The organism is Streptacidiphilus pinicola (assembly GCF_003258295.1).
Lineage (GTDB): Bacteria > Actinomycetota > Actinomycetes > Streptomycetales > Streptomycetaceae > Streptacidiphilus > Streptacidiphilus pinicola.
Genome location: NZ_QKYN01000065.1, coordinates 56575 through 113992, shown reverse-complemented (window position 1 = coordinate 113992; position 57418 = coordinate 56575). Strand labels below are relative to the sequence as shown.

53 protein-coding genes (2 of these 53 running past the window's edge) are annotated in these 57418 nt (G+C 71.7%); 34 read left to right on the top strand and 19 right to left on the bottom strand.

Annotated features, from left to right (window positions below; genetic code table 11):
- Positions 1 to 915, top strand: partial view of an amino acid permease gene (locus tag DN069_RS16895; RefSeq protein ID WP_424556291.1) — the 3' portion only. The gene continues 510 nt to the left of window position 1, outside the view; the window shows 915 of its 1425 coding nt (coding positions 511–1425); its start codon lies beyond the left edge, outside the window; it ends in the stop codon at positions 913 to 915.
- Here the strand turns inward: DN069_RS16895 and DN069_RS16890 are convergent.
- The gene (locus tag DN069_RS16890) at positions 899 to 1381 is read right to left on the bottom strand and encodes an Lrp/AsnC family transcriptional regulator (RefSeq protein ID WP_111501828.1); all 483 of its coding nucleotides are present in this window, start codon (positions 1379 to 1381) and stop codon (positions 899 to 901) included. The two genes, DN069_RS16895 and DN069_RS16890, sit on opposite strands and share 17 nt — an antisense overlap.
- Positions 1382 to 1478: 97 nt before the next feature.
- Here DN069_RS16890 and DN069_RS16885 point away from each other — a divergent pair, with 97 nt between their 5' ends.
- Entirely contained in the window at positions 1479 to 2441 is a 963-nt protein-coding gene (locus DN069_RS16885) for a DMT family transporter (protein ID WP_111501827.1), read from the top strand.
- A gap of 41 nt (positions 2442 to 2482) precedes the next feature.
- On the opposite strand, the gene DN069_RS16880 is transcribed toward DN069_RS16885, so the two are convergent.
- Positions 2483 to 3496, bottom strand: a complete 1014-nt coding sequence (locus DN069_RS16880; protein ID WP_111501850.1) for a mechanosensitive ion channel family protein — start codon at positions 3494 to 3496, stop codon at positions 2483 to 2485.
- Between the two features lie 132 nt (positions 3497 to 3628).
- On the opposite strand from DN069_RS16880, the gene dnaE reads away from it, so the two are divergent.
- Complete coding sequence (gene dnaE, locus DN069_RS16875; RefSeq protein ID WP_111501826.1) at positions 3629 to 7186, top strand: DNA polymerase III subunit alpha; 3558 nt, start codon at positions 3629 to 3631, stop codon at positions 7184 to 7186.
- An 8-nt stretch (positions 7187 to 7194) separates the two neighbouring features.
- Here the strand turns inward: dnaE and DN069_RS16870 are convergent, their stop codons facing one another.
- The 4 genes from DN069_RS16870 to DN069_RS16855 all read right to left on the bottom strand — a co-directional run bounded on the left by DN069_RS16870 (position 7195) and on the right by DN069_RS16855 (position 10616).
- Positions 7195 to 8094, bottom strand: coding sequence for an MBL fold metallo-hydrolase (locus DN069_RS16870; RefSeq protein WP_111501825.1), 900 nt, complete (start codon positions 8092 to 8094; stop codon positions 7195 to 7197).
- Between the two features lie 61 nt (positions 8095 to 8155).
- Positions 8156 to 8764 (bottom strand): hypothetical protein, encoded by a 609-nt coding sequence (locus tag DN069_RS16865; protein ID WP_111501824.1) that lies wholly within the window; start codon positions 8762 to 8764, stop codon positions 8156 to 8158.
- A 59-nt stretch (positions 8765 to 8823) separates the two neighbouring features.
- Positions 8824 to 9615 carry an ABC transporter permease gene (locus DN069_RS16860; protein ID WP_111501823.1) on the bottom strand — a complete coding sequence of 264 codons (792 nt, stop codon included), beginning with the start codon at positions 9613 to 9615 and terminating at the stop codon, positions 8824 to 8826.
- The gene (locus tag DN069_RS16855; RefSeq protein ID WP_424556290.1) at positions 9612 to 10616 is read right to left on the bottom strand and encodes an ABC transporter ATP-binding protein; all 1005 of its coding nucleotides are present in this window, start codon (positions 10614 to 10616) and stop codon (positions 9612 to 9614) included. The genes DN069_RS16860 and DN069_RS16855 overlap by 4 nt, the downstream gene beginning before the upstream one ends.
- Positions 10617 to 10774: 158 nt before the next feature.
- Here DN069_RS16855 and DN069_RS16850 point away from each other — a divergent pair, with 158 nt between their 5' ends.
- Positions 10775 to 11533, top strand: a complete 759-nt coding sequence (locus DN069_RS16850; protein ID WP_111501822.1) for a hypothetical protein — start codon at positions 10775 to 10777, stop codon at positions 11531 to 11533.
- Positions 11534 to 11571: 38 nt separating this feature from the next.
- Here the strand turns inward: DN069_RS16850 and ybaK are convergent, their stop codons facing one another.
- Both ybaK and DN069_RS16840 read right to left on the bottom strand, forming a co-directional pair.
- Positions 11572 to 12066 carry a Cys-tRNA(Pro) deacylase gene (gene ybaK, locus DN069_RS16845; RefSeq protein ID WP_111501821.1) on the bottom strand — a complete coding sequence of 165 codons (495 nt, stop codon included), beginning with the start codon at positions 12064 to 12066 and terminating at the stop codon, positions 11572 to 11574.
- Between the two features lie 11 nt (positions 12067 to 12077).
- Positions 12078 to 12788 (bottom strand): LON peptidase substrate-binding domain-containing protein, encoded by a 711-nt coding sequence (locus DN069_RS16840; protein ID WP_111501820.1) that lies wholly within the window; start codon positions 12786 to 12788, stop codon positions 12078 to 12080.
- 303 nt (positions 12789 to 13091) lie between these two features.
- Here DN069_RS16840 and hisD point away from each other — a divergent pair, with 303 nt between their 5' ends.
- The 9 genes from hisD to DN069_RS16800 all read left to right on the top strand — a co-directional run bounded on the left by hisD (position 13092) and on the right by DN069_RS16800 (position 21164).
- On the top strand, positions 13092 to 14399 hold the full coding sequence (gene hisD / locus DN069_RS16835) for a histidinol dehydrogenase (RefSeq protein ID WP_111501819.1): 1308 nt from the start codon (positions 13092 to 13094) through the stop codon (positions 14397 to 14399).
- Positions 14396 to 15508 (top strand): histidinol-phosphate transaminase, encoded by a 1113-nt coding sequence (locus DN069_RS16830; protein WP_111501818.1) that lies wholly within the window; start codon positions 14396 to 14398, stop codon positions 15506 to 15508. Before hisD ends, DN069_RS16830 begins: the two co-directional genes overlap by 4 nt.
- Positions 15509 to 16117 (top strand): imidazoleglycerol-phosphate dehydratase HisB, encoded by a 609-nt coding sequence (gene hisB, locus DN069_RS16825; protein WP_111501817.1) that lies wholly within the window; start codon positions 15509 to 15511, stop codon positions 16115 to 16117. It abuts the gene before it with no gap.
- Entirely contained in the window at positions 16114 to 16266 is a 153-nt protein-coding gene (locus tag DN069_RS40085) for a hypothetical protein (protein WP_165845522.1), read from the top strand. Before hisB ends, DN069_RS40085 begins: the two co-directional genes overlap by 4 nt.
- Before the next feature lie 28 nt (positions 16267 to 16294).
- Positions 16295 to 16930 carry an imidazole glycerol phosphate synthase subunit HisH gene (gene hisH, locus DN069_RS16820; protein ID WP_111501816.1) on the top strand — a complete coding sequence of 212 codons (636 nt, stop codon included), beginning with the start codon at positions 16295 to 16297 and terminating at the stop codon, positions 16928 to 16930.
- Positions 16927 to 17652, top strand: coding sequence for a bifunctional 1-(5-phosphoribosyl)-5-((5-phosphoribosylamino)methylideneamino)imidazole-4-carboxamide isomerase/phosphoribosylanthranilate isomerase PriA (gene priA / locus DN069_RS16815; protein WP_111501815.1), 726 nt, complete (start codon positions 16927 to 16929; stop codon positions 17650 to 17652). The genes hisH and priA overlap by 4 nt, the downstream gene beginning before the upstream one ends.
- 19 nt (positions 17653 to 17671) lie before the next feature.
- The gene (locus DN069_RS16810; RefSeq protein WP_111501814.1) at positions 17672 to 18076 is read left to right on the top strand and encodes a RidA family protein; all 405 of its coding nucleotides are present in this window, start codon (positions 17672 to 17674) and stop codon (positions 18074 to 18076) included.
- Entirely contained in the window at positions 18076 to 18849 is a 774-nt protein-coding gene (gene hisF, locus DN069_RS16805) for an imidazole glycerol phosphate synthase subunit HisF (protein WP_111501813.1), read from the top strand. Before DN069_RS16810 ends, hisF begins: the two co-directional genes overlap by 1 nt.
- Before the next feature lie 65 nt (positions 18850 to 18914).
- On the top strand, positions 18915 to 21164 hold the full coding sequence (locus DN069_RS16800) for an MMPL family transporter (RefSeq protein ID WP_207892173.1): 2250 nt from the start codon (positions 18915 to 18917) through the stop codon (positions 21162 to 21164).
- Between the two features lie 9 nt (positions 21165 to 21173).
- On the opposite strand, the gene DN069_RS16795 is transcribed toward DN069_RS16800, so the two are convergent.
- On the bottom strand, positions 21174 to 22106 hold the full coding sequence (locus DN069_RS16795; RefSeq protein WP_111501812.1) for an esterase/lipase family protein: 933 nt from the start codon (positions 22104 to 22106) through the stop codon (positions 21174 to 21176).
- Between the two features lie 238 nt (positions 22107 to 22344).
- Between DN069_RS16795 and DN069_RS16790 the strand changes: the two genes are divergently transcribed.
- Positions 22345 to 23538, top strand: a complete 1194-nt coding sequence (locus tag DN069_RS16790) for a PucR-like N-terminal domain-containing protein (protein WP_111501811.1) — start codon at positions 22345 to 22347, stop codon at positions 23536 to 23538.
- On the opposite strand, the gene DN069_RS16785 is transcribed toward DN069_RS16790, so the two are convergent.
- Positions 23513 to 24145 (bottom strand): TIGR03085 family metal-binding protein, encoded by a 633-nt coding sequence (locus DN069_RS16785; protein WP_111501810.1) that lies wholly within the window; start codon positions 24143 to 24145, stop codon positions 23513 to 23515. The genes DN069_RS16790 and DN069_RS16785 overlap by 26 nt on opposite strands.
- Positions 24146 to 24290: 145 nt before the next feature.
- On the opposite strand from DN069_RS16785, the gene DN069_RS16780 reads away from it, so the two are divergent.
- Complete coding sequence (locus DN069_RS16780; protein ID WP_111501809.1) at positions 24291 to 26174, top strand: sialidase family protein; 1884 nt, start codon at positions 24291 to 24293, stop codon at positions 26172 to 26174.
- A gap of 58 nt (positions 26175 to 26232) precedes the next feature.
- Here DN069_RS16780 and DN069_RS16775 read toward each other — a convergent pair whose 3' ends face one another.
- Both DN069_RS16775 and DN069_RS16770 read right to left on the bottom strand, forming a co-directional pair.
- On the bottom strand, positions 26233 to 27942 hold the full coding sequence (locus DN069_RS16775) for a carbohydrate binding domain-containing protein (RefSeq protein WP_111501808.1): 1710 nt from the start codon (positions 27940 to 27942) through the stop codon (positions 26233 to 26235).
- Positions 27943 to 28075: 133 nt separating this feature from the next.
- Complete coding sequence (locus DN069_RS16770) at positions 28076 to 28639, bottom strand: hypothetical protein (protein ID WP_133259943.1); 564 nt, start codon at positions 28637 to 28639, stop codon at positions 28076 to 28078.
- An 82-nt stretch (positions 28640 to 28721) separates the two neighbouring features.
- On the opposite strand from DN069_RS16770, the gene hisI reads away from it, so the two are divergent.
- The 12 genes from hisI (at position 28722) to DN069_RS16710 (ending at position 38114) form a co-directional block, all read left to right on the top strand.
- The gene (hisI, locus tag DN069_RS16765) at positions 28722 to 29099 is read left to right on the top strand and encodes a phosphoribosyl-AMP cyclohydrolase (protein WP_111501806.1); all 378 of its coding nucleotides are present in this window, start codon (positions 28722 to 28724) and stop codon (positions 29097 to 29099) included.
- A 63-nt stretch (positions 29100 to 29162) separates the two neighbouring features.
- Positions 29163 to 30767 carry an anthranilate synthase component I gene (locus tag DN069_RS16760; protein WP_111501805.1) on the top strand — a complete coding sequence of 535 codons (1605 nt, stop codon included), beginning with the start codon at positions 29163 to 29165 and terminating at the stop codon, positions 30765 to 30767.
- Positions 30764 to 31477: a TIGR02234 family membrane protein gene (locus tag DN069_RS16755; RefSeq protein WP_111501804.1), complete on the top strand. Its 714-nt coding sequence runs from the start codon at positions 30764 to 30766 to the stop codon at positions 31475 to 31477. Before DN069_RS16760 ends, DN069_RS16755 begins: the two co-directional genes overlap by 4 nt.
- Before the next feature lie 71 nt (positions 31478 to 31548).
- Positions 31549 to 31797: an HGxxPAAW family protein gene (locus tag DN069_RS16750; RefSeq protein WP_111501803.1), complete on the top strand. Its 249-nt coding sequence runs from the start codon at positions 31549 to 31551 to the stop codon at positions 31795 to 31797.
- A gap of 78 nt (positions 31798 to 31875) precedes the next feature.
- Positions 31876 to 32292: a DUF2752 domain-containing protein gene (locus DN069_RS16745; protein ID WP_243639327.1), complete on the top strand. Its 417-nt coding sequence runs from the start codon at positions 31876 to 31878 to the stop codon at positions 32290 to 32292.
- Between the two features lie 158 nt (positions 32293 to 32450).
- Positions 32451 to 33257 (top strand): indole-3-glycerol phosphate synthase TrpC, encoded by an 807-nt coding sequence (trpC, locus tag DN069_RS16740; RefSeq protein WP_111501801.1) that lies wholly within the window; start codon positions 32451 to 32453, stop codon positions 33255 to 33257.
- A 33-nt stretch (positions 33258 to 33290) separates the two neighbouring features.
- Positions 33291 to 33473, top strand: a complete 183-nt coding sequence (gene trpM / locus DN069_RS42845) for a tryptophan biosynthesis modulator TrpM (protein ID WP_111501800.1) — start codon at positions 33291 to 33293, stop codon at positions 33471 to 33473.
- Between the two features lie 76 nt (positions 33474 to 33549).
- On the top strand, positions 33550 to 34797 hold the full coding sequence (trpB, locus tag DN069_RS16730) for a tryptophan synthase subunit beta (RefSeq protein ID WP_111501799.1): 1248 nt from the start codon (positions 33550 to 33552) through the stop codon (positions 34795 to 34797).
- Positions 34794 to 35603 (top strand): tryptophan synthase subunit alpha, encoded by an 810-nt coding sequence (trpA, locus tag DN069_RS16725; protein ID WP_111501798.1) that lies wholly within the window; start codon positions 34794 to 34796, stop codon positions 35601 to 35603. The genes trpB and trpA overlap by 4 nt, the downstream gene beginning before the upstream one ends.
- Before the next feature lie 223 nt (positions 35604 to 35826).
- The gene (locus tag DN069_RS16720) at positions 35827 to 36675 is read left to right on the top strand and encodes a DsbA family protein (RefSeq protein WP_111501797.1); all 849 of its coding nucleotides are present in this window, start codon (positions 35827 to 35829) and stop codon (positions 36673 to 36675) included.
- Between the two features lie 87 nt (positions 36676 to 36762).
- Positions 36763 to 37212, top strand: a complete 450-nt coding sequence (locus DN069_RS16715) for a MauE/DoxX family redox-associated membrane protein (RefSeq protein WP_243639324.1) — start codon at positions 36763 to 36765, stop codon at positions 37210 to 37212.
- Positions 37213 to 37241: 29 nt separating this feature from the next.
- The gene (locus DN069_RS16710; protein WP_111501796.1) at positions 37242 to 38114 is read left to right on the top strand and encodes a DsbA family protein; all 873 of its coding nucleotides are present in this window, start codon (positions 37242 to 37244) and stop codon (positions 38112 to 38114) included.
- 66 nt (positions 38115 to 38180) lie between these two features.
- Here DN069_RS16710 and DN069_RS16705 read toward each other — a convergent pair whose 3' ends face one another.
- Positions 38181 to 38825, bottom strand: coding sequence for a response regulator (locus DN069_RS16705; RefSeq protein WP_111501795.1), 645 nt, complete (start codon positions 38823 to 38825; stop codon positions 38181 to 38183).
- Entirely contained in the window at positions 38822 to 40114 is a 1293-nt protein-coding gene (locus DN069_RS16700; protein WP_341538476.1) for a sensor histidine kinase, read from the bottom strand. The genes DN069_RS16705 and DN069_RS16700 overlap by 4 nt, the downstream gene beginning before the upstream one ends.
- Positions 40115 to 40271: 157 nt before the next feature.
- Here DN069_RS16700 and DN069_RS16695 point away from each other — a divergent pair, with 157 nt between their 5' ends.
- From DN069_RS16695 to DN069_RS16685, 3 genes are all read left to right on the top strand, one after another.
- A complete protein-coding gene (locus DN069_RS16695; RefSeq protein WP_111501793.1) occupies positions 40272 to 41345 on the top strand; it encodes an FtsX-like permease family protein in 1074 nt (357 codons plus the stop codon).
- A complete protein-coding gene (locus tag DN069_RS16690) occupies positions 41342 to 42025 on the top strand; it encodes an ABC transporter ATP-binding protein (RefSeq protein WP_111501792.1) in 684 nt (227 codons plus the stop codon). Before DN069_RS16695 ends, DN069_RS16690 begins: the two co-directional genes overlap by 4 nt.
- 110 nt (positions 42026 to 42135) lie before the next feature.
- A complete protein-coding gene (locus DN069_RS16685; protein WP_111501791.1) occupies positions 42136 to 42864 on the top strand; it encodes a VIT1/CCC1 transporter family protein in 729 nt (242 codons plus the stop codon).
- 45 nt (positions 42865 to 42909) lie between these two features.
- Here the strand turns inward: DN069_RS16685 and aspA are convergent, their stop codons facing one another.
- On the bottom strand, positions 42910 to 44310 hold the full coding sequence (aspA, locus tag DN069_RS16680) for an aspartate ammonia-lyase (protein ID WP_111501790.1): 1401 nt from the start codon (positions 44308 to 44310) through the stop codon (positions 42910 to 42912).
- A gap of 84 nt (positions 44311 to 44394) precedes the next feature.
- Between aspA and DN069_RS16675 the strand changes: the two genes are divergently transcribed.
- The 3 genes from DN069_RS16675 (at position 44395) to DN069_RS16665 (ending at position 51246) form a co-directional block, all read left to right on the top strand.
- Positions 44395 to 44844, top strand: coding sequence for an Lrp/AsnC family transcriptional regulator (locus tag DN069_RS16675; RefSeq protein WP_111501789.1), 450 nt, complete (start codon positions 44395 to 44397; stop codon positions 44842 to 44844).
- Positions 44845 to 45185: 341 nt separating this feature from the next.
- Complete coding sequence (gltB, locus tag DN069_RS16670) at positions 45186 to 49790, top strand: glutamate synthase large subunit (protein ID WP_111501788.1); 4605 nt, start codon at positions 45186 to 45188, stop codon at positions 49788 to 49790.
- On the top strand, positions 49783 to 51246 hold the full coding sequence (locus DN069_RS16665; protein WP_111501787.1) for a glutamate synthase subunit beta: 1464 nt from the start codon (positions 49783 to 49785) through the stop codon (positions 51244 to 51246). The genes gltB and DN069_RS16665 overlap by 8 nt, the downstream gene beginning before the upstream one ends.
- A gap of 106 nt (positions 51247 to 51352) precedes the next feature.
- On the opposite strand, the gene DN069_RS16660 is transcribed toward DN069_RS16665, so the two are convergent.
- The 4 genes from DN069_RS16660 to DN069_RS41595 form a co-directional block, all read right to left on the bottom strand.
- The gene (locus DN069_RS16660; protein ID WP_111501786.1) at positions 51353 to 52231 is read right to left on the bottom strand and encodes a hypothetical protein; all 879 of its coding nucleotides are present in this window, start codon (positions 52229 to 52231) and stop codon (positions 51353 to 51355) included.
- Positions 52232 to 52326: 95 nt separating this feature from the next.
- The gene (locus DN069_RS16655; RefSeq protein WP_111501785.1) at positions 52327 to 54183 is read right to left on the bottom strand and encodes a phospholipase C; all 1857 of its coding nucleotides are present in this window, start codon (positions 54181 to 54183) and stop codon (positions 52327 to 52329) included.
- A gap of 130 nt (positions 54184 to 54313) precedes the next feature.
- Positions 54314 to 55525: an iron uptake transporter deferrochelatase/peroxidase subunit gene (efeB, locus tag DN069_RS41600; protein ID WP_243639322.1), complete on the bottom strand. Its 1212-nt coding sequence runs from the start codon at positions 55523 to 55525 to the stop codon at positions 54314 to 54316.
- The gene (locus DN069_RS41595) at positions 55522 to 56700 is read right to left on the bottom strand and encodes an EfeM/EfeO family lipoprotein (RefSeq protein ID WP_243639320.1); all 1179 of its coding nucleotides are present in this window, start codon (positions 56698 to 56700) and stop codon (positions 55522 to 55524) included. The genes efeB and DN069_RS41595 overlap by 4 nt, the downstream gene beginning before the upstream one ends.
- A 194-nt stretch (positions 56701 to 56894) precedes the next feature.
- Here DN069_RS41595 and pyk point away from each other — a divergent pair, with 194 nt between their 5' ends.
- On the top strand, positions 56895 to 57418 hold the start of the coding sequence (gene pyk, locus DN069_RS16645) for a pyruvate kinase (protein WP_111501784.1). It continues 922 nt past the right edge of the window; 524 of the gene's 1446 nt are visible here — the first part of the coding sequence; its start codon is at positions 56895 to 56897; its stop codon lies beyond the right edge, outside the window.

Here is a 57418-nt window from a genome sequence, read left to right as displayed (position 1 = left end):
GAGTTCTGGTTCGCGATCATCAAGGTCGCGGCGATCGTGGTCTTCCTGATCGTGGGCATCGTGCTGCTCGCCACCCAGCACAAGATCGCCGGGCAGACGCCCGGGCTCCACATGATCAGCGACAACGGCGGCTGGTTCCCGCACGGCGTGGCGCAGATGGTGATCGTGCTGCAGGGCGTGGTCTTCGCCTACGCCGCCATCGAGATGGTCGGCATCACGGCCGGCGAGACGGCCGAGCCGGCCAAGGTGGTGCCGAAGGCGATCAACTCGATCACCTGGCGGATCGCGCTGTTCTACGTCGGCTCGGTGGTGCTGCTCGTCATGCTGCTGCCGTGGTCGGCCTACCACGCGGGCGAGAGCCCGTTCGTGACGGTCTTCTCCAAGATGGGCGTGCCCGCCATCGGCGGCATCATGAACGCCGTCGTGCTGACGGCGGCCATGTCCAGCCTCAACTCCGGCCTGTACTCCACCGGCCGCATCCTGCGCTCGCTGGCCGCGGCCGGCTCCGCGCCCAAGTTCACCGGGAAGATGAGCGCCCGCGCCGTCCCCTACGGCGGCATCTTCTTCACCGCGGGCTTCGCGCTGATCGGTGTCGCGCTCAACGCCTGGCTGCCGGGCGAGGCCTTCGACATCGTGGTCAACATCGCCTCGCTGGGCGTCATCTCCACCTGGATCATGATCATGGTCTGCCACGCCCTCTTCGTCCGCCGCGCCAGGGCCGGCCATGCCGAACGCCCCTCCTACCGCCTCGGCGGCTCCCCCTGGGTCGAGATCGTCACGATCGCGTTCCTGGTCTTCGTGGTCGTCGAGATGGGTGTCCAGGGCGGGGACGTCGGCCGCTGGACCGTCGCCCTCATCATCCCCATCGCCGGCGCCCTGACGGCCGGCTGGTACGCCATCAGGCGTCGGGACTGAGACGGGAAGGCACCGGCTGCGGGAAGACCCGCGTGTGCTTGACGCTGCCGAACGCGAACTCGGTGTCGATCGAGGCGATGCCGGGGATCGCGTGCAGGCGGGTGCGGACCAGGCGTTCGTAGGCCTGCAGGTCCTCGACGACGATCCGGAGCAGGTAGTCGGTGCTGCCCGCCATCAGGTAGCAGTCCTGGATGTGGTCGATCCGCTGGACGTGCTCCTCGAAGGCCCGCACCAGCGCGGCGTTGTGCTGCTCCAGCCGGATCCGCACGAAGGCGGTGACGGGCAGCCCGAAGACGGACTGGTCCACCAGGGCCGTGTAGCCCTCGATGACCCCCGCCTCCTCGAGCCGGCGCACCCGCCGCAGGCAGGGGGAGGGGGAGAGGCGGACCCGGTCGGCCAGCTCCTGGTTGGTCAGTCGGCCGTCCTCCTGCAGCTCGCGGATGATCTCCCGATCGACGGTGTCCATGGTTCTCATGCCTCCTGTGGCAGATTCTGCCCCTTGAGCGGTCTCTGGAGGCATGATTGGCAATCGTATGCCCTGACTGTCGCCATAGCATTGCCATATGTCCCAGACCACGGTTCCCGCCGCGCCCGCGCCTGCCGCCGGAGTCCTTCGCCCGGCCGGGCGCGGGGTGGCCGACCCGCTCGGCGTCCTCGCGCTGGTGGCGACGGTCTGCCTGTGGAGCGCCTTCGCGCTCAGTGACCGGGCGCTCGCCTCCTCCTCGCTGCGCCCGGCGGACGCGGCGCTGATCCGCTTCGGGCTGCCGGCGCTGGTGCTCGCCCCGGCACTGTGGCGTCGGCGGGACCGCTTCACGCGGGCGACCGGCCTGCGCTGGGCACCCGTGGCGAAGATCGTCCTCGGCGGCGGCGTCCCGTTCTACCTGGCCGCGACCTACGGCGGCGCGCTGACCTCGGCCGCGTTCGTCGGCGCGCTGGTGCCGGGCATGGTCCCGCTCTTCGTCGCGGCCCTCGCCGCCCGCGGCGGCCGCGTCCCGCGCGGCCTCCAGGCCATCGGCCTCACCCTCATCGGCCTGGGCGCACTCGCCCTGGTCGGGCCCGACCTCGCGGGCGTCGACGGGCGCACCCTCGGTGGCGTGGGCCTGCTGCTGCTCGCCAGCGGCCTCTGGGCCGTCTACACCGTCGGGCTCCGAGAGATCTCGCTGGACCCCGTCGCCTCGATGGGCCTGCTCTGCGTCCCCACCTTCGTCCTCATCGCGCCGGCGGGCCTGGCCGGCGTCCTGCCGAGCACGCTCCTCACCCACCCCTCCCACGCCGCGCCGCGCGACGTGCTCGCCTTCCTCCTGGTGCAGGGCGTCGGCACCGGCATCTGCTCCGGCCTCTTCTACGCCACCGCGATCCGCCGCCTCGGCCCCGAACGCTGCACCACCGTCGGCAGCCTCAGCCCCGTCCTCACCGCCGCGGCCGCCGTCCCCCTCCTCGCCGAACCCCTGACCCTTCCCGTCCTCGCCGGCACCGCCCTCGTCGCGGCGGGCGTGATGCTGGCCAACCGACGCGACGTCAGTTGACGTGGCTGCTCGGGTGCCCTGTCCGCCCGGCCTCGTCCCGGCTACTCGCCCGTGCGCACGCGCGGCAGCGCTCCCGGGTGGTGGTCGCGGAGCCAGGCGAGGAGGTGTTCGCGGGCGGCGCACTTGAGGGTGTAGGCGTCGTCGGGGTTGCGGGCCGTCATGGTGGCGCGGACGACGATGGTGGACGGGGTGGTGTCGAAGACGACCAGGCTCCAGTCGCGGCCGTCCCACTCCTTGCTGTCGAGCAGCAGGCGGTGGAACTCCGCGCGCAGCTCCGGGACCGGAGTGGTGTGGTCGAGGTGGAGCAGCACCCAGCCGGTGGTGTGGGTGTCGGTGCGGGTCCAGTTCTCGAAGGGGCGGCTGACGAAGTAGGAGACCGGGACGACCAGGCGGCGTTGGTCCCAGAGGCGGACCACGAGGTAGGCGAGGGTGATCTCCTCGACCGTGCCCTGCTGCTGCTCGACCACCACGGTGTCGCCGATCCGGACCAGGTCGCCGAAGGCGATGACCAGGCCGGAGAAGAAGTTGCCCAGGGTGCTCTGGGCCGCGATGCCGGCGACGACGCCGATCAGGCCGGCCGAGGCCAGCAGTGAAGCCCCGACGGCGCGCATCTCCGGGAAGGTCAGCAGCATCGCGCCGACGGTGATCAGCGCGACCAGCGCGCCGGTCGCCCGGCGCAGCAGATTGACCTGGGTGCGCACGCGCTGGACCCGTGACGGGTCGTCGCTGAGCTCGCGGTAGCGGGCGAAGACCGCGGACAGCACGGCCGCGAGGACCCGGTTCGCCAGCCAGCCGACGGACGCGATCAGCGCCAGCAGCAGTCCGTGCCGCACGTCCCCGGCCGAGGACGTGAACAACTGCGCCAGCGGCGCGTTGGCGAGCAGCAGGGAGAGGCAGACGACGAGCTGCAGCGGGATCCGGCAGCGCCGCAGCAGCGGCCAGACCGTCGTCTCGGGGTGCCGCACGGCGATCCGCTGGAGCGCCTTGTCGACCAACCAGCCGATGAGCAGCGTGAGGCCGATGGTCAGCGCCACGGTGATCAGTTGGACAGTCACCTTCCAGGACATATCCGATTTGTTAACATACCGGGTCGGCCACCGTGCAACTCCCGGCGTGTCTCGGCACGGGAGGGATTAGTGTTGCCCTATCCACCCCGCCGCCTTCTGCCCGAGGGAGTTCTGTCCGCCGTGGCCGACAGCTTCGTTCACCTGCATGTTCACACTGAGTTCTCGATGCTGGACGGGGCCGCGAAGAACGGCAAGATGTTCGCCGAGGTCGAGCGGCAGGGCATGCCCGCGATCGCGATGTCCGACCACGGCAACATGTTCGGCGCGTACGAGTTCTTCCAGATCGCCAAGAAGCACCCGGTGAAGCCGATCATCGGCATCGAGGCCTACGTCGCGCCGGGCAGCCGCACCCACAAGAAGCAGACCTTCTGGGGCCAGCAGGGCGGCCGGATGGCCGGCGGGGACGCCAGTGGTGAGGGCGGCAAGGACGTCTCCGGTGGTGGCCGGTACACCCACATGACGATGTGGGCCAAGAACGCGGGCGGGCTGCGCAACCTGTTCCGGCTGAGCTCGCTCGCCTCCATCGAGGGCTACTACATGAAGCCCCGGATGGACCGCGAGCTGATCGCCCAGCACGCCGAGGGCATCATCGCCACCACCGGCTGCCCCTCGGGCGAGGTGCAGACCAGGCTCCGCCTCGGGCAGTACGAGGAGGCCGTCGCGGCAGCCGCCGCGTACCAGGACATCTTCGGCAGGGAGAACTACTTCCTGGAGTTGATGGACCACGGGCTCGGCATCGAGCGCGACGTCCGCCAGGACCTGCTGCGCCTGGCCAAGGACCTGAAAATCCCGCTCCTGGCCACCAACGACTCGCACTACGTCACCGCCGACCAGGCGGACGCGCACGACAACCTGCTCTGCATCGGCGTCGGCAAGAACAAGGACGACCCGAACCGCTTCAAGTTCAACGGCTCCGGCTACTACCTGAAGACCGCCGAGGAGATGCGCGAGCTCTTCGCCGAGCTGCCGGAGGCGTGCGACAACACCCTCCTCGTCGAGTCGATGATCGAGCCCTACGACGAGGTCTTCGACTTCGTCGACCGGATGCCGCAGTTCGACGTGCCCGAGGGCGAGACGCAGGTCTCCTACCTGCGCCAGAAGATCGGCGAGGGCCTCAAGCGGCGCTTCGGCGACGACCCCGGCCAGGACGTGCTCGACCGGATCGAGCTGGAGATGTCCGTCATCGACCCGATGGGCTTCTCCTCCTACTTCCTCGTGGTCGCGGACATCTGCCAGCACGCCCGCGACAACGGCATCCCCGTCGGCCCCGGCCGTGGTTCCGCCGCCGGCTCGATGGTCGCCTACCTGACCGGCATCACCCAGCTCGACCCGATCGAGCACGACCTGCTGTTCGAGCGCTTCCTCAACCCCGAGCGCATCAACCCGCCGGACGTCGACATCGACTTCGACGACCGCCAGCGCGACCAGATGGTGCGGTACGTCAGCGAGAAGTACGGCGCCGCGTACACCGCCCAGGTGAACACCTTCGGCACCATCAAGGCCAAGGCCGCCGTCAAGGACTCGTCCCGCATCCTCGGCTACCCCTTCGCCATGGGCGACAAGATCACCAAGGCGATGCCGCCGGACGTGATGGGCAAGGGCGTCCCGCTCAAGGACCTCTTCGACTCCTCGCACTCGCGCTACAACGAGGGCACCGAGATCCGCGCCCTGTACGAGAACGAGCCCGACGTCAAGAAGATCATCGACACGGGCATGGGTATCGAGGGCCTGATCCGCGGCACCGGCGTGCACGCCGCGGCCGTGATCCTCTCCTCGGCCCCGCTGCTGGACCTGATCCCGCTGCACATGCGGGACAAGGACGGCACCATCATCACCGGCTTCGACTACCCGTCGTGCGAAGCCATGGGCCTGATCAAGATGGACTTCCTGGGTCTGCGGAACCTGGGCATCATCGATCACTGCATCAAGATCATCAAGGCCAACCGGGGCGTCGACGTCGACTGCGACGAGATCCCGCTGGACGATCCGGTCACCTTCCAGCTGCTGGCGCGCGGCGACACCCTGGGCGTGTTCCAGCTCGATGGTGGTCCCATGCGCGCGCTGCTGCGCCTGATGAAGCCCACCGAGTTCGCCGACATCTCCGCCGTCTCGGCGCTGTACCGGCCGGGCCCGATGGGCATGAACTCGCACACCAACTACGCGCTGCGCAAGAACGCCCAGCAGGAGATCACCCCGATCCACCCGGAGCTGGAGGAGCCGCTCAAGGACGTCCTCGGCCCCACCTACGGCCTGATCGTCTACCAGGAGCAGGTGCAGCGAGCCGCGCAGGTGCTGGCCGGCTACAGCCTCGGACAGGCCGACCTGCTCCGCCGAGCCATGGGCAAGAAGAAGAAGGAGGTCCTGGAGAAGGAGTTCGTCCCCTTCCACGCGGGCTGCAAGGAGCGCGGCTACTCGGACGAGGCGATCCAGGCGGTGTGGGACGTGCTGGTCCCGTTCGCCGGCTACGCCTTCAACAAGTCGCACTCCGCCGCGTACGGCCTGGTCTCCTACTGGACCGCGTACCTCAAGGCCAACTACCCGGCCGAGTACATGGCCGCGCTGCTCACGTCCGTCGGCGACGACAAGGACAAGATGGCGATCTACCTGGCCGACGCCCGCGCCCAGGGCATCCGGGTGCTCTCGCCGGACATCAACGAGTCCGTCACCGACTTCACCGCCGTCGGCGAGGACGTCCGCTTCGGCCTCAAGGCCATCCGCAACGTCGGTGAGAACGTCATCGACTCGCTGGTGGAGACCCGCAAGGCCAAGGGCAAGTACGTCACCTTCGCCGACTTCCTGGACAAGGTCGAGCTGCCGGTCTGCAACAAGCGCGCCGTCGACTCGCTGATCAAGGCCGGCGCGTTCGACTCGCTGAACCACACCCGGCGCGGACTGGTCGCCGTGGCGGAGAACGCGATCGACGCCGTCATCGGCGTCAAGAAGCAGGCCGCGATCGGCCAGGACGACCTCTTCGGCGCGATCGACGACGGCAACGACGCCCCGACCATCGGCCTGGACTTCGTCCTGGACGACAAGGAATGGCCGCGCAAGCACCTGCTCTCCACCGAGCGGGAGATGCTCGGCCTCTACGTCTCCAGCCACCCGCTGGACGGCGCCGAGCACATCCTCGCGCGCAACCGCGACACCTCGATCGCGGAGCTGCTCGGCTCCGGCCGGACGGAGGGCGAGGTCAAGCTCTCCGGACTGATCACCTCGGTGGACCGCCGGATCAACAAGGCGGGCAACGCCTGGGCGCTGATCACCCTGGCCGACCGTGACGGCTCGGTCGAGGTGCTGTTCTTCCCGAAGACGTACCTGCTGCTCAGCGAGATGCTGGTGGAGGACAACGTCGTCGCGGTCAAGGGCCGCCTCAACGAGCGGGACGGTGCGCTGAGCATCTTCGGCTCGGAGATGCAGATGCTCGACATCTCCTCCGCGGAGCACGGCGGCAAGCCGCCGGTCCAGCTGAACATCCACGAGCGGAAGATCAACGCCCAGCTGGTCGCCGAGCTCAAGCGCGCCCTGCGGGCCCACCCGGGCGACGTCCCGGTCCGGCTGCTGATGGAGGGTCACTCGCGCAGCGTGCTCTTCGAACTGGGCTTCCTGGTGGACCCGGACAACGGCTTCGCCAGCGACATCAAGGGCATGCTGGGCGCCGGAGCGTGGGCGACCGTCTGAAACAGGCCTCAGCCGTGAGCGGCCGCCCGGAAGCCGTCGCCCTCCCGTCGGACCTCGACCACGCCGCTGCCGCCGAAGTGCGCCGGGACGACCAGCTCCCGTAGGTCCGCGGCCCGCTCCAGGATCCGGCGGCGGGTCGCGGCCGCGGCGGCCTGGTCGAGGCAGAAGCAGCTGTTGTGGGCGGGGTCGAGCAGCTGCACCGGGCTGTGCAGCAGGTCGCCGACGAAGACCGCGCGGTCCCCGCCGGAGGTGAGCCGCAGCACGGAGGAGCCGGGGCTGTGGCCGGGAGCCGGCTCCAGGGTCAGGTGCTCGTCGATGCGGTGGGCGTCCTCCCACAGCTCCAGCTGCCCGGCGCGGGCGACGGGCGCCACGCTGTCCTCGAAGATCAGGCGGTCGTCCGGGCGTCGCCCGCCGGCGTAGCCGCCCTCGGGGCCGTAGTGGGCGTGGTCCGCGGCCGGCAGCAGGTAGCGGGCGTTCGGGAAGGTCGGCACCCACTCCCCGTCCACGTCGGTGGTGTTCCACCCGACGTGGTCGGCGTGGAGGTGGGTGTTCACGACGACGTCGACGTCCTCCGGCCGGACCCCGGCGCGTGCCAGCCGGTCCAGGAAGTCGCCCTCCCGCCGGTGGAAGAGCGGCACGCTCGGCCGCTCCCGGCCGTTGCCGACGCCGGTGTCCACCAGCACGGTCCGTCCGCCGCTGCGCAGCACCCAGGTCTGCACGGCGAGCACGGCCCGGCCGCTGTCGCGCTCGAGGTGGTCCGGCGCCAGCCAGTCGGCGTTCCGCTCCCACAGCTCCGCGGGTGTGCCCGGCACCAACTGCGGGCCGGGCAGGTGCGGCCCGGCCCACTCCACGACGCGCACGATCTCCACGTCGCCCAGCTTGAAGGTCTGCTCCCGGTCAGTGATCATGCCACCGACGCTAACCCCTGCTGATCCGGCGTCACAACGCCCTTCGGGGCAGCGGACGGGACTACTGGTCGTCCTTCGGGGTGAAGAGTGTCGTCGCGCCGAGGAAGGTCAGCAGTGCCGCCATCGGCCAGGCCACGATCGCGGTCTTCGCGCCCAGCGCCAGCGGACGGGAGAAGTCGGTGTTCGTCGGGACCTGCTTCGCCAGCGTGAGGATGTCCTGCTGGCCGAGGTGGACGCCCAGCTGCCAGGCGACCCAGCCCGCCGCCAGCCCGCCGAGGGTGAGTCCGACGGGCACCGCCAGGCCCGCGCCGCGGCGGCGGGTGAGGACGTAGGAGAGTGCCGCCGCCAGGATGCCGAAGCAGGCGCCGATGAGGGCGAAGACGCCGTCCGCGGCGATCTGCTGCTCGCCCTCGGGGTCGCGCAGGTAGACCGCGGTGCCGTCGGAGTAGAGCGGGACCCGAGGAGCCATGGCGTGCCACAGCAGGCCGAAGAGGAGACCGACGACAGCCGAACCGAGGACCAGGGCGAGACCGATCAGGATCTCGCGGCGCAGGTCGGGCCGCGGGCGCGCGGACTCGGCGGGGGCGTGCCACTCCGGACCCGCTCCGGGGGGAACCGGAGGTGCGGACGGCGGGTGGCTGGGGCCCTCGGGGCTGTTGGGTGCGGTCACCGGGACATGGTCGCACGTCCGTCCGGCCGCCGCGCGGACGGACCCGCGACCGACGGCGCTCAGGCGCGCGTCGCGGCCTTGCGGTAGGCCCAGGTGGAGAGCGCCAGCGACAGCACGCCCACCACCGCGCAGACGGCGAGGTCCGCGGCGACGACCGCCCAGTCCGGCCGCGCCGTGAAGGTGCGGGCGAAGGCCTCGACGCCGTAGGTCGAGGGCAGCAGGTCGCGCAGCCACTGGACGGGCGTCGGCATGTGACTGGCCGGCAGCACGCCGAGCAGCAGCGCCGCCGACATGCCGAGCTGGCCCAGCAGCGTCGCGATCTCCTGCTTCGGCGCCAGCAGACCCAGCGCGGCGCCGACCCCGGCCAGCGCCGCGCCCGCGAGCGGGATCACCGCCAGCACGATCCACACGTGCACCCACGGCAGTTGGAACAGCGCGCAGCCCACGGCCGCGGTCACCAGCGTGCCCGGCACGGTGAAGGAGGCGTAGGCCGCCGCCGTGCCCAGCACCACGGACGCGGCCGGGACCGGCAGTGTCGCATAGTGGTCGAGGCCCCCGGTGGCGCGCAGCCTGCCGAAGTACTGGGCGAACAGGTTCAGCGCGACGAAAGCGACGACCAGCACCGCCGAGCCGGCGACCACGTCGCGGGCCGCCTCCGTGTCGTGGGCGCCGACCACGCCGCGCATCATCACCAGGATGCCGAGGGACTGGAAGGTGGCCACGAACATCAGCGGGATCCGGGCCACCCTGGCCCGGGAGAGCTGGGCGCGGTAGACGGCGCCGAGGGAGGGCAGCAGGCTCGCGCGCGGGGCGAGGGGCTGCGCTTCGTCGAGGAGGGCGGTGTCGCTCACTTCTCCAGCCCCTCGTGCCGGCCGCCGAGCAGCAGGTAGACGTCCTCCAGGCTGGGCGTGGAGAGGGAGAAGTCGTCGAGCGCCGCGAAGGCCGGTCCGGCGGTCACCTGGGCGACCAGCTCGCGGGCCTCGTCCGGGTCGGTGCGCACGGTCCAGCGGCGGCCGTTGACGGCCGAGCGGCCGGCCAGCGCGGCGACCAGCGGGATCGCGGTCGGGGCCCCGTCGCGCCAGACCAGGTCGAGCCGGACGGAGCCGTCCACCATGGCCTTGAGGCCGCCGGGGGTGTCGCAGGCGATGACCCGGCCCTCGTCGACGACCGCGACCCGGTCCAGCACCGTCTCGGCCTCGATGACGTTGTGGGTGACCAGCAGCACCGTCGCGCCGTCCTGATCGCGGCGGCGGTCGACAGCGGACCAGACGGAGCGACGGGCGATCGGGTCCATGCCGGTGGTCGGCTCGTCCAGGACCAGCAGCGGACGCGGCCCGGCCAGCGCGGCGCCGAAGCAGGCCAGCCGGCGCTGGCCGCCGGAGAGCTTGGCCAGCGGACGGTGGGCGAGCGGGCCCAGCGCCAGCTCGTCGATCACGTCCGCGGTGGCGGCGCGGGCGAGCGCGGTCGGCAGGCCGCGCAGCCGGGCGGTGGTCTCGATGGCGAGGCGGACGGTGAGCTCGTCCAGCGCCGTCGACTCCTGGCCGAGGTAGGCGAGCAGCCGTGCGGCCCGGTCGGGGTGGCGGACGATGTCGTGGCCGAGGATCTCGATGCCGCCCGAGTCCGGCCGCAGCAGGCCGGTGAGCTGGCGGACCAGGGTGGACTTGCCGGCGCCGTTCGGGCCGAGCAGACCGAACACCTCGCCGCGGCGGACCTCCAGCGAGATCCCGTCGTTGGCCCGCACCCGGGTGGCCCCGGCGCCGCGGCCGACGCGGTAGGTCTTCACCACGTCCCGCACCGCGCAGCAGATGGCGGTCGCGGGGGCGGCCGTCGCCGCCTGCGGTTCAGCTGCCACCGTGTTCACGTGCTCCCTCACCGTCCGGGCACGCTGGGGGAGACCCGGACCGCGTAGAGCCTACGCCGCCCGCGACCTACCGTCGTACGGGGGCGGACCGGACGGGTCCGGCTTCGGGGACAATGGGGGCGGCCTGTGGTCGATCGAGGATGAGGAAGATGCGCAGACGGTCCGTGCTCCTGCTGGCCTCCGGGGTGCTCGCGGTGGGCGGCATCGTGCTGCCCTCGATCGGGGAGAAGCAGTCGAGCGGCTCCACCCGGATCACCCACGTCGTGGTCAACGAGGGCAAGCCCGTGGTGCTCAAGGGCAAGGAGAGCGCGACGGTGAGCTTCGCCGTCACCGCCGAGGACAAGTCCGGGATCAGGTCGGTCGACAAGATCGGCGTCTGGGGCGGCAACTACGGCGTGCTCCGGCCGACGGCGGCGCCCTGCGTCGCCAAGAGCAAGACCGTCTCGGTCTGCACCGGCTCCTTCACGGTGAACCTGGCCAACCACGACGTCTACGACAACATGGCCGGCGAGTGGTACGTCCAGGCCACCGCCACGGCCAACGACGGGGACCGGTTCGAGTCCGACACGGCCGGCAAGTTCTTCATCAAGAAGGACGGCTACGCGACGCTGACCGGTACCCAGTCCACCGCCTCGCCCGGGACGCTGCTGGACATCGAGGGCCAGCTGATGCAGCCGAACTGGAAGACCTGGCTGTGGGTGTGGAACCCGAGCCAGCCGGTGCAGCTGCGCTTCAAGGCCGCCGGCAGCTCGACCTGGCAGATCGTCGCCCGCACGAAGACGGACGCGCGCGGCTTCATGCGCGCCGAGACCAAGGCCACCACGACGGGCACCTACGCCTGGTACTACGCGGGCAAGGACTGGTCGGTGCCGGTGACCAGCGCGGCGGCCCAGGTCAGCGTGGGCTGAGCTCGGCCTGGGCCGAGTCGCACCGGCGGGCGGGCCTCTCAGCCGCGCCCGATGGGCGCGACGACGGCCTTCGTCAGCGTCGCCAGGTCCTGTGGGGCCAGCTCCACCTCCAGGCCGCGGCGGCCGGCCGAGACGAAGACGGTCGCGTGCTCCAGCGCGGACGCGTCCAGCACCGTCCGCAGCGCCTTGCGCTGGCCCAGCGGCGAGATGCCGCCGCGCACGTAGCCGCTGCTGCGCTCGGCGGCCACCGGATCCGCCATCGCGGCCCGCTTGCCGCCGACGGCGGCGGCCAGCGCCTTCAGGTCCAGCTGCCCGGCGACCGGCACCACACCGACCACCAGCGCACCGTCGACCTCGGCGACGAGCGTCTTGAGGACCCGCTCCGGCGCGAGGCCCAGCGCCTGCGCCGCCTCGCCGCCGTAGGACTCCGCGGCCGGGTCGTGGACGTAGTCGTGCACCGTGAACGCGACGCCGGCCGCCTCCAGCGCGACGGTCGCGGGCGTGCCCTGGCCGCCCCTGCCCTTCTTGGCCATGGGTTCCGCTCCTAGTTCGGGCTGAAGGCCTGGCGGGTCAGCTCCACCGCCGGCAGTGAGGGCAGCTTGGCCAGCACCGCGGCCTCGCGGCGCAGCAGGCGCAGCTCCGCGCGCAGCCGGTCGCTCGCCGAGGCGGCGGCGAGCAGGTGCTGCTTGTCCTGGGTGTCCAGCACCGAGGCCGCAGCGACCAGGTAGGACAGGACGTTCGGGTCGTCCGGCAGCTCGCGCTCACCGGCGACGGTGCTCTCCTGCGCGCCGGCCAGCCGCTTGCGGTAGGTGCGGAAGACCCGCTCCACGCCCTTGGCCAGCAGCTGCGCCTCCGGCCCCGTCTCCTCCGGGACGTCCTCGACCTCGGCCGTCAGATACGGCCCGGTCGTGTCGACGGAGAGGATCCGGAAGCGGGTCGTGCCGCTGGCGATCAGCTCGAAGCGGCCGTCGCGGTGCGGGGTGAGCTGGGCGATCTCGGCGACGCAGCCGATCTCGAAGAGCGCCCGCTCCGGGTCCGAGCCGAGCCCGGCCAGCGCGGGCACCTCGCTGTCCACTCCGGTCGGCGCGACCTCGCGCCCGTCGCGGATCGCCACGACGCCGAAGCGGTGCGGCTCCGGCTTGGCGGTCAGGTCGGCCATCAGCCGGCGGTAGCGCTCCTCGAACACGTGGAGGGGGAGCACCAGCCCCGGATAGAGCACCGAGCCCAGCGGGAAGAGGGGGAGCCGTTCCGTCACAGTGCGCAAGCGTAAGGGCTACTCACCAGTCCAGGTGCCCGTACCGGGTCGCGCTCGGGGCAGCTCGCCGGTACGGGCGCTCAGGTGTCTCCGGCTCGGGGACCGGAGACCTCACCAACGCTGCCCCCGCCGCCCGTTCGCGGCGAGCCCGGCGCGGCCGAACGTGTCGTTGGCCACTCGGGGGCCTGCCGTGGCCCGTTGCGGGGCTTTCCGGGCCGATGATGTCACCGCGTGTCTCAGGAGGCGTATCAGAGAGTGATATGCCACGGCAGTGTTTTCCCAGGCCTCACTAGACTTGACAACGTGATTTCTCGAATCGACCTCCGCAGCTCCACCGAGGACCCGCGCGCCGTGCTGCCGCGCGCCGAGCTCGATGTCGAGGCCGCCCTGGAGAAGGTGCGGCCCATCTGCGAGGACGTCCACCATCGGGGCGTCGAGGCGCTGATCGAGATCACGGAGCGCTTCGACGGGGTTCGACTGTCCGACATCCGCGTGCCCAAGGCGACGATCACCGCCGCGCTGGAGACGCTGGACCCCGCCGTCCGGGCCGCGCTGGAGGAGTCGATCCGCCGCGCCCGCCTGGTGCACCGCGAGCAGCGCCGCACGGACCACACCACCCAGGTGGTGCCCGGTGGCACCGTCACCGAGCGCTGGGTGCCGGTCGAGCGGGTGGGCCTGTACGTGCCGGGCGGCCTGGCCGTCTACCCGTCCTCGGTCGTGATGAACGTCGTCCCGGCGCAGGAGGCGGGCGTCCGCTCGCTCGCCGTGACCTCGCCGCCGCAGAAGGAGTTCGGCGGGCTCCCGCACCCGACGATCCTGGCCGCCTGTGCGCTGCTCGGCGTCGACGAGGTCTACTCCGTGGGCGGCGCCCAGGCGATCGCGATGTTCGCCTACGGCGCCGGCGAGTGCCGTCCGGTCAACCTGGTCACCGGCCCCGGCAACATCTGGGTCGCCGCAGCCAAGCGGCTGCTCAAGGGCCGGATCGGCATCGACGCCGAGGCCGGGCCCACGGAGATCGCGATCCTCGCGGACGCGACCGCCGACCCGCGGCACGTCGCCGCCGACATGATCAGCCAGGCCGAGCACGACCCGATGGCCGCGGCCGTCCTGGTCACCGACTCCGTCGCGCTGGCCGAGGCCGTCGAGGCCGAGCTGCCGAAGCAGGTCGAGGCGACCAAGCACAGCGAGCGCATCGCCACCGCGCTGGCGGGCCCGCAGTCCGGCATCGTGCTGGTCCGCGACCTGGAGCAGGGCCTGGCGCTGGTCAACGCCTACGCGGCCGAGCACCTGGAGATCCAGACCGCCGACTCCGAGGCGGTCGCCGCGCGCGTGATCAACGCGGGCGCGGTCTTCGTCGGCCCGTTCGCGCCCGTCTCGCTGGGCGACTACGCGGCCGGCTCCAACCACGTCCTGCCCACCGGCGGCTGCGCCTGTCACTCCTCCGGGCTCTCCGTCCAGTCCTTCCTGCGCGGCATCCATGTGGTCAGCTACGACCGCGACGCCCTGGCCGAGGTGGCCGGGCACGTGGTCACGCTCGCCAACGCGGAGGACCTTCCGGGCCACGGTGACGCGATCCGTGCCCGCTTCGACTGGACGGTGCCCAACCAGTGACAGACAAGCTCAACATCGACGACCTGCCGATCCGGGACGAGCTCAAGGGCAAGTCCCCGTACGGCGCGCCGCAGCTGCACGTCCCCGTGCTGCTGAACACGAACGAGAACCCGTACTCCCTGCCCGAGGACCTCGTCGCCCGCATCGCCGAGCGCGTCGCCGCGGCCGCGCGGGACCTCAACCGCTACCCCGACCGCGACGCGGTGGAGCTGCGCACCCAGCTGGCGGCTTACCTGACGACCTCCACCGGCCACGCGGTGGTCAAGGAGCAGGTCTGGGCCGCCAACGGTTCCAACGAGATCATCCAGCAGCTGATGCAGACCTTCGGCGGCTCCGGGCGCACCGCGCTCGGCTTCTCGCCGACGTACCAGATGCACGACCTGATCTCGCGCGGTACCGGCACCCGCTGGATCGAGGGCCCGCGCCGTCCGGACTTCACCGTCGACGTCGAGGCCGCCGAGACCGCGCTCCAGGCCGAGCGGCCGGACGTGCTCTTCCTCTGCTCGCCGAACAACCCGACCGGCACGGCCATGGAGCGCGAGACGGTCGTCCGCCTCTACGACGCGGCACAGGCGGTCAAGCCGACGCTGGTCATCGTCGACGAGGCCTACGTCGAGTTCTCGCACCGGCCCTCGCTGCTGGAGCTGCTCGACGGCCGCCCGCTGATGGTGGTCACCCGGACCATGTCCAAGGCCTTCGGCGCGGCCGGCCTGCGGCTCGGCTACTTCGCCGCGGCGTCGGCCGTCGTCGACGCCGTGCAGCTGGTCCGGCTCCCGTACCACCTCTCCGCGGTGACGCAGGCGACGGCCCTGGCCGCGCTGGAGTTCACCGACGTCCTGCTCGGCTACGTCGACAAGCTCAAGGCCGAGCGCGACCGCATCGTCACCGAGCTGCGCGCGCTGGGTCTGGACGTCACCGACTCCGACGCCAACTTCGTGCAGTTCGGCCGCTTCGAGGACACCCACGCGATCTGGCAGGCGATCCTGGCCCGGGGCGTGCTGGTGCGCGACAACGGCGTGCCCGGCCGGCTCCGGGTCACGGCGGGCACCCCCGCCGAGAACGACGCCTTCCTCGACGCCGTCCGTACAGTCCTCAAGGAGAACCGCTAAATGTCCCGCAGCGACCAGCACCGTGTGGGCCGCGTCGAGCGCACCACCAAGGAGACCTCCGTCAAGGTCGAGATAGACCTGGACGGCACCGGGAAGACCGACATCTCCACCGGCGTCGGCTTCTACGACCACATGCTCGACCAGCTCGGCCGGCACGGCTTCTTCGACCTCACCGTGAAGACCGACGGCGACCTGCACATCGACACCCACCACACCATCGAGGACACCTCGCTGGCGCTGGGCGCCGCCTTCAAGCAGGCGCTGGGCGACAAGGTGGGCATCCGCCGTTTCGCCGACGCGTCCGTGCCGCTGGACGAGTCGCTGGCGCAGGTCACCGTGGACCTCTCCGGCCGCCCCTACCTGGTGCACACCGAGCCCGAGGGCATGGCGCCGATGATCGGCTCCTACGACACCACCATGACCCGGCACATCCTGGAGTCCTTCGTGGCCCAGGCGCAGGTCGCGCTCCACGTCCACGTACCGTATGGGCGTAACGCCCACCACATCGTCGAGGCCCAGTTCAAGGCTCTCGCCCGCGCCCTGCGCTCCGCGAGCGAGCTGGACCCGCGGGCGGCGGGCATCATCCCGTCGACCAAGGGCGCGCTGTGAGCGGTACCACGTATGTTCTGATCTTCCTCGGCCTGTTCCTCTGCGGTGGCGCGTACTCCTTCTGGAAGCAGAAGCTGCCCAAGGGCGTCATCGTGCTGCTCGCCCTCTGCGGAGCCATGAGCCTGGCCGCAGGCATCCTGCGGATCTGACCCGCTCGACCCGGAAGGGACGTAACCCATGACCGCCAAGAGCGTGGTCGTCCTCGACTACGGCTCCGGCAACGTCCGCTCCGCGCAGCGCGCCCTGGAGCGCGTCGGCGCGGAGGCCGTCATCAGCTCCGACTTCGCCGAGGCGATGAACGCCGACGGGCTGCTCGTGCCCGGCGTCGGCGCCTTCGCCGCCTGCATGGAGGGCCTGAAGGCCGTCAAGGGCGACCGGCTGATCGGCCGCCGCCTGGCCGGCGGCCGCCCGGTGCTGGGGATCTGCGTCGGCATGCAGATCCTCTTCGCCCACGGCGTCGAGCACGGCGTCGAGACGGAGGGCTGCGACGAGTGGCCCGGCACCGTCGAGCCGCTGCGCGCGCCCGTGGTGCCGCACATGGGCTGGAACACCGTCAAGCCGGCCGAGGGCTCCGTGCTCTTCGCCGGGCTGCCGGAGGACAGCCGGTACTACTTCGTGCACTCCTACGGCGTCCGCCACTGGGAGATGAACCCGATCGAGCAGCTGCGCCCGCCCAAGGTGACCTGGTCCGAGCACGGCGAGCCGTTCGTCGCCGCGGTGGAGAACGGCCCGCTCTCCGCCACGCAGTTCCACCCCGAGAAGTCCGGCGACGCCGGCGCCGCCCTCCTCAAGAACTGGATCGACACGCTGTGACCGAGAAGCTGACGCTGCTGCCCGCCGTCGACGTCCGCGACGGCCAGGCCGTGCGCCTGGTCAAGGGCGCCTCCGGCTCGGAGACCTCCTACGGCGAGCCGCTGGCCGCCGCGCTCGCCTGGCAGAACGCCGGCGCCGAGTGGATCCACCTGGTCGACCTCGACGCCGCCTTCGGCACCGGCGACAACCGCGCGCTGCTCGCCGAGGTCACCGGCCGACTCGACGTCAAGGTCGAGCTGTCCGGCGGCATCCGCGACGACGACTCGCTGCGCGCCGCGCTCGCCACCGGCTGCGCCCGGGTCAATCTCGGAACCGCCGCGCTGGAGTCCCCGGAGTGGGTCGCCAAGGTCATCGCCGAGTACGGCGACCGGATCGCGGTGGGCCTCGACGTGGTCGGCACCACGCTGCGAGGCCGCGGCTGGACCAGCGAGGGCGGCGACCTGTACGAGGCGCTGGCCCGCCTCGACGCCGAGGGCTGCGCCCGCTACGTCGTCACCGACGTGGACAAGGACGGCACGCTGACCGGTCCCAACCTGGAGCTGCTGCGCAACGTCTGCGCCGCCACCGACCGGGCGGTCGTCGCCTCCGGCGGCGTGTCCTCGCTGCAGGACCTGCGTGACATCGCGACGCTGGTGCCGGAAGGTGTGGAGGGGGCCATCGTGGGCAAGGCCCTGTACGCGCAGGCGTTCACGCTCGAAGAGGCTCTCGCAGCAGTGTCCTGACACCGATGGAGGTCGCGGGATGACGCAGGATCGGCGGCACGTGGGCGGGTACTCCCCCTGGGAGGACCAGTACGGCTTCGCACGTGCCGTCGCCATAGGGGACTTCGTCTTCGTCTCGGGCTGCACGGCCTGGGACGACGGCTCGGTCCGGTTCGAGGGATCCCCCTACGACCAGACCGTGGCCGCCTTCGGGGTGGCCCTGGACGCGATCTCCCGCTTCGGCCTCGGCAAGGCGGACGTGGTCCGCACCCGTCTCTACGTCACCCACGCCCGTGACACCGACGAGGTCGGCCGGGCCCACCGGGACATCCTGGCGGACGTCCGGCCGGCCTGCACGATCGTCGTCGTCAGCGCCCTCCTCGACTCGCGCATGAGCGTCGAGGTCGAGGTCGACGCGTACAAGAAGAACTTGGAGCTTCCCTGATGACCCTCGCGGTCCGCGTGATCCCCTGCCTGGACGTCGACGCCGGTCGGGTGGTCAAGGGCGTCAACTTCCAGAACCTGCGCGACGCGGGCGACCCGGTCGAGCTGGCCAAGCTCTACGACGCCCAGGGCGCCGACGAGTTGACCTTCCTGGACATCACCGCCTCGTCCGGTGACCGGGAGACGACCTACGAGATCGTGCGCCGCACCGCCGAGCAGGTCTTCATCCCGCTGACCGTCGGCGGCGGCGTCCGCACCGTCGACGACGTCGACAAGCTGCTGCGCGCCGGCGCGGACAAGGTCGGCGTCAACACCGCCGCCATCGCCCGCCCGGAGCTGATCCGCGAGATCGCCCGGCGCTTCGGCCGCCAGGTGCTGGTGCTGTCGGTGGACGCGCGCCGCGCGCCCGAGGGCACCGAGACCGCGTCCGGCTTCGAGGTCACCACGCACGGCGGCCGCACCGGCACCGGCATCGACGCGGTGGAGTGGGCGACGCGAGCCGCCGAGCTCGGCGCGGGCGAGATCCTGCTGAACTCGATGGACGCGGACGGCACCAAGGACGGCTACGACCTCGACATGATCGCCGCCGTCCGCAAGGCGGTCTCCGTCCCGGTCATCGCCAGCGGCGGCGCGGGCAAGCTGGGCGACTTCGCCCCGGCGGTCGGCGCGGGCGCTGACGCGGTGCTGGCGGCGAGCGTCTTCCACTTCGGCGATCTGACGATCGCCCAGGTGAAGGAGTCGCTGCGCGAGGCGGGCCACCCCGTCCGGATCTGACGGGGCGACATCCGAACGGCCCCGTCCGGATTGCGGGGCCCTCGCCGCGGCCCTGAACTGGACGGGTGCGCAAAGGCATCCTGCAGCGACTCGGCGAATGGTGTGCCCGCCACGCGATCATCGTGATCGTGGTGTGGCTGGCTGGACTCGGTGTGCTCCACGGGCTCCAGAACAGCTTCGGCGGCACCTACTCGGACGACTTCAGCCTCCCCGACAGTCAGTCGCAGAAGGGGGCCGACGTCCTCCAGGCGAACGCGCCCAGCATCGGCGGCACCAGCGCCCAGGTGGTGCTGCACGACGCGAAGCCGCTGACGGACTTCACCACCCAGGTGAACCAGGCGGTCGCCTCGCTGCAGAAGCTGGACCACGTCCTGTCGGTGCAGAACCCGCTGCCGCAGACGAACTCCTCCGGCACCACGACCCAGACCGGCGCGCTGTCCAAGGACGGGACGATCGGTTACATCACCGTCCGGTTCGACCAGAACCCCAGCGCGCTGGGGACGGACTACCTGAACGGGGTCGACGCCGCGGTGGCGCCGCTGCGTTCGGCGGGGGTGCAGGTCGAGTACGGCGGACCGCTCGGCGAGGCGGCGAGGCCGCATGCCAAGGACCTGACCAGTGAGGCCATCGGCTTCGCGGTGGCGATCGTGGTTCTGGTCGTCGGGTTCGGCAGCCTGATCGCGGCCGGACTGCCCCTGGTGACGGCGCTGATCAGCGTCATCGTCGGGCTCAGCTGCCTCAGCCTGCTGGCGGCCGCCATCGACTTCGCCAGCGTGTCGCCGACCCTGGCCACCATGATCGGGCTCGGCGTCGGCATCGACTACGCGCTGTTCCTGATCACCCGGTACCGACAGCTGATCATGGACCGGGTGGAGCCCCACATCGCGGCCGGCGTGGCGGTCACCACCAGCGGACGGGCCGTCCTCGTCTCGGGCTGCACCGTCATCGTGGCCCTGGCCGGGCTGTACGTGTCGGGCCTGAGCTTCATCGGCCGGCTCGGCATCGCGGCGGCGGTCACCGTGGTCACCGCGGTGGCGGGCGCGCTCACGTTGGTGCCCGCGCTGGCGGGCCTGATCGGGCGTCGGATCGACCGTTTCTGTCTGAAGACCCCCGTCGCCGAGGGCGGCCCGGTGGCCGGCGACGACGCCGTGGAGAAGTCCGGCGAGCCGCAGCACGGCTTCTGGCACCGCTACGCCAAGCGCGTCGAGCACCGCCCGTGGTGGTTCCTGGCGGCCGGTGTGCTGGTGCTGGGCATCCTCGCGATCCCGCTGTTCTCGATGCGGCTCGACCACATCGACGACGGCGCCGACCCGACCTCCTTCACCGACCGCCGCGCGTTCGACCTGATCAGCCAGGGCTTCGGGCCGGGCGCCAACGGGCCGCTCACCCTCGTCGTGGACCAGACGAACGTGCCGTCGAGTCAACGTTCCACGTTGGCTTCCAACCTGCAGAAGTCGCTGACCGGGGTGCCGAACGCGGCCAGCATCAGCCCGCTCCAGGCCACCAGCAACGGCAACGTGCTGACCGGCACGGCGATCTCGACCCAGCGGCCGCAGGCCGCGGACACGACGCACCTGTTCAACCACCTCAAGGACGTGTCGCTGCCCCAGGGCGCCAAGGGGACGGCGGCCACCACCTACGTGACCGGGGTGACCGCGGCCCAGCAGGACTTCACCGAGATCATCAGCGCCCGGCTGGCGCTGATCATCGTGGTCGTGGTCTGCCTCGCCTTCCTGATCATCCTCGCCGTCTTCCGGGGCCTGCTGGTCGCGCTGAAGGCCGCCGTGCTGAACCTGTTCTCGATCGGCGCCTCCTACGGCGTGGTGGTCGCCGTCTTCCAGTGGGGCTGGGGCGGGACGGCGCTGGGCGTCGCCGGCAAGGTGCCGATCGAGAGCTACGTGCCGATGATGATGTTCGCGATCATCTTCGGGCTGAGCATGGACTACGAGATCTTCCTTCTCTCCCGGGTGCACGAGGCCTGGATCCGCTCCCAGCGGGCCGAGGACAGCGTCGCCTACGGTCTGGAGATCACCGCCCGGGTGATCACCTGTGCGGCACTGATCATGTTCAGCGTCTTCGCGGCCTTCATCCTGAGCGACAACATCGTGGTGAAGATGCTGGGGCTCGGCCTCGCCGTCAGCGTCCTGGTGGACGCCACCGTCGTCCGGCTGCTGCTGGTCCCTGCCGTGATGACGCTGCTCGGACGGCACGCCTGGTGGGCGCCCCGGTGGCTGGACCGGATCCTGCCGCACCTGGACACCGAGGGCGAGGCGGCCCTCCACCAGGCGACGTCCGGGTCCGCGGCGAAGGGCTAGCGTCGGGGCTCAGCCGACCAGGGGTCCGGTCACCGGGAGCACGACCTCGCAGGGGACCGGCTGCGGGTGGGCCGGGTCCAGGGCGTTGAGCATGTCCGTCAGCGCCACCGGGTCGTAGGCGATCTCCAGGTGGTCCGACTGGTCCAACCCGCACTGGTCCTGCACGGTGATGTTCGTGACGTTGGGCGCGGCCGGCAGGAAGGCGTTGGTGTAGGGGGTGACCACCTCGTCGTCCTTGGTTCCGACCACGGTGTAGTCGATGCCCGGCACGGTCTCGCCGCCGGCATTCAGCGCGGTGAGGAACGGCGAACCGATCTCCTGCTCGACGCAGGCCGCGCAGGGCCCGGAGAGGAAGGCGTTCGCGGGCTCCAACAGACCGAGCTGGCGCCCGAATTCGGTGATCCCGTCGAGGGTGGTGCCCTGGTTGGTGGGGGAGAGGGCGACCAGCTTGGCGACCTTGTCCGCGCCGCCCAGGTTCTTGATGTAGTAGCGCGGCATCATGCCGCCCTGGGAGTGGCCGACCAGGTCGACCTTGGTGGCGCCGGTCGCAGCGCGGACCTGGTCGACGAAGGAGGAGAGCACCGCGGCGCCGTCCTCGATCGCGCCGACGCCCTGGATCGGGGAGGAGGCGCCGGGGCCGCCGTAGTCGAAGGTGTAGACGCAGTAGCCGTTGTCGGCGAGCAGCGGTGCGGCGCCGCCCCAGTTGTCGTTCCCGCTCTCCAGCGTGCCGTGCACGAGGACCACGGGCTCGGGGTGGGCGGCGGAGGGCTGGCAGCTCCAGTCGTTCGCCCCGGCGGGGGCGCTGCCGGGGAAGAAGAAACCGGCGGTGAACCCGGTTCCGAAGTGGTAGTTGACGGGATACCAGGCGGCGGCAGCGGGCTGCGCCGCGAAGGCGCCCACCGCGATCATCGCCGCCGTCACGCCCATGGTTCCTCTACGCATCGTGGACTCCGTCCTGAGCCGGTAGTGCGTGTCGATATCGGCGCAGATCGTGGAGCCGGAAAGCGGGGTCGGTCAACAATAAGAACGCTGCGAAGGCGAATCGTGCGCGCAGGTGCACGCATCCCGTGCGGCGAGGGTGCGAAACGCTCACGAAACCTCGCGGAACACGCACGCGCCCGCCTATTGACCCGCCGGTAACATCGCCGCATACTGACCGGTAACGTCGGAGGGAGCAGCCTTGAGCGACCCGTGGAGCGCGCTGCCCAGGGGCCTCGCGGCGGAGCTGCGCAAGGAACAGCAGACCATCGCCGCGGAAATCATCAGGGAGATCAGGAAGCAGGTCCCTGAATTCTCCAGGCCGCTCGCCGGTTATTTCGGTGCGGGAATCCAGCGTGGTGTCGAGAGTGCGCTCTCCGAATTCACCGACATGATCGAGGGTGCGCGGACGGACGATCCCGGGCGGATGCACGTCTACCGCGCGCTCGGCCGCGGCGAGCTCGCCGAGGGTCGCAGTCTGGACGCGCTGCAGGCCGCCTACCGCCTCGGCGCCCGGGTCGCCTGGCGGCGCTACGCGCGCGTCGCGCGGCGGGTCGGGCTCGGCACCGAACAGCTCGTCGTGCTCGCGGAGGCGATCTTCGCCCATGTCGACGAGCTGGCCGCCGCCTCCGTCCAGGGCTACGCCCTCGCCCAGGCCGACGAGGCCGGTGCGCGCGGGCGCTCCCGGTCACAGCTGCTGGCGCTGCTGGCCCGCGGTACCACTCGCCCGGAGCTGGAGAGCGCCGCCGCGCTCGCCGACTGGGCCCTGCCCTGGGAGCTGTGCGCGGTCGCGCTGCTGCCGGGGGAGGATCGCCCCCCGTACCGGCCCAGACCCGGCCTGCCCGAGCTCGTCCTGGCCGAACTCGACGGCCCCGAGCCGTGGTTGGTGGTCCCCGAGCCCGAGCTGCAACTGCGCGACGGCCGCCTCCGGGCGCTGCTGGAGGCGCGCGGCGGCGTGATCGGCCCGACCGTGCCACCCGAACAGACAGGGGACTCGCTGCGCTGGGCCCGCTCGCTGCGCGCGCGACTGCCCGAGACGGTGAAGACCCCCGTCGACTGCGAGGCCCACCTCACCGCGCTGCTGCTGCTCGCCGACCCCGCCCTGGTCCGCCTCATCGTGGCCCGACGGCTGCGCGCCCTGGACGAGCTGACGCCCAAGCAGCGCGGCCGCTTCGCCGAGACGCTGCTCGCCTGGCTGCAGACCAACCGCGGCAGCGCCCCCGACGTCGCCGCACGTCTCGGCATCCACCCGCAGACGGCGCGTCAGCGACTGCACCAGGTGCAGCGCCTCTTCGGTCCGGCGCTCGGTGACGCCGACACCCGCTTCGAGCTGGAGATCGCCCTGCGGGCGCGGATGGGCGCGGAACGCATCAGAGCCCGAACTTCGCCGCCCTGATCTGCTCCACGCTCTCCTCGGGCCCGTCGTACTCGACGTGCGCGTCGGCCTGACGCCCCATCATGAACAGCAGCAGCTCGCCCGGTTCGCCGGTCACGGTGACCACCGGCGCGCCCTTGCGGGCCACCGCGGTCTGCCCGTCCGGGCGGCGCAGCACCAGCCCGGCCGGCGCCTTGCGGCCGTTGAGGCGGGCCACCGCGGTCAGCCGCTTCCACAGGTACTCGCTGAGCTCCGCGTCCAGCACCCGGGGCGACCAGCCCGGCTGCGCGCGCCGCACGTCCTCGCCGTGGACGAAGAACTCCACCGTGTTCCCGGCGTCCTCGGCCCCCGGCAGCCGGAACGGCGAGTACGCGGGTGGACCCACCCGGATCGCCTCGACCAGCTCCTCGAACGGCTTGGCCGTGTACTCCGCCTGCACCCGGGCCAGCCGGGCCGCCAGCGGCTTGATCAGGATCCCTCCGGCCGCGTCCGGCCGCCGCTCGCGCACCACCACGTGCGCGGCCAGATCCGCGGTCCGCCACCCCTCGCACAGCGTCGGCGCGTCCGGGCCGACGCCCTCCAGCAGATCGGCCAGCAGCAGGCGCTCACGTCGTCCCAGATTCGACATGGGCCAAGCGTAGGCCCTGTCCGGCCTCTTGCCCGAGGGCGCGGGAGTCCCTACCGTCGCTGGCGTCGTCGCGTCGGGGCCGCGCAGTCACGGTGGTCCCGCCCGGCGCGGGAAAGCCGTTGGACCACCCCCCTCAGGAGGTCACGTGCGCGCCCCTGGACTCGCCCTGCTCGTCGTCCCGGCCATCCTCGGTGCCCTCACCCTGGCGCCCCCGGGTGCCGCCGCGGCCGGCGCTCCGGACCCCGGCGTCGGCGTGGTCCCGCAAGGGCTGCAGAGCGACGCCGCCTTCGCCGGCAGTGGCACGGCGGCCCACGTCAGCAGCACCGTCCCGACCGAGACCGCCGTCAGCTGCTACCGGCCCGAGGTGCCCTGGGCGGCGAACCACGGTCCGAACGACGGCTACAGCGGCGAGTCGGCCTGCCCCGGCGCGACCACCGGTGAGGACACCGGCGCCGCCGGCCCCTACGCCACCCAGGCCGGCAGCAACCCCGGCTACCCCGCGAGCGGGCCGATGCTGGTCAAGGACCACTCCGAGTCCGACATCCGGGTCGACCCGACCAACCCTCAGCACCTGATCGGCTCGTCCAAGTGGATCGTCAGCGCCGAGGGTTACAACCACGTGCTCGGCTTCTACGAGTCCTTCGACGGTGGCAGGTCCTGGCCGGTGCAGGGCCACATCCCCGGCTACGAGGGCTGGACCGACAACACCGACCCCGTCGGCGCGTTCGACAGCTACGGCGACTACTACGAGCTGCTGCTGCCCTACCAGTTCTTCTACAACGCCGACGGCAGCCACAACAGCTCCGTGGGCACCTCGCGCGAGGCCAACCCCGCGGTGCCCTCCGAGGTCATCTCGGTCTCCGTGCGCCCGCACGGCTCGACCACGGCCTCACAGTGGGTCAGCACCCACAACGGCCGGCCGGACTACGTCGCGAGCTACGACAGCATCGGCAACGGGCCCGACAAGCAGTGGATCACCATCGACACCAACCCGGCCAGCCCGCACTTCGACCGCGTCTACGCGATGTGGGTCGACTTCCACCACAACGTGCCGGTGCCGTTCGTCTCCTACGCCGACGCCCTGCCCGGCGGCGCGCACACCGACTGGTCGAAGCCGCAGGCGCTGCCCGAGCCGCCCAGCACCCCGCAGGGCGCCACCTACCTGCTGCCGCACGTCGCCCCGGACGGCAGCGTCTACACCTCGATCACCAACTTCGACCCGGCCCACCGGGCCTTCGGCGCCACCATGTTCGTCGACTCCTCCGCTGACGGCGGCGCGAGCTGGACCACCGACGGCACCGCCGAGAGCGGGGTGGTCGCCCCGGGGGCGACGTACAACAACACGACGTTCCGCAGCGGCATCGAGAACACCTTCGCCACCGGCACGGTCAAGGTGAACGGCCACTACCCGCTCTACCTCGCCTACGAGGACGACAGCACGGGCGTGGACGACGTGCTGCTCACCGCCTCCTACGACGGCGGCGCCACCTGGTCCGCGCCGGTCCAGGTGAACGACAACGCGACGCCCGCCGACGAGTTCCAGCCCAACCTCGCCGCGGCGCCGGACGGCACCGTCAGCGTCGCCTTCTACGACCGCCGGCTCGCCTGCCCCGCCGCCGGCACCGCCGAGGCGGCCGCGGCCGGCCTCGCCCTCGACGGCGCCAACCCGAACTACTCGGGTGCGCTCCCGCCGTACGGCGCGGCCAACTACTGCGTCAACACCGCGATCCAGTTCTACGGCCCGAGCCTGAACCCGATCGGGCAGAACATCCGGCTCTCGCCGCACTCCTTCGACCCGCAGCTGAACTCGCCCAGCGAGTCGGCCACCGGCAACCCGACCTTCCTCGGGGACTACTTCGGGAACACGGTCGGCCAGAGCTCGACAGCGCAGAGCTCGACGGCGCAGAGCTCGACGGGGCAGAGCGGCGCGGGAGCTGTCGACTGGACCAGCTCCGTCACCACCTACGACGACGGCGGCAACCCGGCCAACCGCCAGCAGCAGCTGGTCACCTCGATCCCCGTTCCGTGACGTGACATGACGTGGCGCTCCGCCCGCGGGGGCGGAGCGCCACGCGCCGGGCGCTGGACTAGCCGAGCGTGAAGTCGTCCGCGTAGACGTCGCCCTGGCCGTACCAGCCGTGGACGTAGACGGTGACCGCGCCGCTGCTGCCGGTGGTGAAGCTGACCGACAGCTGGTTCCAACTGGAGCTGTTGGACCAGGTGCTGGCGGAGGCGCCGCCGCTGACGCCGATGTAGGCGTACGGGCCCTGCACCCACCCGGTCAGCGTGTAGCTGTGGTTGGGCTGCAGCGTGACGGACTGGTCGCACTCGCCCGTGGTGCTGGAGGACGGGGCGACCTGCAGCGCGTGGCTGCCGGAGTGGACCGGGCTGCTGACCACGCCGCTGCCGGACTGGCAGGTCCACGGGCTGAGGCTGCCGCTCTCGAACCCGGCGTTGGCGAGCGAGCCGCCCCCGCCGCCTCCGCCGCCGGAGGAGGTGACGGTCAGCGAGTAGGTCGCGGTGTGGCTGCCGGAGGCCGCCGCGCCGGTGACGGTGATCGGGTAGGTCCCGGCGGCCACCGAGGAGCCGACCGTGGCGGTCAGCGTGGAGCTGTTGCCGGAGGTGACGGAGCTCGGGCTGAACGAGACGCTGACGCCGGAGGGCGCGCCGGAGGCGGACAGGCTGACGCTCTCGGCGCTGCCCGCCGTCACGCCGGTGGCCACGGACGCGGTCGCGCTGCCGCCCTGGGCCACGGACGCGGAGCCGGGGGAGAGGGAGAGCGAGAAGTCGCTGGTGCTGCCGCCGCCTCCGCCGCCCGAGGAGCCCTCGTAGGGCACGAACGCGTCGGTGAAGGCGAGCGGGCTCTGGCTGATCTCGCTGCACGTGGGCAGCGAGTTGGCGCTGCCGCCGCACGCCTGGTCGCGGGTGACCGCCCAGAAGGCGAGGCGGCCGACGCCGTTCTGCGCGGCGAAGTTCTCCACCGTCTGCGCGTCGGCGAGGGTGAAGGTCGAGCCGTCGTCGTTCTTGCCGATCATCGGCGTGATGCCGAGGTTGGCGTAGGTGTAGCTCGGGTCCACGGACTGCATCTGCGCGAGCGTGGCCTGCGCGGCCGAGACCGCGCCCTGGCCCATCTCGGTGCCGGTGCCGGCGTAGTAGTCCATGGCCATGACGTTGACGACGTCGATCTTGATGCCGGCGTTCTTCGCGGCCTTCAGGATGTTGACGCCGTCGCCGGTCAGACCGCTCGTCAGCACCGGCAGGGTCATGGAGAACGTCAGGCCCGGGTTGCTCGCCTTGAGGTCCTTCATGGCCTGCATCTGGCGGGCGGCGGAGGCGGTGTCGGCGACGGCCGCGCCCTCGACGTCGAAGTCGAGCTGGTTGACGCCGTAGTCGTTGATGATCGCCTGGTAGCCGGCGTCGATGCTGCTCTGGGTGGAACAGGTCCAGGCGAGCGGCTCGCCGCTGGCGCCGCCGGAGGAGATGATCACCGAGGCGCCCTCGGACTTCGCCTTGGCGATCTCCGGGTCGGTGTAGGAGTCGGCGCCGATCGGCAGCGTGTCGCCCCAGATCTGGTTGCAGCCCTCGCCGAGGACGAAGGCGGCGGTGTAGGCCTTGAGACCGTGGCCGGTGATCGCGGTGTCGAGCAGGCCCTCCTGGCCGTTCGACATGTCGACATAGGGAGCCACGGAGTAGACGCTGGTTGCGGCGGTGCTGCTGGTGGGGGCCAGCAGGCCGACCGCTCCGGCGGTGGCGAGCGCGAGAGCGCACGCGGAGCCGGTGAATCTCGCCAAGCGCATGACAGAGATCCCTTCGGGGATGCCCCAAGGGTGTGGGGGAGTGTGGGGGTTTCCGTGCGCGGCCAGGCCTGGCGAGACTACGAAACAACGTTCGTGAGTCCGCGTCAATAGGACTAGACCAACTTGCCTGCGCTCATCGGACCAGCGGGGCCGTCAACTTCCGTGCGCCCTGGTAACTTCCGCCCGAAAGTGCGCAGGTGACGGTGTGTCGACCACCCTGGTACTCGGCCAGGCTCGGATACAGCTCGTAGTACTGCAGCTGTTTGACGCTCTGCTTCTGGTAGGCCGCGGCGTTCAGCGGCTCGCACAGCTCCAGCGCCTTGTGCAGGATCGCCGGGTAGTCGGCCAGGTCACCGGGCAGCGTGGTCAGCCGGGTGACCTCGGCGTCGTGGGGCGTGGTGCAGGCGCGTTTGGCCAGCAGGGTGAGGCTCCGGGTGAACGCCGGCGAGTCGAAGCAGTCGCCGGGCTGCAGCGAGATGTAGGCGAAGGTGTTCGGCAGCGACGGCGACGGACTCGGCGAGGGCGACGGCGCGGCCTTGGACGGCGAGGGCGTCGGCTTCGCCTGCGGAGCGGCGGCGGGTTTCGACCGGAGCGCCAGCAGCAGGATCAGCGCCACCGCCACGAGCAACGCCACCAGTGTCACGGCCAGGCCGAGACGTGAGCCGCGCAGCCGCCCGAACCCCCCTGAGAGCCCCATGCGCCCCAGCATGCCGTCTGGCGGGGTTCGGCAACAGAGCACGGGCGACAGGGGCCGTCGCCGCTGTGGTTGCATTGGACGCATGTCCGCAACACCTGCCCTCCCGAACACCACCGCCCTCGACCCGGCGATCGCGGCCCGCCTCAAGCGCGACGCCCACGGGCTGGTCCCCGCCATCGCCCAGCAGTACGACACGGGCGAGGTGCTGATGATGGGCTGGATGGACGACGAGGCGCTGCATCGCACCCTCACCACCGGGCGCTGCACCTACTGGAGCCGCAGCCGCGCCGAGTACTGGGTCAAGGGCGACACCTCCGGCCACGTCCAGCGGGTCAGGTCCGTGGCGCTGGACTGCGACGGCGACACCGTGCTGGTCAAGGTCGACCAGACCGGCGCCGCCTGCCACACCGGCGACCGCACCTGCTTCGACGCCGGCTCGCTCCCCGTCACGGGTGGCTGAGGCGGTCACCGGGGGCTGAGACGGTCCGGCTCGGCGGAGGCCGAGCCGGTACGCTTCCGGGGCATGACCAGCGGCCGCGTCACCCCCGATCTCGACACCTTCCGCAAGCTCGCCGTCGACCGCCGGGTGATCCCGGTGACCCGGCGGCTGCTGGCCGACGGGGACACGCCTGTCGGCGTCTACCGCAAGCTCGCGGGCGAGCGGCCGGGCACCTTCCTGCTGGAGAGCGCCGAGCAGGGCCGCCACTGGTCGCGCTACTCCTTCGTCGGCGTGCGCAGCAGCGCGCAGCTGACCGTCGACGCCGAGGGCGACGCGTGCTGGATCGGCACCCCGCCCGTCGGCGTGCCCACCTCCGGTGACCCGCTGCAGGTGCTCCGCGCCACCATCGAGGCGCTGCGCGGCCCGCGCGACCTGCACGCCGGCGGCGAACTGCCGCCGTTCACCGGCGGCCTGGTCGGCTACCTCGGCTACGACATCGTCCGCCGGCTGGAGCGACTGCCCGAACTCGCCCCGGACGACCTGCGGCTGCCCGAGCTGACGATGCTCTTCAGCGACGACCTCGCGGTGCTCGACCACACCGACGGCTCGGTGCTGCTCATCGCCAACGCCGTCAACCGCGACGACCGGCCGACCGGCGTCGACGCGGCCTGGGAGGACGCCGTCAAGCGCCTGGACCGGATGACCGCCGATCTGGCCAGGCCCGTCGCGGCCGGCGCCGCGGTGCTCACCCCGGTCGCCTCCGTCGACGCGGTCTCGCCGTTCGGCGGCGCGCCCTACCGGGCCGCGGTCGAGGCCGTGAAGGAGCGGATCCGGGCGGGCGAGGCCTTCCAGGTCGTGCCCTCGCAGCGGTTCGAGGTCGACTGCCCGGCGAGCGCGCTCGACGTCTACCGGGTGCTGCGCACCACCAACCCCAGCCCGTACATGTACCTCTTCCGCTTCGGGGCCTCCGGCCCCGACAGCGAGCCGTTCGACGTGGTGGGCTCCAGCCCCGAGGCGTTGGTCAAGGTCGAGGACGGCGAGGCGATGGTGCACCCCATCGCCGGCACCCGGCCGCGCGGGGCCACCCCCGAGCGCGACGCGGAGCTGGCCGCCGAACTGCTGGCCGACCCCAAGGAGCGCGCCGAGCACCTGATGCTCGTCGACCTCGGCCGCAACGACCTCGGCCGGGTCTGCGCGCCGGGCAGCGTCGAGGTGGTCGACTTCATGACCATCGAGCGCTACAGCCACGTGATGCACATCGTCTCCACGGTCACCGGCCGCGTCGCCGCCGACCGCACCGCCTTCGACGTGCTGACCGCCTGTTTCCCCGCCGGGACCCTCTCCGGCGCGCCGAAGCCGCGGGCGATGCAGATCATCGAGGAGCTGGAGCCCACCCGCCGCGGCCTGTACGGGGGTTGCGTCGGCTACTTCGACTTCGCCGGTGACTCCGACACCGCCATCGCCATCCGCACCGCGCTGATCCGCGACGGCAAGGCCTACGTCCAGGCGGGCGCGGGCGTCGTCGCCGACTCGGACCCCGAGAGCGAGGACCAGGAGTGCCGCAACAAGGCCGCGGCGGTGCTGCGCGCCGTCGCCGCGGCCGCCACCCTGCGTCCGGCCGCGACGCCGGGCGCCGGGACCACCCTGGCTCCGAACGACGGGGCGGGGCAGGGCACACTGGAGCGGTGAGCCCCGAGCAGACGACCGCAGCGACCACCGCCCAGCCGACCGAGCCGACCGAGCCGACCCAGCCGAGCGAGCAGGCGGGGGCGGCGCCGGAGGCGAAGCCCTGGCGGCGCCCGCTCGCCCTCACGCTGCTCCTCTCGGTCGCGGGCGCGACGCTGCTGCTGGTCGCCGCCGGGCAGACCTGGGTCTCGGGCAAGGTCGAGGCGCAGGGCGCGGTCCGGGACGTCACCGCCCACGGCAGCGAGCTGAGCGGCGTGCCGAGCGCGATGGCGCTGGTCGCGCTGGCCTCCGTGGTCGCGGTCTTCGCGGTGCGCGGCAAGGCCCGCCGGGTCCTGGGCGGCCTGGTCGTGCTCGCCGGCGGCGCCGCGGCCGGGGCCGCAGCGACGGGCGCGCTCGGCTCCGACTCCGGCGCGCTGGACGACAAGGCGGCCCGCTCGGTGGGGCTGACCGAGGTCACCGCGACCGCGCTGTCGCACACGGCCTGGCCGTGGGCGGCGCTGCTCGGCGGCCTGCTGGTCCTCGCGGCCGGCGTGCTGACGGTGCTGCGCGGCGCGGACTGGCCGGGCATGTCGGCCCGGTACGACGCCCCGGCGGGCAAGAAGGCCGCCGCCCCGGCGCGCGCCAGGGCGTCCGCATCGTCCTCCGCGGCCCAGCAGAGCCCCGCGGATCTCTGGAAGGCACTGGACCGGGGCGAGGACCCCACTGCAGGCTGACCCCGGCGATACGGGACAATGGACCAGGAGAACTCTCCCGGGCGGGAGAGTCCTAGAACTAGGAGCAGTAAATGTCGGCAAACAGCCACGGACACACCACCGCCGCCTGGACCGGTGTCACGGTCTCGTTCCTCGGCTTCATGCTGGCCGGCGTGGCGATGGTCATTCCGAGCCCGATCCTCGTGACCATCGGCCTGGTCCTGGCCGCGGCCGGTGCGGTCGTCGGCAAGCTGATGTCGGCTGCCGGCTTCGGCAAGAAGCCCGCCACCCACGCTGCCCCGGCGGCCAAGGAGTCGGTCTCCAGCAGCGTCTCCGCCTGAGACCCGGCCGGAGAGTTCTCCCGACACGGCGGCGCGCCCCCAGCGGGCGGTGCCGCCTGTCCGGTGAAGAATGGCCGGGTGACCGCCGCCTCCCCCTCCCCCGAGCGGTCCGTCCGCGTCCCGCTGGGGCTGCTGGGCGCCGGCCTGACGGCGACGGCCTACGTCGGCGCGGTCGACCCGAACCGGCCCGGCCACTACCCCGTCTGCCCGTTCCTGGCGCTGACCGGCTGGTGGTGCCCCGGCTGCGGGGGCCTGCGCGCCGTCCACGCGCTGACGCGCGGCGATCTCGGCACCGCCCTGCACGACAACGTGCTCGTGGTCGCCCTGTGCGGTTTCACCGCCTCCTTCTGGACCCTGTGGGCGCTGCGCGCGCTACGCGGGCGACCCCGTCCGGCCCTGCGTATGGGCCGTCCGTGGTGGGTCGCGGCCGCGGTCCTGGTGCTCGCGTTCACCCTGGTGCGCAACCTTCCCACCGGCACTTTTCTCGCACCGTGACCGCCCGGCGGGTGTCCGGGGAGCGAGACCGCACCCCGCTCGATTCAGGTTCGGCGGGGCCGGACGGATACCATCGATCCAGGTCATCGGCAGACAGGCATCCGAGAGACGCCGACGTGTACGAGACCACCAACCGACCCGACGAATGGGGGCTCCGAGTGAGCGTGCTCGACGAGATCATCGCCGGTGTCCGTGAGGACCTCGCGGAGCGTCAGGCCCAGGTCTCGCTGGACGAGCTCAAGGAACTCGCGGCCAAGGCCCCGGAGGCCAAGGACGGCGTGGCCGCGCTCGGCGGCGAGGGCGTCGCGGTCATCTGCGAGGTCAAGCGCTCCAGCCCGTCCAAGGGTGCCCTGGCCGCGATCGCGGACCCCGCGGCGCTGGCCCGCGACTACGCGGCGGGCGGCGCGGCCGCGATCTCCGTGCTCACCGAGCAGCGGCGCTTCGGCGGCTCGCTGGCCGACCTCAAGGCGGTCCGCGCCGCGGTCGACACGCCGCTCCTGCGCAAGGACTTCATCGTCACCTCCTATCAGCTGTGGGAGGCCCGCGCCTACGGGGCCGACCTGGCCCTGCTGATCGTCGCCGCGCTGGACCAGGAGGCCCTGGTCTCCCTGATCGAGCGGGCCGAGTCGATCGGCCTGACCCCGCTGGTCGAGGTGCACGACGAGGAGGAGATCGCCCGCGCGGTCGACGCCGGCGCGCGCATCATCGGCGTGAACGCGCGGAATCTGAAGACCCTCGAGGTCGACCGGAACACCTTCGCCAACGTGGCCCACGCGATCCCGAACCACATCGTCAAGGTCGCCGAGTCCGGCGTCCGCGGTCCGCACGACCTGATCGCCTACGCCAACGACGGCGCCAACGCGGTGCTGGTCGGCGAGTCGCTGGTCACCGGCAAGGACCCGAAGGCCGCGGTCGCGGACCTGGTGGCCGCGGGCGCGCACCCGGCGCTGCGGCACGGCCGGTGATCCGGGCCCGTACGGAACGCTAGGATCTGACGCGTGACCTCCGACGCCCGCCACCAGCCCCGCCATGCCGGGCTGCAGCGCGGCTGCAAGCCGCGCGGGTGTCGTGCGCCCGCTCGGCGCGTCCTCGGGCGCCGGGTGCGGTACGTGATCGGGGCCGAGCCGGGCCAGGTTCCCGGGCGGCGATGGCAGCGCGTGCGGAGTGCCGCGCACCGCTGAGACGATGGGTCTCGACGCGGGTGCGCCGCTTCGCGCACGCCTGCCCACGTCCGTTCACATCCCCAAGGGAACACTCATGTCCGACGTGACATCCGTCCCCGACGCGCGCGGTTACTTCGGCGCGTACGGCGGTCGTTTCATTCCGGAGGCGCTGGTCGCCGCCGTCGAGCAGGTCGCCGACGAGTACGAGAAGGCCAAGGCCGACCCGGCATTCGCGGCCGAGCTGAACGCGCTGCTCAAGGACTACACGGGCCGTCCGAGCCCGCTGACCGACGTCCGCCGCTTCTCCGCGGAGGCCGGCGGGGCCAGGATCCTGCTCAAGCGCGAGGACCTGAACCACACCGGCTCGCACAAGATCAACAACGTGCTCGGCCAGGCGCTGCTGACCCGGCGGATGGGCAAGAACCGCCTCATCGCCGAGACCGGGGCCGGCCAGCACGGCGTCGCCACCGCGACCGCCGCCGCGCTCTTCGGCATGGAGTGCACCATCTACATGGGCGAGGTCGACACCCAGCGCCAGGCGCTGAACGTCGCCCGGATGCGGATGCTCGGTGCCGAGGTCGTGCCGGTGAAGTCCGGCAGCCGCACCCTCAAGGACGCGATCAACGAGGCGTTCCGCGACTGGGTCGCCAACGTCGACTCCACGCACTACCTCTTCGGCACCGTCGCCGGCCCGCACCCCTTCCCGATGATGGTCCGCGACTTCCACCGGGTCATCGGCCAGGAGGCCCGCGGCCAGGTACTGGAGCGCACCGGAAGGCTGCCGGACGCCGTGGTGGCCTGCGTCGGTGGCGGGTCCAACGCCATGGGTGTCTTCTACGACTTCATCCCCGACGCGGGCGTGCGCCTGATCGGCATCGAGGCGGCCGGCGAGGGCGTGCAGACGCTCCGGCACGCCGCGACCCTGACCAAGGGCGACCCGGGCGTGCTGCACGGCTCGCGCACCTACGTGCTGCAGGACGAGGACGGCCAGACCATCGAGTCGCACTCGATCTCGGCCGGTCTGGACTACCCGGGTGTCGGCCCGGAGCACGCGTACCTCAAGGACACCGGCCGCGCCGAGTACCGGCCGTGCACGGACGCCGACGCGATGGACGCGCTGCGGCTGCTCTCGCGCACCGAGGGCATCATCCCGGCCATCGAGTCCTCCCACGCCCTGGCCGGGGCCCTGGAGCTGGGCCGCGAGCTGGGCCCCGACGCGGTCATCCTGGTGAACCTCTCCGGCCGCGGGGACAAGGACATGCACACCGCCGCCCAGTACTTCGGGCTGCTCGACTCCTCCGACGCCGAGACCTCCGACGACGCTGCTGGCGGTGCCAAGTGACGAACGCCCTGCTGGACCAGACTCTCGCCGCCGCCAAGGCGGAGGGCCGTGCCGCGCTGATCGGCTACCTGCCGGCCGGCTTCCCGAGCGTCGCGGGCGCCGCGCAGGCGGTGCAGGCGCTGATCGACGGCGGCGCGGACGTCGTCGAGATCGGACTGCCGCACAGCGATCCGGTGCTGGACGGGCCGACCATCCAGACCGCCGACGACATCGCGCTGCGCGGCGGCGTGCGGACCAAGGACGTACTGGAGACGATCCGCACCGTCGCCGCCGCCAACCCGACCGTCCCGGTGCTGTGCATGACGTACTGGAACCCGGTCGACCGCTACGGCCAGGCGCGGTTCGCCGCCGATCTCGCGGCGGCGGGCGGCGCGGGCTGCATCCTGCCGGACCTGCCGGTCGAGGAGGCGGACGGGTGGCTCGCCGCGGCCGCCGAGCACGGGCTGGCGACGGTCTTCGTGGTCGCGCCCTCCAGCCGTGACGAGCGCCTCGGGATCATCACCGCCAAGGGCACCGGTTTCGTCTACGCCGCCGCCGTCATGGGAGTGACCGGCACCCGCACCCAGGTCGGCGAGATGGCCGAGGACCTGGCCGCGCGCACCCGGGCCACCACGGAGCTGCCGGTCTGCGTCGGCCTGGGCGTCTCCGACGCCGGACAGGCGGCCGAGGTGGCCGCCTTCGCCGACGGCGTCATCGTCGGCTCGGCCTTCGTCCAGCGGATCCTGGACGCCGACAGCCCGGAGGCGGGCTACGCGGCGGTCCGCGAGCTGGCCGCCGAGCTGGCCCGGGGCGTGCGCAAGCGCTGACGGCTCGTCACGAGGGGGCGCGGACTTCGGTCCGCGCCCCCTCGTCGTGTCGTCGTGCCGGGTGGGCTCGTCCGAACAGGCACTCGCCTGATCGGGCACTCGCCCGATCAGGCGACGGGGCGCGTGGCGCGGCCGGGGAGGCCGCGCGGGGTCGCCGATGATCGCGAGTGGGGCGTGCGTGTCCGTCCGGAGCCGCCTCCCGTGAGGCCGTCGAGGAGGACCCGTGCCGAATCCCCAGCGCAGCAGGGCGGCCCGGGCCGCCGTCGCCGCCCTTGTGCTCACCCTTGCGGTGGCCGCCGAATCCACCGTCAACCAGGCGCTGGCCGAGGCGCGCCACCCGCATCACGGCCACCACGTGAGCCACCGTCACCGTCATCATGCGGGCCCTGCCAAGCCGCAACCGCGGCCCGCGCAGTCCAAGCCGCAGACCAAGCCGCAGGCCGGTCCGGTCTTCGCGGACGTGCCGGACCGCGCCGTTGCCCTCGGCCTGCCGGCCCGGCTGGACGCCGACGGTGTGAGCATCGACGTCGGCTACGCGGACGCGCCCGTGCAGCTGACCCTCTTCGAGGACTACCGCTGCTCCGAGACGGCCAACTTCGAGGCCCGCCAGGGGTCGATGCTGCGCAGTCTGATCGCCCGTCACCGGGTGCTCGTCCACTACGTGATGGAGTCGTCACTCGACGAACGTCTGCCCGGTCCCGGCGCCGTGTCCGCCGCCGACGCGGCGCGCGCCGCGCTGGCCCACGGGGAGTTCCCGCTGTTCCACGCCCTGCTGCTGGCCAATCAGGGCCCGGAGGAGGTGGACGGCTTCACCACCGATCGCCTGCTGGCCCTGGCCGCCAGGGTGCCGGGACTGCGGTCGGCGGCGTTCGACTCCGAGGTTCGCACGCTCTACTGGAGGCCCTGGGTCGACGCCGCCCAGCACCTCTACGACACCGCGGGGGTGCACCACGGCACCCCGTCGATGCTGCTGAACGGTGGCGAGGTCGACCTCTGGGCGCATCCGGAGCTGCTCGACGACCCGTCCGCGCTCCAGCGCTTTGTGGAGAATGCTGCGAATCGCGGAGAATGACGCATGCCCGTTAAAGAACGTAAGGCAGGATTGGTCCCAATTGGCAGAGCCGGGCGGGAGGAGCCCGGGGCAAGGAGGGGGACCGCCGTGGTGGCCTGGATCGGCACGGCCGTGCGCATCGGCCTGGCCGTCGTCTGGGCCTGGGCGGGCCTGGCGAAGATCTCGGATCCACAGGCCGCGGCGCAGGCCGTGCGCGTCTACCGGATCCTGCCCGAGTCGCTGGTGAAGCCCTTCGGCTACGGCCTGCCGTTCCTGGAGCTGGCGCTCGCGCTGCTGCTCCTGGTCGGCCTCGGGACGCGGATCGCCGCGGTCATCTCCGGCGTGCTGCTGCTCGTCTACATCGGTTCGATCGCCTCGGTCTGGGCGCGCGGGATCTCCATCGACTGCGGCTGCTTCGGCGGCGGCGGCGCGGTGGCCGCCTCGAAGACGCAGTACTGGCAGGAGATCCTGCGCGACTGCGGCTTCCTGCTGTTGTCGGGCTGGCTGATCTGGCGTCCGAAGACCCGGCTGTCGCTGGACGGGTGGCTGACCGCATGAGTCAACACACCGACAGAACAGAAGACGTGATGAGCAACAAGAACGACGGCGGCAAGCGCAGCGCGCGTGAACGCATGCAGGCGGAGCGCGCCAAGCAGGAGGCGGCGGCCCGCAAGCGGCGCCAGCTCACCGTCATCCTGGCGGCGCTGGTCGTCATCGCGGCGGCGGTCGTGATCGGCATCGTGGTGCAGAACGGCCGCTCCAGCAGCTACAACGCCGCCGCGGACGCGCCGGCCGGCACGGTCGGCAACACCAGGCTGCTGATCCCCGTCGGCGGGACCACCGCGCCCAGCACGGTCACCATCTACGAGGACCCGCGCTGCCCGGCCTGCGAGCAGTTCGAGACCGGGATGAAGAGCACCATCAACCAGCTGCTGGCCCAGGGCAAGATCCAGATCCAGTACCACATCGCGTCGTTCATCGACCGCCACGACGGCGGCAAGGGCTCGAAGAACGCGGCCAACGCGCTGGCCTGCGCGCAGAACGTCGGGCTGTTCCACAACTACCACGACGTTCTCTACGCCAACCAGCCGGACGAGACCAACGACGCCTGGGCCGACAAGACCATCCTGATCAGCCTGGCCAAGCAGGTGCCCGGGCTGGACTCGCCCGCCTTCGAGTCCTGCGTCAACAACAACACCTACGGCAGCTGGGTGACGGCGGTGCAGTCGGACTTCGACAAGTCCGGCTACAACTCCACACCGACGGTGCTGCTCAACGGCACCTCCGCCTACTCGACGTACAACGGTGAGGACATCTCGCCGGCCAACTTCACCAAGTGGGTCGACACCGCGAACAAGGGCAAGCCGCTGGCGAGCATCCCCTCGGCCAGCGCCCAGGCCCTCGCCTCGCCGACCGCCCACAACAACCTGCCCGCGTCGGCGGGGGCCGGCCACTCCTGAGCCGGCCACTCCTGAGCCGGCCACTCCTGAGGTGAGGTCGGCCTTCGGGGCTGATCCGCCGCCCGACTACCGGGCGCGGATCAGCCCCGTCTGCATGGCGGCGGCGACCGCGGAGGTGCGGCTGTCGACGCCCAACTTGTCGTAGATGTGCACGAGATGGGTCTTCACCGTGGCCTCGCTGATGAAGAGGCGCTTGGAGATCTGCCGGTTCGGCAGACCCTCGGCCAGCAGCTCCAGGATCTCCAGCTCACGCGGGGAGAGCACCGGCCGCCCCGGGCGGGAGCGGCCCAGCAGCCGGGCGGCGACGGGCGGCGCGAGCACCGTCTCGCCCTTGGCCGCGGCACGGATGGCCGAGGCCAGCTCCTCGGGCGGGGCATCCTTGAGCAGATAGCCCGTGGCCCCGGCCTCGACCGCGGAGAGGATGTCCGCGTCGGTGCTGTAGGTGGTCAGGATCAGCACGGCCGGGGGATCGGGGAGCGCGGTGAGCCGGCGTGTGGTCTCCACGCCGTGCATGCCGGAGCCCATCTGCAGATCCATCAGCACCACGTCGGGCCGGGGACGGCCGTCCGCGGCGAACTGCTCCAGCAGCCGTAGGGCCTCGGCTCCGTCGGCGGCCTCGCCGACCGGCTCCAGCTCGGGCAGCTCCTCCAGCAGGGCCCGCAGGCCGCGCCGGACGACGGGGTGGTCGTCGACCAGGACGACGGTGATCACGAGGCGCGCTCCACGGGATGCACGGGGTGCGGGCGGGCGGTGGATTCGACGGGCTGGGTCACGGCAGGCGCGTGCTGGGACGGCGCAGGATCAGGCTGGGCGTGCGGTCCGCGCAGCGGGATCGCGGCGGCGACGGCCGTGCCCTCGCCGGGCGCGGACTCGATGGTCAGCGTGCCGCCGAGCTCGGCGATCCGCTCCCGCATGCCGTGCAGGCCGAAGCGCGGACGGCCGGCCGAACCCCCGGTGCCCTCCGGCGCGTCGGGGGTGAAGCCGACGCCGTCGTCGAACACGTCGAGGGTGACCTCGTCGTCCAGGTAGGAGAGGGTGACCGCGGCCCGCTCGGCACGGGCGTGGCGCTGCACGTTGGCCAGCGCCTCCTGGGTCAGGCGCAGCAGCGCGACCTCGGCCTCGAGCGGCAGCGGGCAGGGCTCGCCGTCGAGGTGGAAGGCGACCCGGGGGACCGGACCGCAGCCGGCGGTGACCCGGCGCAGCGCCTCGGCCAGCGTCGCGTCCTGCAGCGAGGGCGGCGTCAGCGCCGCGACGAAGCGGCGCGCCTCCGTCAGGTTCTCCCCGGCGGTGGCGCCGATCTCGCGCACCCGCTCGGCCGCCGCCTCCGCCCCGGACGGCAGGGCCGACTCCGCGGAGCGGGCCAGCAGCACGATGGAGGAGAGCCCCTGGGCCAGCGTGTCGTGGATCTCCCGGGCCAGCCTGGCCCGCTCGGCGAGCCGCCCGGCCTCGCGCTGGGACTCGGCCAACTCGTCCCTGGTGCGCACCAGGTCGTCGATCAGCGCCTGACGACGCCGGCTCTCGCGGTACAGCCCGGCGTATCCGTACGCCGTCAACACCGCGACGGCCGCGCCCGCGCACGGCCCTATCACCTTGGCCGGCGTCAGCCCGCCCGAGGTCGTCGACTGGGCCGCGATGACGACCCCCGTCAGCAGCGCGACCGAGGGCACCGACCAGCGCGCCGGCAGCAGGTGCAGATAGAGGAAGTAGAGCGGGAAGGCCACGTAGCCCGCGCCGGGGGAGGCCGCGGCCAGGGCCACCCAGAGCACGGTGACCGCCGCCAGCCAGAGCAGGCCGTCCCGCCGGGCGGCCTCGGGCCGGGCGAAGAGCCCGCCGAAGGCGTAGGCCGCGCCCAGCGCGGCACCCAGCACCCAGGTGGTGGCGCCGCCGCCGAGGCAACCGATGACCAGCAGCAGGTAGAACATGGCGTGCAGGGCGACCCGCATCACCCGGAGCGCGGGCATCCGTGCCGGGTCGTGCTGTGCGGGGGGAGTGCTGGTCACGGCATCGACCCTACGTCCCGGCAGCGACGGGCTGCGTCCTGGGGCCATCAACCTTTCGGTTGATTCGGAACCCATCCTCTCCCCGATGGCATGCCCCTCTTCATGGGCGAGCGTGGAGGACGTCAGCCGGTCCCTTCCGCTCCGAGGAGTGCCTCCCGTGTTCGTCGCCCTGCGTGACATCCGCTTCGCCAAGGGGCGCTTCGCCCTGATGGGCGCGGTCGTCACGCTCATCACCACCCTCGTGGTCTTCCTGTACGGCCTCACCGGCGGCCTCGCCTCCGCGGCCTCGTCCTCGATCGCGCAGTTGCCGACGCAGGACGTCGTCTTCGGTGCGCCGCGTGGCGCGACGCCGGAGGTCTCCTTCAGCAACAGCGGGATCACGCCCCAGCAGGAGCAGGCCTTCGCGGCCGCGCCCGGGATAGGCAGGGTCGAGCCGCTCGGGGTGGCCATGTCCCGGCTGACCGGCGACGGCGGCGCCACCTCGGTCAGCGTCTTCGGCGCCTCGGACGACCTGCTGCCGCCGGTGCTCTCGGGCGCGGCCCCGCAGCCCGGCCAGGTGGCGGTGAGCCAGAAGGTGGCGGACGACGGCAGGCTGCGCGTCGGCGACAAGGTGTCCGTCGGCGGAGAGACGCTCACCGTCTCCGCGATCACCGCCGATCGCTCCTACGCCCACGCACCCAGCGTCTGGACCCCGACCGCCACCTGGTCCCGGGTCACCGGTGCCAAGCAGCCCAACGCCCTTGTGGTCGACCCGGGTTCCGCCGACGTGGCGGCGCTCGACACGGCGCAGAACACCCGGACGGTCTCCCGGGAGGGCGCGCTGGCCGGGATCGACGGGTTCTCGGCCGAGCAGGGCAGCCTGCAGATGATCCAGGGCTTCCTCTTCGCCGTCAGCGCGCTCGTGGTCGGGGCGTTCTTCACGGTGTGGACGGTGCAGCGCAAGGCCGACATCGCGGTGCTCAAGGCCGTCGGCGCCTCCAGCGGCTACCTGGTCCGCGACGCCCTGGCACAGGCCCTCGCCCTGCTGGTGGTCGGCGCCGTGACGGGGGCGGTCGTGGGCTTCGCCGGCGGCGCGGTGCTCGGCGGCTCGGGCATGCCGTTCACCCTCGGCGCCGCGACGGTGGCCGTCCCGGTCGTCGTCATGGTCCTGCTGGGCCTGGCCGGCGCCGCCCTCGCCGTCCGCCGTATCACCTCCGTCGACCCACTGACCGCGCTGGGAGCCAACCGATGAGTCTCGTCCTGTCCGACATCGTCCTGACGTACCCCGACGGGGACCGTCGGCTCACCGCGCTGGACGGAGTCTCCCTGGAGGTCGCCGCCGGCGAGTTCACCGCGGTGGTCGGTCCCTCCGGCTCCGGCAAGTCCAGCCTGCTGGCCGTCGCGGCGACGCTGCTGACGCCCGACGCGGGCCGCGTGCTCGTCGGCGGCCAGGACGTGGGCGCGCTGAGCGCGGCCCAGCGCACCGCGTTGCGCCGCGACCGGATCGGCATCGTCTTCCAGCAGTCCAACCTGCTGGCCTCGCTGACCGCGGTCGAGCAGCTCCAGGCCCTCGCCCACCTGCGCGGTGAGAAGCCGCGCGCCGTGGCCGCCCGTGCCGAGAGCCTGCTGGCCTCCGTCGGACTGACCGACGGCAAGCAGCACCGCCGCCCGCACCAGCTCTCCGGTGGTGAGCGTCAGCGCGTCAACATAGCGCGGGCCCTGTTCGCGGAGCCCTCGGTGCTGCTGGTCGACGAGCCCACCTCCGCCCTGGACCACGAGCGCGGCGAGCAGATCGTGGGTCTGCTGGCCCGGATCACCCGCGAGCACGGCACGGCGACGATCATGGTCACCCACGACAAGGCCCAGCTCAGGGCCGCGGACCGGGTGCTGGAGATGGTCGACGGACGCCTGGCCGAGGCCGTCCCGGCCTAGCGTTCCTTAGGGAAGGAATGCCTAACTTCGCAGGTCAGGGCGTTAGTAAGGCAGTCCTGCCTTGCTGGAAATGGAATTCCGGAAGCGTTAGCTTCCTAGGCGTGACGACGATGACGATGAGCGCCCAGGACATAGCCGAGACCGCCGAGGCGTACAAGCACGACCACCGCGACGTGAACGGCGGCTGGCTGCGCCCGGCGGTGTTCGGCGCGATGGACGGCCTGGTGTCCAACTTCGCGCTCATGTCGGGTGTCGTCGGCGGCAGTGCCGGCCACAACGTGATCGTGCTGACGGGGCTCGCCGGTCTCGCGGCCGGTGCGTTCTCGATGGCCGCGGGGGAGTACACCTCCGTGGCCTCGCAGGGCGAGATGGTCCAGGCGGAGCTGGCGCTCGAGCGCCGCGAGCTGGAGCGCAACCCGGAGGAGGAGCTGGCCGAGCTCGCCCAGCTCTACGTCGAGCGCGGCGTGGAGCCGAAGCTGGCGTTCGAGGTGGCGCAGCAGCTCAGCGCGGACCCGGAGCGGGCCCTGGAGGTGCACGCCCGCGAGGAGATGGGCATCGACCCGTACGACCTGCCGTCTCCGCTGGTCGCGGCCGTCTCCTCGTTCACCGCGTTCGCGCTGGGCGCACTGCTGCCGCTGCTTCCGTACCTGCTCGGGGCGACCTCGCTGCTGCCGGCGATCGGCATCGCCGCGGTGGGCCTGTTCGCGGCGGGCGCCGTCGTCAGCAAGGTCACCGCCCGCACCTGGTGGTTCTCCGGCCTGCGCCAGCTGGTGCTGGGCGGTGCCGCGGCGGGCGTGACCTTCTTCCTGGGTGGCCTGATCGGCGGTCACATCGGCTGACGCGCCCGCGCGATCAGGCAGTCACACGGTCGCGCGGTCACATGGTCACGCGCTCGCGTGCGGCCGGGCGAGGTTGTCGGGGCGGAGCAGCTCGTCCAGCGCCGTCTCGCTCAACAGCCCGCGGCGCAGCACGAGTTCGCGGACCGGCATGCCGGTCGTCAGCGCCTCCTGGGCGACGGCGGTGGCGTTCTCGTAGCCGATGTGCGGGTTCAGCGCGGTGACCAGCCCGATGGAGCGGCCGACCAGCTCGGCCAGGTGGTCGCGGTTGGCGGTGATGCCGACGACGCACCGCTCGGCGAGGATCGCGCAGCCGGCCCGCAGATGCGTCAGGCTCTTCAGCAGGCTGTGGGCGATGATCGGCTCGAAGGCGTTGAGCTGTAGCTGCCCGGCCTCGGCGGCGAAGGTCACCGTGAGGTCGTTGCCGATCACCTCGAAGGCGATCTGGTTGACGGCCTCCGGGATCACCGGGTTGACCTTGCCCGGCATGATGCTCGAACCCGCCTGGACGGCGGGCAGGTTGATCTCGCCGAGCCCGGTGCGCGGGCCGGAGGAGAGCAGCCGCAGGTCGTTGCAGGTCTTGGAGAGCTTGACCGCGATCCGCTTGAGCACGCCGGAGAGCTGGACGAACGCCCCGGCGTCCTGCGTCGCCTCGACCAGGTCTCCGGCCACCACCAGCGGCAGACCGGTGAGCGCGCCGAGGTGGGCGCAGGCCGTGCCGGCGTAGGCGGGGTGGGCGTTGAGGCCGGTGCCGATCGCGGTGCCGCCGAGGTTGATCTCGCTGATCAGCGCGCAGGCCTCGGCCAGTCGGCCGCGGTCCTCCTCCAGCATCACCGCGAAGGCGGTGAACTCCTGACCGAGCGTCATCGGCACGGCGTCCTGGAGCTGCGTGCGGCCCATCTTCAGGACGTCCGTGAACTCCTCGGCCTTGGCGGCGAACGTGTCCCGCAGGTGCGCCATCGTGTCCAGCAGCGCGCGGGCGGCGAAGTGCAGCGCGATCTTGACCGCGGTCGGGTAGACGTCGTTGGTGCTCTGGCCGGCGTTGACGTCCTCCAGCGGGTGCAGCAGCCGGTACTCGCCCTTGGCGTGCCCGAGCAGCTCCAGCGCGCGGTTGGCGACGACCTCGTTGGCGTTCATGTTGGTCGAGGTGCCGGCGCCGCCCTGGATCACGTCCACCACGAACTGGTCGTGCAGCCGCCCCGCCCGGATCTCCTCGCAGGCGGTTGCGATGGCGTCGGCCTTGTCCGGGTCGAGCAGCCCCAGATCGCGGTTGGCCAGCGCGGCCGCCTGCTTGACGCAGGCCAGCGCCGCGACCAGCTCCGGGTAGGCCGAGATCGGCGTGCCGGTGACGGGGAAGTTCTCCAGCGCCCGGAGCGTGTGGACGCCGTAGTAGGCGTCGGCGGGGACGGCACGGTCGCCGAGCAGGTCGTGTTCGCTGCGCGTTTGCATGGGCGCAAGATTAGTGCTGATGCCGAGCAATCGGGTTGCCTGTTCAACCTCCTCTGGCCCATAACCAGGGTGGATAATCGCGCCATGGATGACATTGACCGCGAGATCTTGCGTGAGCTCCAGAAGGACGGCCGGCTGACCAACCAGGAGCTGGCCCAGCGCGTCGGCCTGACGGCCTCGCCGTGCATGCGCCGGGTGCGCCAGCTGGAGCAGGACGGGGTGATCCAGGGCTACCGCGCCGTGGTCGACCCGGACGCGGTCGGACGCGGCTTCGAGGTGCTGGTCTCGATCGAACGCGACACCCGCGAGGTGGCCGCCTTCGAGGAGGCGCTGCAGACGCTCCCCGACGTCGTCGAGGCGTACCGGCTGATGGGCAGCCCCGCCTGCCTGCTGCGCGTGGCCGTGGCCGATCTCGCCGCCTACGAGAAGCTCTGGACGGAGAAGCTGACGACGCTGCCCGGGGTCACCGCGGTCAACTCGCAGATCATCATGAAGCCGATCAAGGAGCCCGTCGGCCTGCCGGTCGAGCGCTGAACACGGGCGGACCTGCGCATTCCAGGTGGTGTTACTCACACAGGGCAATCGCGTGAACCCCCTGTTTCGCAGGTGCGGCGATCGGGCAGACTTGCGAGGACGTCCGAATACCCCTGACCCTGGGGACGAAGCGGGCGGACCCCCCCACGGGATGTCCTTTTCACGGCCTCCACCCACGGCCGCACGCAGCTGGCTCGTCCACATGATGGACTGAAAAATCCACTGAGTGGAATCTCGGGCATCATGTAACTTGCAACACACACGTAATCGCTAAGGGCCAGCGTCGTCCCGGATGCGCATGTGAATTGACCTCCATGCCGATCACGACGACGGGAGAGCCAATGCTGCCTGCGTCTGCGTTCACCGCCCCGCGGCCTTATGCCGCCCTGGCGGACGCACGCCCCGCGAAGCAGGGCCTGTACGACCCCAGCAACGAGCACGACGCCTGCGGCGTCGGATTCGTCGCTTCGCTCAGCGGGGACGCCGAGCACCGCATCATCCAGCAGGCGCTCACCGTTCTGCGCAACCTCGAGCACCGCGGGGCCACCGGCTCCGAACCGGACTCGGGTGACGGTGCCGGCATTCTGACTCAGATCCCGCACGCCTTCTTCACGGCCAAGGCCGCGGAGGTCGGCTTCGAGCTGCCCGAGCAGGGCCGCTACGCCGTGGGCATCGCCTTCCTGCCGGACGACGACGCCGCCGACGCCGCCGCTGTCTCGTCCATCGAGACGATCGCCGCGGAGGAGGGCCTCACCGTCCTCGGCTGGCGCGACGTCCCGGTGACGCCCGACCTGCTGGGCGCCACCGCGCGCTCGGTCATGCCGCGCTTCCGCCAGCTCTTCGTCACCGACGCCGAGGAGCACCGGGCCGGCCTGGAGCTGGACCGGATCGCTTTCGTCGTGCGCAAGCGCGCCGAGCGGGAGAGCGGGGTCTACTTCCCCTCCCTGTCCGCGCGCACCATCGCCTACAAGGGCATGCTCACCACCGGGCAGCTGGAGCCGTTCTTCCCGGACCTCTCGGACCGGTCGTTCGCCTCCGCGCTCTGTCTCGTGCACTCCCGCTTCAGCACCAACACCTTCCCGAGCTGGCCGCTGGCGCACCCGTACCGCTTCGTCGCCCACAACGGTGAGATCAACACCGTCAAGGGCAACCGCAACTGGATGACGGCCCGCGAGTCGCAGCTGGCGACCGACCTCATCCCGGCCAACAAGAACGGGCAGGGTCTGGACCGGATCTTCCCGATCTGCACCCCGGACCACTCCGACACCGCCTCCTTCGACGAGGTGCTGGAGCTGCTCCACCTGGGCGGCCGTTCGCTGCCGCACGCGGTGCTGATGATGATCCCGGAGGCGTGGGAGAACCACGCCACGATGAGCCAGGCCCGCCGCGCCTTCTACCAGTTCCACTCGAACCTGATCGAGCCCTGGGACGGTCCGGCCTGCGTCACCTTCACCGACGGCACCCAGATCGGCGCCGTGCTCGACCGCAACGGCCTGCGTCCGGCCCGCTACTGGGTCACCGCCGACGGCCTGGTCGTGCTCGCCTCCGAGGTGGGCGTGCTCGACATCCCGCAGGACCAGGTGGTCCGCAAGGGCCGGCTGCAGCCGGGCCGGATGTTCCTGGTGGACACCGCCGAGGGCCGCATCGTCGACGACGAGGAGATCAAGTCCTCCCTCGCCGCCGAGCACCCCTACGAGGAGTGGCTGCACGCCGGCTCCATCAAGCTCGACGCGCTGCCCGAGCGCGAGCACATCGCGCACACCCACGCGTCGGTGACGCGTCGCCAGCAGACCTTCGGCTACACCGAGGAGGAGCTGCGCGTCATCCTGGCGCCGATGGCGAAGACCGGTGGCGAGGCGCTCGGCTCGATGGGGACCGACTCGCCCATCGCCGCGCTCAGCTCCAAGCCGCGCCTGCTCTTCGACTACTTCACCCAGCTGTTCGCGCAGGTCACCAACCCGCCGTTGGACGCGATCCGCGAGGAGCTGGTCACCTCGCTCGGCTCCAGCCTGGGCCCCGAGGGCAACCTGCTGCACCCCGAGGCCGCCTCCTGCCGCACCGTGGTCGTGCCGTTCCCGGTCATCGACAACGACGAGCTGGCCAAGCTGATCCACATCAACGCGGACGGCGACCTGCCGGGCCTGAAGGCGGTCACGCTCTCCGGCCTCTACCGGGTCTCCGGCGGCGGCGAGGCGCTTGCCGCCCGCCTGGCGGAGATAGCGGCCGAGGCCGACGCGGCGATCGCCGACGGCGCCCGCCTGATCGTGCTCTCCGACCGCCACTCGGACGCCGAGCACGCGCCGATCCCCTCGCTGCTGCTCACCTCCGCGGTGCACCACCACCTGATCCGCACCAAGCAGCGCACCCACGTCGGCCTGATCGTCGAGGCCGGTGACGTGCGCGAGGTGCACCACGTCGCGCTGCTGATCGGCTACGGCGCGGGCGCGGTCAACCCCTACCTGGCCATGGAGTCCGTCGAGGACCTGGTCGCGCAGGGCACCTTCATCACCGGCATCGAGCCGGAGAAGGCGATCCGCAACCTGATCAAGGCGCTGGGCAAGGGCGTGCTGAAGGTGATGTCCAAGATGGGCATCTCCACCGTCGCCTCCTACCGCGGCGCCCAGGTCTTCGAGGCCATCGGCCTCGGCCAGGAGCTGGTCGACACCTACTTCGCGGGCACCACCACCAAGCTCGGCGGGATCACCCTGGAGGAGATCGCCAAGGAGACCGCCGCCCGCCACGCCCAGGCCTACCCGGCCTCCGGCATCTCCCCGGCGCACCGTCGCCTGGAGATCGGCGGCGAGTACCAGTGGCGCCGCGAGGGCGAGCCGCACCTGTTCGACCCGGAGACCGTCTTCCGGCTCCAGCACGCGACCCGCACCAAGCGCTACGACATCTTCAAGCAGTACACCTCGCGCGTGAACGAGCAGTCCGAGCGCCTGATGACGCTGCGCGGACTGTTCAAGTTCAAGCCGGGCGCCGAGCGCGGGCCGATCCCGATCGAGGAGGTCGAGTCGGTCGCCGAGATCGTCAAGCGCTTCTCGACCGGTGCGATGTCCTACGGGTCCATCTCGCTGGAGGCCCACGAGACGCTCGCCATCGCCATGAACCAGATCGGTGGCAAGTCCAACACCGGTGAGGGCGGCGAGGACCCGGAGCGCCTGTACGACCCGGCGCGCCGCTCGGCGATCAAGCAGGTCGCCTCCGGCCGCTTCGGCGTCACCAGCGAGTACCTGGTCAACGCGGACGACATCCAGATCAAGATGGCCCAGGGCGCCAAGCCCGGTGAGGGCGGTCAGCTGCCCGGCCACAAGGTCTACCCGTGGGTGGCCAAGACCCGGCACAGCACCCCCGGCGTCGGCCTGATCTCCCCGCCGCCGCACCACGACATCTACTCCATCGAGGACCTCGCCCAGCTCATCCACGACCTGAAGAACGCCAACCCGGTCGCCCGCATCCACGTGAAGCTGGTCTCCGAGGTCGGCGTCGGGACGGTCGCGGCGGGCGTCAGCAAGGCCCACGCGGACGTCGTGCTGGTCTCCGGCCACGACGGCGGAACGGGCGCCAGCCCGCTGACCTCCCTCAAGCACGCCGGTGGCCCCTGGGAGCTCGGCCTGGCCGAGACCCAGCAGACGCTGCTGCTCAACGGCCTGCGCGACCGCATCGTCGTGCAGACCGACGGCCAGCTGAAGACAGGCCGCGACGTGGTCATCGCCGCGCTGCTCGGCGCCGAGGAGTTCGGTTTCGCGACCGCGCCGCTCGTCGTCTCCGGCTGCATCATGATGCGCGTCTGCCACCTGGACACCTGCCCCGTCGGCGTCGCCACGCAGAACCCGGTGCTGCGCGAGCGCTTCTCCGGCAAGCCGGAGTTCGTGGTGAACTTCTTCGAGTTCATCGCCGAGGAGGTCCGCGAGATCCTCGCGGAGCTGGGCTTCCGCTCCATCGAGGAGGCCGTCGGCCACGCCGAGTTCATCGACGCGACCGAGGCGATCGACCACTGGAAGGCCAGCGGCCTGGACATCGCGCCGCTGCTGCACGTCCCGGACACCGGCTCCTCGCTGCACCAGACCACGGTCCAGGACCACGGGCTGGACAAGGCCCTCGACAACCAGCTCATCGCGCTGGCCGAGGACGCCCTGGAGCGCGGCGACGCCGTCAAGATCCAGCTGCCGGTCCGCAACGTCAACCGCACCGTCGGCACCATGCTCGGCTACGAGGTGACCAAGCGTTACCGCGGCGAGGGTCTGCCCGAGGGCACCATCGACGTCACCCTGACCGGCTCCGCCGGCCAGTCGCTGGGCGCCTTCGTGCCGCGCGGCGTCACCATCCGCCTCGAGGGCGACACCAACGACTACGTCGGCAAGGGTCTGTCCGGCGGTGTCGTGATCGTCCGCCCGTCCCGCGAGGCCTCCGCGATCGGCGCCGACGCGCAGAACCACGTGATCGCCGGCAACACCGTCGGCTACGGTGCCACCTCGGGCCGGATCCACCTGCGCGGCAAGGCCGGTGAGCGCTTCGCCGTCCGCAACTCCGGCGCCACCCTCGTCGTCGAGGGCGTGGGCGACCACGGCCTGGAGTACATGACCGGTGGTCGCGTCGTCATCCTCGGCGAGACCGGCCGCAACCTCGCGGCCGGCATGTCCGGCGGTATCGGCTACGTCCTCGACCTGCGTCCGGCCAACGTCAACGGCGGCCAGGTCGGCATCGAGGCGCCCGACGCCAAGGACCGCGAGTGGCTGCGCGAGACCGTGCAGCAGCACTACGAGGAGACCGGCTCCACGGTGGCAGCCGAGCTCCTGGCCGACTGGGGCAGCGGCGTCTCCCGCTTCTCCAAGATCATGCCCACCGACTACAAGGCCGTGCTCGCCGCCAAGGACGCCGCCGAGCGAGACGGACTCTCCGAGTCCGAGACCACCCGGAAGATGATGGAGGCGGCAAATGGCTGACCCGAAGGGCTTCCTCACCACCCCCAAGCAGCTCGCCGAGCGCCGTCCGGTCGCCGAGCGCGTCCGGGACTGGAACGAGGTCTACGTCGAGCGCTCGCTGCTGCCCATCATCAGCAAGCAGGCCGGCCGCTGCATGGACTGCGGCATCCCGTTCTGCCACAACGGCTGCCCGCTCGGGAACCTCATCCCCGAGTGGAACGACCTGGCCTTCCGCGACGACTGGAAGGGCGCCAGCGAGCGCCTGCACGCGACCAACAACTTCCCGGAGTTCACCGGTCGCCTCTGCCCGGCCCCGTGTGAGTCGGCGTGTGTCCTGGGCATCAACCAGGACGCGGTGACCATCAAGAACGTCGAGGTCACCATCATCGACAAGGCCTGGGACAACGGCAGCGTCACGCCGCAGGTCCCGGACCGCCTCTCCGGCAAGACGGTCGCCGTCGTGGGCTCCGGCCCCTCGGGCCTGGCCGTCGCCCAGCAGCTCACCCGGGCCGGGCACACGGTGGTGGTGTACGAGCGCGCCGACCGCATCGGCGGCCTGCTGCGCTACGGCATCCCCGAGTTCAAGATGGAGAAGCGCCACGTCAACCGCCGCGTCGAGCAGATGCGCGCGGAGGGCACCCGGTTCCGCACCGGTGTCGAGGTGGGCGTCGACATCACCGGCCGTCAGCTGCGCGAGCGCTTCGACGCGGTCGTGATCGCGGCCGGCGCGACCACCGCCCGCGACCTGAACGTCCCGGGCCGCGAGCTGGCCGGCATCCACCAGGCCATGGAGTACCTGCCGCTGGCCAACAAGGTGCAGGAAGGCGACTACGTCGACTCCCCGATCAGCGCCGCCGGCAAGCACGTCGTGGTCATCGGCGGCGGCGACACCGGTGCCGACTGTGTCGGCACCGCGCACCGCCAGGGCGCCGCGTCGGTGACCCAGCTGGAGATCATGCCCCAGCCCAGCGACGACCGGCCCGCCGGCCAGCCCTGGCCGACCATGCCGATGGTCTTCAAGGTCACCTCGGCCCATGAGGAGGGCGGCGAGCGGATCTACTCCGTGAACACCACCCACTTCACCGGGGACGAGGAGGGCAACGTCCAGCAGCTCCACCTGGTTGAGGTAGTGTTCCGCGAGGGCCGCTTCGAGCCGGTCCCCGGCACCGAGCGGGCCATCCCGGCCCAGCTGGTCACCCTGGCCATGGGCTTCACGGGCACCGACGTGAAGAACGGCCTGGTCGAGCAGCTCGGTGTGGACCTTGACGCGCGAGGCAACGTCGCCCGCGACAGTCGATTCGCCACCAACGTCGATGGCGTCTTCGTGGCCGGTGACGCCGGCCGCGGCCAGTCGCTGATCGTCTGGGCCATCGCCGAAGGCCGCTCCGCGGCCAAGGCGGTCGACTCCTTCCTCTCGGGCCGCGCCTCCACGCTGCCCGCCCCGATCCGCCCGACGGACCGTCCGCTGACGGTCTGACGGGTCAGCCACGTGGCCTGCAACGGCGCCGGATCGCACGCGGCGAACTGAAGCGGCACCCGCCCCCTGTCCCCGACCAAGTTCGGGGGGCTGGTGCCGTTGTTCGTTATCCGCGCGTCGGCGCCTCGGGCAGTCCGGAGCCGACATTGATCACGGTGCGGCCGTCCAGGACGTCGTTCAGGTGGACCGCGACGGGAGCGAGCCGCAGGTCCGCTGGGCAGGCCGTGCCGGGGGACATGGAGACGGGCTTGTCGGTCGCACCGACCACCACCACGTCCTTCGTCTCGTAGACCAGACCCGACGGCGGCTGCTGACCGCAGCCGGTGGCCACGCCGAGGGTCAGCGTGCGGCCGTCGGCGGAGACGGACTCCAGCAACGCTCCCTGGTAGCCGTTCAGCCTGGGTTCGTCGACCGGGTTGGGAAGCGTCTCCGGCTTGACCGCCGCAAAGACGAACTCGCCCTGGTAGCCCTGGATCCGGAAGGCCCATGCGGGCACCGTCGCCGGGCCCTGGCTGGTGCGCACCCGTTCGGTCGTGGCCCGTGCGGCGGTGACCGTCAGCCAGGTCGGGCAGCCCCCGGCGGCGGGGCAGTGGCCGGTTCCCTCGGTGCGCAGCGCCTGGTCGGCGCTGAGTCCGGGGCGGGTCGCCCGGGTGCCGCTGTCGAAGTGCACGGTCTGCTGTGTCGGACCGGTCGGCAGCGTCACGGAGAAGTGGAACTGCCCGGCCAGGTACGCCGCCTTGTCCGCGCCCGAGTGGAACGCGCCGGCCGGGAGCTGCGTCGTGCCGTCGAGAGGCACGTAGCCCGCCTCCCAGGTCTGCTGCGTGGGGGAGCCGACCCAGGAGGCGGCGAGTTGGGCCGCGCGCTGCGGGAAGGGGGTGCCCAGTGTGCTGGCCGGCGGTTCCACCGCGACCTGGTGCGACGAGGCGCAGCCGGCCGCGCCGGCCAGGAGGACGGCTGTGAGGATCAGTGCTCGGGTGACGCGCATGTCCCTGGGACGTGCGCCGGTCCGTGCCGGTTCCCGCAACGCCGCAGGGCCGGACCCGCGGACGCGGATCCGGCCCCTACGGCTTGCTGCCGCCGTTACGCGGCGGCCTTGCGGCGCGCCCGGCGGGAGGCGGCCCAGCCGGTGCCGAGGGCGGCGATGGCGGCCGCGCCCAGGCTGATGGAGAGCATCGTCGCGCCGTTGTCGGACGTGGCCGAGGCCGCGGCCGGGGAGGCCTGGATCGCCTCGGGGGTGTCGCCGTTGTCACCGTGCTTGATCGGCTTCACCGAAGCGACCGAACCGTCGGTGTTGAGCAGCACCCGCACGTTGTTCGGGTGCTTGAAGTCGAAGCCGTAGCTCAGGTGACCGGCCGTGGCGTCGAAGGAGCCGTCGCCGATCCGGCCGAGCCGCCAGTTGTCCTCGATGAAGCGGGTGATCGAGGACTGCGAGGTGTAGGTGTGCGAGATGTGGTTGGTCTGCGCGTAGGGCGAGATCAGCAGCAGCGGCTGACGCGGGCCGGTGCCGCAGCGGTCGGCGTAGCCCTTCTTCGCGGCCGGACCGGCCTGGCAGGCCGGGGAGTCGGTGGCGACGCCGCCGGAGGCCTGGGTGCTGTCCTTCGAGCCGTTGGTCGGCGCGTGGTAGACGTGGTCGTACCAGCCGTCGGAGTCGTCGTAGGCGACGACGACCGCGGTGGAGGACCACTCCGGGGAGGACTCCAGCGCGTTGATCTGCTGGACCAGGAAGTGCTGCTCGTCGATCGGGTCGGAGTAGGCGGCGTGGCCGTCCTGGTACTCGCCCGCCTTCAGGAAGCTGACGGCCGGCAGGTTGCCGTGGGCCAGCGCCGAGTCGAAGTCGGTCAGGTCGTACTCGTGGTTGGCGCGACCGGCGTTGCCGATCTCCGACACGCTCGCCGGGGCCAGGTGGTGCGGGTTCGAGGTCGACTTGTAGTACTCGAACGGGTTGTGGTGCGCGCTGTAGTCCGCGACCGTGGCGCCGCCGGCGTTGGTGTGCGTGGCGCCGCAGGTCGCGTAGCCGCTGGTGCCGTTGTACGCCGTGGTCGGACGGAAACCGCCCTGGAACCAGCCCCAGGTCACGTGCTTGGCGTTGAGCAGGTCGCCGACGTTCTTGCCCTGCATCTCGGCCAGCGGGTTGTTCGAGGCGTGATTGTTGTCGGCGCAGTCGTCGTAGGCCGGGTCCGGGTCGCCGACGACGGTGCCGACGCCCTGGGCATTGGGCGAGTGCACCGTGTAGGAGTCCGGCGTGGTGGTCTGCGTCGGGTTCGTGGTGCTGCCGTTGCCGGTGACCGAGACGACGCCGTGCGTCTGGCCGGAGACCAGGCTGAGGGCACCGGGGGTGGACGGGCCGTAGACGTCCGAGAAGGAGTTGTCGCTCAGCGTGTAGTGCTGGGCGTAGTTCCACATGGCCGTGACGGTGTTGCCGTCGAAGTAGTCCATGGCCAGGCCCGGGGCGCCGAACAGGCCGCCGGAGCAGGTGTCCTTGGAGGTGTACTGGACGAACTTGTCCATCTTGCCGCCGTCGGCGGCGTACTGCTCCGGCGTGTAGTTGTGGTTCTGGTCGCAGGTCAGGGCCTGCTTGCCGGAGAGGCGCTGCGGCGCATAGAGGTTCGGGTTGCTGGTCAGCAGACCGGAGTTGACCAGGTTGTTCGACTTCGGCGTGTTCTTCGCCGCGGTGAACGGGGTGCCGTCGGTGTTGGCGGCCTTCGGGTAGGTGCCGAAGTAGTGGTCGAAGGAGACGTTCTCCTGGAAGATCACCACCAGGTGCTTGATCGGCGTGGTGGTGTGCACCTTGCCGTGCCCGCCGTGGTTTCCGTTGTCGGCCGAGTCCGCCCAGGCCGGCGCGATGCCCGCGGCGACCGTCAGTGCCGCCGCGCCCGCCAGCGCGGCCCAGCGCCGACCGCGCCGTGCGCCGGTCGTCCTATCCGTGTTGCCGCTCATCCCGCATCCCCTCCGTGCCAACACTCTTGAACTTCGCGTCCGCATCTTTCGCGCAGCGGCCGACGCGCCGGAACCTCTCAGATGACGGGTCAGTAAACGGCAGGGGAAGCCTGGTCTCTGCGCGCGTAGATCATGTGAGCAGTCCTCGGGCAAAACGGTCGTTCGGGTCGGTAACACCCGGGAGCGCGAAGAAGTAGCCCCCGCCGAAGGGACGGATGTAGTCGACCAGCGGCTCCCCGGCCAGCCGCCGCTGCACGGTGGCGAACTGACGCTCCAGATCCTGCTGGAACGCGCAGAAGACCAGGCCCATGTCGAGGTTGCCGTTGGCGTCGGTGCCCCGGTCGTAGTTGAAGCCGCGGCGCAGCAGCCGCTGGTCCGCGCTCTGCGGCGTCCGCGGGTTGGCCAGGCGGATGTGCGAGTCCATCGGGATGACGTCGCCGGTCGGGTCCGAGCCGAAGTCGGGTGTGTCGGTCTCGGTCCGTCCGTCCAGCGGAGCGCCGGAGTCCTTGCGGCGGCCGAACATCCGCTCCTGCTCGGTGATGCCGACCCGGTCCCAGAACTCCACCAGCATCCGGATCAGCCGGACGGCCAGGTAGGAGCCGTTGGCCGCCCAGGCGGGCTCGCCCTGCCCGGCGCCGACCCAGAGCAGGCGGTCCATCAGCCGGGCGTCCGTGGTGTCGGGGTTGGCGGTGCCGTCGCGGAACCCCATCAGGTTGCGCGGCGTGCCGACCGGGCGCGGCGGGGAGGAGAAGCCGTCGATCCGCCACCGGACCTGCATCCCGCCGCGGGTGTGCCGGGCCAGGTCGCGCAGCGCGTAGGCGAGCACGTCGGTGTCGTCGGCCTCCAGCTGCAGCAGCAGGTCGCCGTGGCAGACGGAGGGGTCGAGGTCGTCGTCGGGGAAGTCCGGCATGGCGGCGAGCCGCGCGGGCTTCCGCCCGGCGAGCCCGAAGCGCTCGTCGAAGAGGGAGGCGCCGACGGCGAGCAGCGCGGTGAGCGCGCCGCCGGGCGGGACCGGCCCGAGCACGCCGGAGTCGGCGGGCGGTGCGCTGATCCCGAGCGGTTCGGGCACGCCACCCGAGGTCAGCGCGCGCACCCGGTCGGTCAGCGTGGCGAACAGCTCGGCCAGGCCGGCGCGGTCGGCGGCGGTGACGTCGAAGGAGACGAAGGCGGCGACCTTGCGCTTCGGCGTCAGGATGCCCGCCTGGTGCACGCCGTGGAAGCCGCGCTCGGACTCCCCCGAGGGGGAGGAGGCCCGGGCGGACGCGGCCGCGCCCGTCAGCGCGGCCGCGGCCCCCGTGGCCAGCGCGCCTGCCAGCACGGACCGCCGTGCGAGGTCCTTCACTGCGTCCTCCGAATGTCCAGCACGGCCGCCACCGGCGCGAGCTGCTCGACCAGGTCCCCGAACACCGCGTTCAACCTCTCCCGCTGCGGTTGGGTGAGGCCGCCGAGCGGTACGCTCCCGTCCGCCGTGAGCTGCGCGCGGGCCGCCGCCATCGCCGCGTCGATCTGTGGCATCGGGACGCGGGAGGTCAGCAGCGGGCGCAGCAGGGAGAGCACCTCGGCGGTGCCGTCGAGGTTGGCGCCCACCGTCGCCAGGCTGGAGCCGCTGCCGTAGTCGGTGCGGCCGCTGAGCTCGAACTCGATGGCGTTCTCGACGATCTCGTGCGCCCGCACGCCGAGGACGGCCGGATCCAGCTGCACCTTCGGCCAGGCGGCGGCCAGCCCCTGCACGTCGGAGAGAAGCTTCGCCGCGACCGGCTCCAGGCCCGTGGTCGAGCCCTGGTGCCACAGCCCGTACCCGACGCCGTGGAAGCCGGTGGCCTGGCTGCGCGGTCCGTTGATCTCGCCGTCCACGTCCCCGAAGGCCCCGTACGCCGCGCCGAGGCGCTCGTAGGCGAGGTGCGCGGTGAGCCAGCGCTGCTTCGCGCCGGCCAGGTCGCCGGAGGCGACGGCGCTGTGCAGCGCGTCCACGTCCGTGACCAGGGCGGGCAGTTGACCGGCCACCCAGTGCTGGTAGGCCAGCGCGGCGGGGATCAGGTCCTGCTGGGTGACGGGCACGACGGCGGGCGTTCCGCGACCGTCGCCGGTGACCGTGACGGTCGGGCCGGTGACGGCGTCGGTGTCCTGCTGCAGGCAGCGGAAGGCGTAGGAGCCGGCCGCGAGGCGCACGAGGAGCGGCCGGGAGCGGTTCGGCGCCAGGCTCTCGACCTCGCCCAGGACCGCGCCGCTCCGCGGCTCGACGAGTTGGACGTCGGCGGGGGAGACGCCGCTGTTGGTGACGTCGAAGACCTGGAGCCCGGGGTGCCCCGAGGCCCAGCCCGTGCCGCAGCCGCCGGGGGAGGTCTGGACAGAGACGTGCGGGAGAGCGGCGTAGCCGTCGCCCTGCGCCACGCCGGCGCCAGGCGACCTCTGCGCGCCCCCCGAGAGTTGCCATACCGCCACGCCGGTCAGCGCGACTGCTGCGGCCGCGGCCAGCGCCGTCGTGCGCCCGGCCCGTTCCAGTCTTCCCCGTTCCACTTGCGGAAGCCTAAGCACCCGCGACGAGCGTTCGACAGGGGGAGGCGTGTACGGCAAGGAAGTGTTCCCCCGCAGTTCAGGTGCACGTACCGTGCGCGTACGTTTCGGAATCTTCAACGCTCCGTCGGACAAAAGACATCTGACGGACCGCCAGCACCCCGAAGCTACCCATGGGTAGGACCTAGGCTCGTTCCATGCGCCGAGCAAAAATCGTCTGTACCCTAGGCCCCGCCTCCGACAGCTTCGAGCAGATCAAAGCGCTCGTGAACGCCGGCATGGACGTGGCCCGCTTCAACCTCAGCCACGGCACCTACGCCGAGCACGAGGACCGTTACCGCCGAGTCCGCAAGGCCACCGACGAGACCGGCCACAGCGTCGGCATCCTGGTCGACCTGCAGGGCCCCAAGATCCGTCTGGAGACCTTCGCCGAGGGGCCCGTGCTCCTCGAGCGCGGGGACTCCTTCACCATCACCACCGAGGACGTCGAGGGCGACCGCCGCCGTTGCGGCACCACCTACAAGGGCCTGTGCCACGACGTCACCCCCGGTGAGCGCATCCTGGTCGACGACGGCCGGGTGTCGCTCGAAGTCACCGCCGTCGACGGCCACGAGGTGCACTGCACCGTCGTCGAGGGCGGCATGGTCTCCGACCACAAGGGCCTCAACCTCCCCGGTGTGGCCGTCTCCGTTCCCGCGCTCAGCGACAAGGACGTCGCCGA

Excerpts from the sequence above, each read along its gene's own strand:
- DN069_RS16890 (WP_111501828.1), bottom strand. The coding sequence starts at position 1,381 with ATGGACACCGTCGATCGGGAGATCATCCGCGAGCTGCAGGAGGACGGC.
- DN069_RS16885 (WP_111501827.1), top strand. The coding sequence starts at position 1,479 with ATGTCCCAGACCACGGTTCCCGCCGCGCCCGCGCCTGCCGCCGGAGTC.
- DN069_RS16870 (WP_111501825.1), bottom strand. The coding sequence starts at position 8,094 with ATGATCACTGACCGGGAGCAGACCTTCAAGCTGGGCGACGTGGAGATC.
- DN069_RS16850 (WP_111501822.1), top strand. The coding sequence starts at position 10,775 with ATGCGCAGACGGTCCGTGCTCCTGCTGGCCTCCGGGGTGCTCGCGGTG.
- ybaK (WP_111501821.1), bottom strand. The coding sequence starts at position 12,066 with ATGGCCAAGAAGGGCAGGGGCGGCCAGGGCACGCCCGCGACCGTCGCG.
- hisB (WP_111501817.1), top strand. The coding sequence starts at position 15,509 with ATGTCCCGCAGCGACCAGCACCGTGTGGGCCGCGTCGAGCGCACCACC.
- hisH (WP_111501816.1), top strand. The coding sequence starts at position 16,295 with ATGACCGCCAAGAGCGTGGTCGTCCTCGACTACGGCTCCGGCAACGTC.
- DN069_RS16810 (WP_111501814.1), top strand. The coding sequence starts at position 17,672 with ATGACGCAGGATCGGCGGCACGTGGGCGGGTACTCCCCCTGGGAGGAC.
- hisF (WP_111501813.1), top strand. The coding sequence starts at position 18,076 with ATGACCCTCGCGGTCCGCGTGATCCCCTGCCTGGACGTCGACGCCGGT.
- DN069_RS16795 (WP_111501812.1), bottom strand. The coding sequence starts at position 22,106 with ATGCGTAGAGGAACCATGGGCGTGACGGCGGCGATGATCGCGGTGGGC.
- DN069_RS16785 (WP_111501810.1), bottom strand. The coding sequence starts at position 24,145 with ATGTCGAATCTGGGACGACGTGAGCGCCTGCTGCTGGCCGATCTGCTG.
- DN069_RS16775 (WP_111501808.1), bottom strand. The coding sequence starts at position 27,942 with ATGCGCTTGGCGAGATTCACCGGCTCCGCGTGCGCTCTCGCGCTCGCC.
- DN069_RS16770 (WP_133259943.1), bottom strand. The coding sequence starts at position 28,639 with ATGGGGCTCTCAGGGGGGTTCGGGCGGCTGCGCGGCTCACGTCTCGGC.
- hisI (WP_111501806.1), top strand. The coding sequence starts at position 28,722 with ATGTCCGCAACACCTGCCCTCCCGAACACCACCGCCCTCGACCCGGCG.
- DN069_RS16760 (WP_111501805.1), top strand. The coding sequence starts at position 29,163 with ATGACCAGCGGCCGCGTCACCCCCGATCTCGACACCTTCCGCAAGCTC.
- DN069_RS16750 (WP_111501803.1), top strand. The coding sequence starts at position 31,549 with ATGTCGGCAAACAGCCACGGACACACCACCGCCGCCTGGACCGGTGTC.
- trpB (WP_111501799.1), top strand. The coding sequence starts at position 33,550 with ATGTCCGACGTGACATCCGTCCCCGACGCGCGCGGTTACTTCGGCGCG.
- DN069_RS16710 (WP_111501796.1), top strand. The coding sequence starts at position 37,242 with ATGAGCAACAAGAACGACGGCGGCAAGCGCAGCGCGCGTGAACGCATG.
- DN069_RS16690 (WP_111501792.1), top strand. The coding sequence starts at position 41,342 with ATGAGTCTCGTCCTGTCCGACATCGTCCTGACGTACCCCGACGGGGAC.
- DN069_RS16685 (WP_111501791.1), top strand. The coding sequence starts at position 42,136 with ATGACGATGAGCGCCCAGGACATAGCCGAGACCGCCGAGGCGTACAAG.
- aspA (WP_111501790.1), bottom strand. The coding sequence starts at position 44,310 with ATGCAAACGCGCAGCGAACACGACCTGCTCGGCGACCGTGCCGTCCCC.
- DN069_RS16675 (WP_111501789.1), top strand. The coding sequence starts at position 44,395 with ATGGATGACATTGACCGCGAGATCTTGCGTGAGCTCCAGAAGGACGGC.
- gltB (WP_111501788.1), top strand. The coding sequence starts at position 45,186 with ATGCTGCCTGCGTCTGCGTTCACCGCCCCGCGGCCTTATGCCGCCCTG.
- DN069_RS16665 (WP_111501787.1), top strand. The coding sequence starts at position 49,783 with ATGGCTGACCCGAAGGGCTTCCTCACCACCCCCAAGCAGCTCGCCGAG.
- DN069_RS16660 (WP_111501786.1), bottom strand. The coding sequence starts at position 52,231 with ATGCGCGTCACCCGAGCACTGATCCTCACAGCCGTCCTCCTGGCCGGC.
- DN069_RS16655 (WP_111501785.1), bottom strand. The coding sequence starts at position 54,183 with ATGAGCGGCAACACGGATAGGACGACCGGCGCACGGCGCGGTCGGCGC.